The sequence below is a fragment of the Anaerotruncus sp. genome (assembly GCF_057433415.1).
Map to the genome: position 1 here is coordinate 1 of NZ_DBMDHH010000017.1, position 56,053 is coordinate 56,053.

General features: G+C 63.9%; 48 protein-coding genes. 18 read left to right on the plus strand and 30 right to left on the minus strand.

Going from position 1 to position 56,053, the window contains the following annotated elements; translation table 11 throughout:
- The coding region (locus ACZO3G_RS06510) for an OPT/YSL family transporter (RefSeq protein ID WP_486846953.1) at positions 1-1,028 on the plus strand (1,028 nt) is incomplete at its 5' end.
- Complete coding sequence (locus ACZO3G_RS06515; protein WP_101550420.1) at positions 1,015-1,368, plus strand: PqqD family protein; 354 nt, start codon at positions 1,015-1,017, stop codon at positions 1,366-1,368. The genes ACZO3G_RS06510 and ACZO3G_RS06515, both read left to right, overlap by 14 nt.
- A gap of 78 nt (positions 1,369-1,446) precedes the next feature.
- Here the strand turns inward: ACZO3G_RS06515 and ACZO3G_RS06520 are convergent, their stop codons facing one another.
- A complete protein-coding gene (locus tag ACZO3G_RS06520; protein WP_101550418.1) occupies positions 1,447-1,902 on the minus strand; it encodes a threonine/serine exporter family protein in 456 nt (151 codons plus the stop codon).
- A gap of 12 nt (positions 1,903-1,914) precedes the next feature.
- Complete coding sequence (locus ACZO3G_RS06525) at positions 1,915-2,670, minus strand: threonine/serine exporter family protein (RefSeq protein ID WP_172439201.1); 756 nt, start codon at positions 2,668-2,670, stop codon at positions 1,915-1,917.
- A gap of 350 nt (positions 2,671-3,020) precedes the next feature.
- Here ACZO3G_RS06525 and ACZO3G_RS06530 point away from each other — a divergent pair, with 350 nt between their 5' ends.
- From ACZO3G_RS06530 to ACZO3G_RS06540, 3 genes are all read left to right on the plus strand, one after another.
- Positions 3,021-3,284, plus strand: coding sequence for a hypothetical protein (locus ACZO3G_RS06530; RefSeq protein WP_276870301.1), 264 nt, complete (start codon positions 3,021-3,023; stop codon positions 3,282-3,284).
- A 760-nt stretch (positions 3,285-4,044) separates the two neighbouring features.
- Positions 4,045-5,772, plus strand: a complete 1,728-nt coding sequence (locus ACZO3G_RS06535; RefSeq protein ID WP_486846956.1) for an InlB B-repeat-containing protein — start codon at positions 4,045-4,047, stop codon at positions 5,770-5,772.
- A gap of 151 nt (positions 5,773-5,923) precedes the next feature.
- Positions 5,924-6,481, plus strand: a complete 558-nt coding sequence (locus ACZO3G_RS06540) for a hypothetical protein (RefSeq protein ID WP_276872580.1) — start codon at positions 5,924-5,926, stop codon at positions 6,479-6,481.
- 118 nt (positions 6,482-6,599) lie between these two features.
- Here ACZO3G_RS06540 and ptsP read toward each other — a convergent pair whose 3' ends face one another.
- The 3 genes from ptsP to nagB are packed head-to-tail and all read right to left on the minus strand — an operon-like array spanning position 6,600 to position 10,162.
- A complete protein-coding gene (gene ptsP, locus ACZO3G_RS06545) occupies positions 6,600-8,264 on the minus strand; it encodes a phosphoenolpyruvate--protein phosphotransferase (RefSeq protein ID WP_276872581.1) in 1,665 nt (554 codons plus the stop codon).
- 31 nt (positions 8,265-8,295) lie between these two features.
- Positions 8,296-9,399 (minus strand): N-acetylglucosamine-6-phosphate deacetylase, encoded by a 1,104-nt coding sequence (gene nagA / locus ACZO3G_RS06550; RefSeq protein ID WP_276872582.1) that lies wholly within the window; start codon positions 9,397-9,399, stop codon positions 8,296-8,298.
- A 31-nt stretch (positions 9,400-9,430) separates the two neighbouring features.
- Positions 9,431-10,162 (minus strand): glucosamine-6-phosphate deaminase, encoded by a 732-nt coding sequence (gene nagB / locus ACZO3G_RS06555; protein ID WP_101550403.1) that lies wholly within the window; start codon positions 10,160-10,162, stop codon positions 9,431-9,433.
- 348 nt (positions 10,163-10,510) lie between these two features.
- Between nagB and ACZO3G_RS06560 the strand changes: the two genes are divergently transcribed.
- From ACZO3G_RS06560 to ACZO3G_RS06590, 7 genes are all read left to right on the plus strand, one after another.
- Positions 10,511-10,768, plus strand: coding sequence for an HPr family phosphocarrier protein (locus tag ACZO3G_RS06560; RefSeq protein ID WP_101550401.1), 258 nt, complete (start codon positions 10,511-10,513; stop codon positions 10,766-10,768).
- A 71-nt stretch (positions 10,769-10,839) separates the two neighbouring features.
- Positions 10,840-11,667 (plus strand): PRD domain-containing protein, encoded by an 828-nt coding sequence (locus tag ACZO3G_RS06565; RefSeq protein WP_101550399.1) that lies wholly within the window; start codon positions 10,840-10,842, stop codon positions 11,665-11,667.
- A gap of 69 nt (positions 11,668-11,736) precedes the next feature.
- On the plus strand, positions 11,737-13,224 hold the full coding sequence (gene nagE, locus ACZO3G_RS06570) for an N-acetylglucosamine-specific PTS transporter subunit IIBC (protein WP_101550397.1): 1,488 nt from the start codon (positions 11,737-11,739) through the stop codon (positions 13,222-13,224).
- A 110-nt stretch (positions 13,225-13,334) separates the two neighbouring features.
- Positions 13,335-13,811, plus strand: coding sequence for a PTS sugar transporter subunit IIA (locus ACZO3G_RS06575; protein WP_101550395.1), 477 nt, complete (start codon positions 13,335-13,337; stop codon positions 13,809-13,811).
- Between the two features lie 29 nt (positions 13,812-13,840).
- Positions 13,841-14,590, plus strand: a complete 750-nt coding sequence (locus ACZO3G_RS06580) for a copper homeostasis protein CutC (RefSeq protein ID WP_256151863.1) — start codon at positions 13,841-13,843, stop codon at positions 14,588-14,590.
- A gap of 116 nt (positions 14,591-14,706) precedes the next feature.
- Positions 14,707-14,874 carry a hypothetical protein gene (locus tag ACZO3G_RS06585; protein ID WP_276872583.1) on the plus strand — a complete coding sequence of 56 codons (168 nt, stop codon included), beginning with the start codon at positions 14,707-14,709 and terminating at the stop codon, positions 14,872-14,874.
- A 61-nt stretch (positions 14,875-14,935) separates the two neighbouring features.
- Positions 14,936-15,127, plus strand: a complete 192-nt coding sequence (locus tag ACZO3G_RS06590; protein WP_121586242.1) for a hypothetical protein — start codon at positions 14,936-14,938, stop codon at positions 15,125-15,127.
- 150 nt (positions 15,128-15,277) lie between these two features.
- Here the strand turns inward: ACZO3G_RS06590 and ACZO3G_RS06595 are convergent, their stop codons facing one another.
- Entirely contained in the window at positions 15,278-16,258 is a 981-nt protein-coding gene (locus tag ACZO3G_RS06595) for a Gfo/Idh/MocA family protein (protein ID WP_277138478.1), read from the minus strand.
- A 159-nt stretch (positions 16,259-16,417) separates the two neighbouring features.
- On the opposite strand from ACZO3G_RS06595, the gene ACZO3G_RS06600 reads away from it, so the two are divergent.
- Positions 16,418-17,320, plus strand: coding sequence for a LysR substrate-binding domain-containing protein (locus ACZO3G_RS06600; protein WP_276872585.1), 903 nt, complete (start codon positions 16,418-16,420; stop codon positions 17,318-17,320).
- Positions 17,321-17,380: 60 nt separating this feature from the next.
- Here ACZO3G_RS06600 and asrC read toward each other — a convergent pair whose 3' ends face one another.
- The 16 genes from asrC to ACZO3G_RS06680 form a co-directional block, all read right to left on the minus strand.
- Entirely contained in the window at positions 17,381-18,415 is a 1,035-nt protein-coding gene (asrC, locus tag ACZO3G_RS06605) for a sulfite reductase subunit C (RefSeq protein WP_121586238.1), read from the minus strand.
- A gap of 15 nt (positions 18,416-18,430) precedes the next feature.
- On the minus strand, positions 18,431-19,222 hold the full coding sequence (gene asrB / locus ACZO3G_RS06610; RefSeq protein WP_101550383.1) for an anaerobic sulfite reductase subunit AsrB: 792 nt from the start codon (positions 19,220-19,222) through the stop codon (positions 18,431-18,433).
- A 16-nt stretch (positions 19,223-19,238) separates the two neighbouring features.
- A complete protein-coding gene (gene asrA / locus ACZO3G_RS06615) occupies positions 19,239-20,273 on the minus strand; it encodes an anaerobic sulfite reductase subunit AsrA (protein WP_276872586.1) in 1,035 nt (344 codons plus the stop codon).
- A 178-nt stretch (positions 20,274-20,451) separates the two neighbouring features.
- A complete protein-coding gene (hemL, locus tag ACZO3G_RS06620) occupies positions 20,452-21,726 on the minus strand; it encodes a glutamate-1-semialdehyde 2,1-aminomutase (RefSeq protein WP_276872587.1) in 1,275 nt (424 codons plus the stop codon).
- Positions 21,726-22,709, minus strand: a complete 984-nt coding sequence (hemB, locus tag ACZO3G_RS06625; protein ID WP_277138480.1) for a porphobilinogen synthase — start codon at positions 22,707-22,709, stop codon at positions 21,726-21,728. Before hemB ends, hemL begins: the two co-directional genes overlap by 1 nt.
- The gene (gene cobA / locus ACZO3G_RS06630; RefSeq protein WP_277138481.1) at positions 22,696-24,216 is read right to left on the minus strand and encodes a uroporphyrinogen-III C-methyltransferase; all 1,521 of its coding nucleotides are present in this window, start codon (positions 24,214-24,216) and stop codon (positions 22,696-22,698) included. The genes hemB and cobA overlap by 14 nt, the downstream gene beginning before the upstream one ends.
- Positions 24,213-25,097 (minus strand): hydroxymethylbilane synthase, encoded by an 885-nt coding sequence (gene hemC, locus ACZO3G_RS06635; RefSeq protein ID WP_276871515.1) that lies wholly within the window; start codon positions 25,095-25,097, stop codon positions 24,213-24,215. Before hemC ends, cobA begins: the two co-directional genes overlap by 4 nt.
- A complete protein-coding gene (locus tag ACZO3G_RS06640; protein ID WP_277138482.1) occupies positions 25,084-26,838 on the minus strand; it encodes an NAD(P)-dependent oxidoreductase in 1,755 nt (584 codons plus the stop codon). The genes hemC and ACZO3G_RS06640 overlap by 14 nt, the downstream gene beginning before the upstream one ends.
- Positions 26,839-27,108: 270 nt before the next feature.
- Complete coding sequence (locus ACZO3G_RS06645) at positions 27,109-28,080, minus strand: carbohydrate kinase family protein (RefSeq protein ID WP_172439199.1); 972 nt, start codon at positions 28,078-28,080, stop codon at positions 27,109-27,111.
- A 33-nt stretch (positions 28,081-28,113) separates the two neighbouring features.
- Positions 28,114-28,962 (minus strand): nucleoside phosphorylase, encoded by an 849-nt coding sequence (locus ACZO3G_RS06650; RefSeq protein ID WP_101550365.1) that lies wholly within the window; start codon positions 28,960-28,962, stop codon positions 28,114-28,116.
- Between the two features lie 27 nt (positions 28,963-28,989).
- Positions 28,990-29,913 (minus strand): pseudouridine-5'-phosphate glycosidase, encoded by a 924-nt coding sequence (locus tag ACZO3G_RS06655; protein ID WP_276871520.1) that lies wholly within the window; start codon positions 29,911-29,913, stop codon positions 28,990-28,992.
- Between the two features lie 15 nt (positions 29,914-29,928).
- Positions 29,929-30,903, minus strand: coding sequence for an ABC transporter permease (locus tag ACZO3G_RS06660; protein WP_242970826.1), 975 nt, complete (start codon positions 30,901-30,903; stop codon positions 29,929-29,931).
- Entirely contained in the window at positions 30,900-32,405 is a 1,506-nt protein-coding gene (locus ACZO3G_RS06665; RefSeq protein ID WP_276871522.1) for a sugar ABC transporter ATP-binding protein, read from the minus strand. The genes ACZO3G_RS06660 and ACZO3G_RS06665 overlap by 4 nt, the downstream gene beginning before the upstream one ends.
- 81 nt (positions 32,406-32,486) lie before the next feature.
- On the minus strand, positions 32,487-33,530 hold the full coding sequence (locus ACZO3G_RS06670) for a sugar ABC transporter substrate-binding protein (protein ID WP_121586226.1): 1,044 nt from the start codon (positions 33,528-33,530) through the stop codon (positions 32,487-32,489).
- 135 nt (positions 33,531-33,665) lie between these two features.
- On the minus strand, positions 33,666-34,784 hold the full coding sequence (locus tag ACZO3G_RS06675; RefSeq protein ID WP_121586225.1) for a PfkB family carbohydrate kinase: 1,119 nt from the start codon (positions 34,782-34,784) through the stop codon (positions 33,666-33,668).
- A gap of 277 nt (positions 34,785-35,061) precedes the next feature.
- The gene (locus ACZO3G_RS06680; protein ID WP_276871526.1) at positions 35,062-35,778 is read right to left on the minus strand and encodes an ATP-binding protein; all 717 of its coding nucleotides are present in this window, start codon (positions 35,776-35,778) and stop codon (positions 35,062-35,064) included.
- A gap of 171 nt (positions 35,779-35,949) precedes the next feature.
- Here ACZO3G_RS06680 and rhaB point away from each other — a divergent pair, with 171 nt between their 5' ends.
- Together rhaB and ACZO3G_RS06690 are read left to right on the plus strand one after the other, a co-directional pair.
- Positions 35,950-37,362: a rhamnulokinase gene (rhaB, locus tag ACZO3G_RS06685; RefSeq protein WP_121586223.1), complete on the plus strand. Its 1,413-nt coding sequence runs from the start codon at positions 35,950-35,952 to the stop codon at positions 37,360-37,362.
- On the plus strand, positions 37,349-38,599 hold the full coding sequence (locus ACZO3G_RS06690) for an L-rhamnose isomerase (protein ID WP_276871552.1): 1,251 nt from the start codon (positions 37,349-37,351) through the stop codon (positions 38,597-38,599). The genes rhaB and ACZO3G_RS06690 overlap by 14 nt, the downstream gene beginning before the upstream one ends.
- 95 nt (positions 38,600-38,694) lie before the next feature.
- On the opposite strand, the gene ACZO3G_RS06695 is transcribed toward ACZO3G_RS06690, so the two are convergent.
- Together ACZO3G_RS06695 and ACZO3G_RS06700 are read right to left on the minus strand one after the other, a co-directional pair.
- On the minus strand, positions 38,695-39,678 hold the full coding sequence (locus tag ACZO3G_RS06695; RefSeq protein ID WP_276871529.1) for an AraC family transcriptional regulator: 984 nt from the start codon (positions 39,676-39,678) through the stop codon (positions 38,695-38,697).
- A gap of 20 nt (positions 39,679-39,698) precedes the next feature.
- Positions 39,699-41,213 carry a response regulator transcription factor gene (locus ACZO3G_RS06700; protein WP_101550347.1) on the minus strand — a complete coding sequence of 505 codons (1,515 nt, stop codon included), beginning with the start codon at positions 41,211-41,213 and terminating at the stop codon, positions 39,699-39,701.
- A gap of 177 nt (positions 41,214-41,390) precedes the next feature.
- Between ACZO3G_RS06700 and ACZO3G_RS06705 the strand changes: the two genes are divergently transcribed.
- Complete coding sequence (locus tag ACZO3G_RS06705) at positions 41,391-42,425, plus strand: substrate-binding domain-containing protein (protein ID WP_121586219.1); 1,035 nt, start codon at positions 41,391-41,393, stop codon at positions 42,423-42,425.
- A gap of 298 nt (positions 42,426-42,723) precedes the next feature.
- Here the strand turns inward: ACZO3G_RS06705 and ACZO3G_RS06710 are convergent, their stop codons facing one another.
- The 5 genes from ACZO3G_RS06710 to ACZO3G_RS06730 all read right to left on the minus strand — a co-directional run bounded on the left by ACZO3G_RS06710 (position 42,724) and on the right by ACZO3G_RS06730 (position 49,279).
- The gene (locus ACZO3G_RS06710) at positions 42,724-43,773 is read right to left on the minus strand and encodes a substrate-binding domain-containing protein (RefSeq protein WP_158595566.1); all 1,050 of its coding nucleotides are present in this window, start codon (positions 43,771-43,773) and stop codon (positions 42,724-42,726) included.
- A 106-nt stretch (positions 43,774-43,879) separates the two neighbouring features.
- Entirely contained in the window at positions 43,880-44,881 is a 1,002-nt protein-coding gene (locus ACZO3G_RS06715) for an ABC transporter permease (protein WP_276871536.1), read from the minus strand.
- Positions 44,881-45,840: an ABC transporter permease gene (locus tag ACZO3G_RS06720; protein ID WP_101550340.1), complete on the minus strand. Its 960-nt coding sequence runs from the start codon at positions 45,838-45,840 to the stop codon at positions 44,881-44,883. Before ACZO3G_RS06720 ends, ACZO3G_RS06715 begins: the two co-directional genes overlap by 1 nt.
- On the minus strand, positions 45,837-47,342 hold the full coding sequence (locus tag ACZO3G_RS06725; protein WP_101550338.1) for a sugar ABC transporter ATP-binding protein: 1,506 nt from the start codon (positions 47,340-47,342) through the stop codon (positions 45,837-45,839). The genes ACZO3G_RS06720 and ACZO3G_RS06725 overlap by 4 nt, the downstream gene beginning before the upstream one ends.
- A gap of 203 nt (positions 47,343-47,545) precedes the next feature.
- The gene (locus ACZO3G_RS06730; protein ID WP_101550335.1) at positions 47,546-49,279 is read right to left on the minus strand and encodes a sensor histidine kinase; all 1,734 of its coding nucleotides are present in this window, start codon (positions 49,277-49,279) and stop codon (positions 47,546-47,548) included.
- 230 nt (positions 49,280-49,509) lie between these two features.
- On the opposite strand from ACZO3G_RS06730, the gene ACZO3G_RS06735 reads away from it, so the two are divergent.
- Together ACZO3G_RS06735 and ACZO3G_RS06740 are read left to right on the plus strand one after the other, a co-directional pair.
- Entirely contained in the window at positions 49,510-53,742 is a 4,233-nt protein-coding gene (locus ACZO3G_RS06735; protein WP_276871537.1) for an InlB B-repeat-containing protein, read from the plus strand.
- Between the two features lie 136 nt (positions 53,743-53,878).
- Positions 53,879-54,760 carry a hypothetical protein gene (locus ACZO3G_RS06740; protein WP_101550331.1) on the plus strand — a complete coding sequence of 294 codons (882 nt, stop codon included), beginning with the start codon at positions 53,879-53,881 and terminating at the stop codon, positions 54,758-54,760.
- Between the two features lie 69 nt (positions 54,761-54,829).
- Here the strand turns inward: ACZO3G_RS06740 and ACZO3G_RS06745 are convergent.
- A partial coding sequence (locus ACZO3G_RS06745; RefSeq protein ID WP_486846967.1) for a hybrid sensor histidine kinase/response regulator occupies positions 54,830-56,053 on the minus strand: 1,224 nt, incomplete at its 5' end.

A 56,053-nucleotide genomic window follows, 5' to 3' on the forward strand; every position in this document is an offset into this window, starting at 1 on the left:
GGCAGGCGGTCAAGGGCTACGGCGGCGAAAAGGGCACCGGCCTGCGCACCGACCGCGACCTGCCGATGGGGGTCATCGGCGCGCTCGTGCTCATCACCATCGTCTTTATCTGGCTCTTCCCGCCCATCCCCGTCACGCTGCTCGGCGCGGTGTGCATCGCGGTGTTCGGGTTCTTCTTCGCGACCGTCTCCTCCCGGCTGGTGGGGCTTGTCGGCTCGAGCAACAACCCCGTCTCCGGCATGGCGATCGCGACGCTGCTCTTCTGCACGATGCTCCTCAAATCCACCGGCAGCGCCGGGCAGGGCGGCATGATGGGCGCGATCGCCATCGGGTCGGTCATCTGCATCATCGCCGCGATCGCTGGCGACACCTCACAGGACCTCAAGACCGGCTATATTCTCGGCGCAACCCCGCGCAAGCAGCAGCTCGGCGAGTTGGTGGGCGTGGCCGCCGCCGCGCTCGCGATCGGCGGCGTGCTCTACCTGCTCGACATGGCCTGGGGCTACGGCTCCACCGAGCTGCCCGCCCCCCAGGCGATGCTCATGAAGATGGTCGTCGAAGGGGTCATGGAGGGCAACCTCCCCTGGACCCTCGTTTTCGCGGGCGCAGGCATCGGCGTCGCCGCCGAGATCCTGCGCATCCCCGTGCTCCCCTTCGCGGTGGGCATCTATCTGCCCATCCACCTCTCCGTTCCGATCATGACGGGCGGCCTCGTCCGTCTGTGGTTTGAAAAGCGCCGGTGCCGCTCCGAAGAGGCGCGCAAGGACACGGTTGAGCGCGGCGTCCTCTACACCTCCGGCATGATCGCGGGCGAGGGGCTCATCGGCATCCTGCTGGCCGTCTTCGCCATCATCCCGGTCGGCAAAGACGCCGCCGGCGAGGCGGTCAGCCTGGGCAGCGCCATCGACCTCTCCCGCCTGACCTCCGGGCTCGGCGGCTGGGCGGCCCTGCTCTCCCTCGCGGCCTTCGGCCTGCTCATCCTCTCCCTGCTGGGCGCGGCCCTCCGCAACCGCCATGACGCGGCGTGAGCGTCGGTCCCGCAACTACCTCGAATTCATTCCGCTGCGCGACCCCGGGCTTCCCTGGCGGGAGCGGGAGCCGGGACTCGTCACGCTGACGGCCGCGCACCGGGGATTTTTCAACCGTGTGGCGCAGCGGTGCTTCGGACGGCCCGCGGCAAGCAGGATCGACCTCGACCGGCAGGGCAGCTTCGTATGGCTCCAGATCGACGGCGCCCGCCCGGTCGGGGAGATCGGCGCGCTGCTGGAAGCGCGGTTCGGGGAGGAGGCCGCGCCGCTCTACCCGCGCCTCGTGCGGTTTATCGAGCTGCTGCGGGAATACCGGTTCATCCGGTGGAATACAGAATGATCCATTAAACTTTGCCCGGATGTCCGTCGGACAAGCGGAAAAAGGAAGGACGCGGCCATGGCCGCGTCCTTCCTTTTATTATGCAGTCTCCCGGCGCTTCCGGCGCTGGATGTTGTTGAGGATCCGCACGCAGGCGGAAACGAGCAGGATGCCGATCGCCAGCGCGCCCGCGATGCCCAGCGTGTGGATGCCGGTGTTCATGAAGTTCATCATATCGCCGTTGATGCAGTATTCCATCGTGTAGTAGATGCCGCCGCCCGGCACCAGCGGGATGAGGCCCACGATGAGGTAGACGGTGGCGGGGGATTTCTGGAGGCGCGCCATGATCTCGGAATAGGCCGCGACCGCGAGGATTGCGGCGAACGACTGGGTGATGTCGTTCTGGAGCCAGCCGCAGAGCAGGTAGACGCACCAGCCGACCGCGCCGCCGAGCGACGCGAGCAGCAGCATCCGCTTGCGCATGCGGATGTTGAAGACCAGGCAGTAGCCGACGCACCCCATAAAGGAGTAGAGGCAGGGCAATAACAGTTCCATCAGATCCCCTCCCTACAGCATCCGCGCGACGGCGAGCGCGGCGCCCGCGCCGAGCGCCATCGCCGCGGCGGTGAGCAGCGCCTCGGTGAGGCGGGCCTGTCCGGCAAGGTAATCCCCCGCCATGATGTCCCGCATCGCGTTGGTGATCGCGACTCCCGGGACGAGGTTCATGAGCGCGCCGATGACCATCTTGTCGATGTTCTGTCCCAGTCCCAGCCCCACGGCGGCCACCGCGAGCATCATTGTGACGCCGCTCGCAATGATGTTGACGAAGACGGCGTTGGCCTTCCAGCGTTCCAGCGCAAATACGACAAAGAACATCGCCAGCCCAATGACGGCCGCGCAGCCCGCGTCCGCGAGCGTCCCCCCGAAAAAGAGGGCGAAGGAAAACGCGATCAGCACATACCCTGCGCACCGCCGCGCGGGCGGGGAGCCGCCCAGGCGGCGGATTGCCTCCAGCTCGCCGTACGCCTCCTCCAGCGGGACCTCCCCCCGGCAGATGCGCCGGCAGAGGGCGTTTAAAAGGTCGATGCGGTCAAGGTTGGTGCCGCGCGCGTAGATACGGCGGGTCTTGCTGACCGTGCTGCCGTCCCCAAGCGTGATCGACACGATGATGCAGGTCGGCACCGCGAAGACGTTCGCCTCCCGCGCACCGTAGGCGCTCACCAGCCGGTAGACCGATTCCTCCACGCGGTAGGTCTCCGCGCCGCTCTCGAGCAGCTCGCTGCCCACGTCCGCCGAGACGTGCAATAGCTCGTTGTAGTCCAAGGCCCTTCCCCTTCCGTACCGAACTGCAAAATCCCGTAACAGTATACCATAGTTCCCCCGCGCAGACAATGGCGCGGCGGAAAAGAGATCCCGTTACACAAAGGTCAATTTCCCAATTAATTGGATATATTGTGTGACTGATCCACATTTTTCGTTCCCGCCAAAAAGCTATAAATCATTGATTTTCTTGGGAAAAATATAAAATTTCTGTCACAAACTAGATAAAATATTGTTTTGTGACTGGCGTGTGATTACCAAATGCTATATTTTGGTTGTTACCAATGGCAAATGCTGGGGTTCTGTTAAAAAAGCCGAACTCCACGGAAATAACAGGAAGGGTGTGGACAGAAATGAGCGATCCGGCGGGAAAACCGATGGACCCCGCTTCGTTCCTCATCCAGGTGCAGTTCCGTCAGAACGCCACCTGGCAGGGCAGTATCCAGTGGCTCGACAAGAAAAAGACCCAGCGGTTTAGAAGCACGCTGGAACTCATTCAGCTGATGGACAGCGCGCTGGATTCGCGGGGCCCGGACGAGAAAGCGTTCGCGGCCTGGGACGATTCGGACGCCGGTACAGTCCCGGCGCAGAAGCAGGAGGAAAAGGAAGATGAGTAACATGAAGAAACTTTTGGCTACCCTTGTTGCGGCGCTGCTGGTGCTGACGCTTGTGCCGGTCAGCGCATTGGCAGCAGGACCTGTTACAATATATATTTATGCGGCCATTCCTGATGGGAACGGCGGATATCTATATGGAGATGCCGCCGCTCATGCAATGCAAAATGGAAAGACATCTACTACCGATGTAACTACCACTTGGAATGCCAGTACGTCAATGAGCAATTGGACTATAAAGTCTTATTCCCAATTGGGATTTGTTCCAAAGAGCGGATGGAAATACAAAGGGACTTTTAAATATAATTTTGGCAGCTTTTTTGACGCGAAGACTTGGAAGACTGGCGAGACAACCGGTATTGTCAATAACAGTACCCGCACGCTATATTATTATTTTGAAAATCCTGCTCCAGCCACCTACCCGTTAACTGTCGAAACACTCGTCAACGGCGAAAAAGTTGGCAGTGGCACGGGCGGTGGAAGCTACATAAGTGGAAAATCCATCAGCATCGCTCCCGCAAGCTTCACCAAAGACCCGGCGTATGATTATACGTTTGCCGGCTGGACCATTTCAAACGGAAGCGGCACCTTTACCAACGCTAAGAGCGAAAACACTTCTTTTAAGACTGGGAACGCCGCTACCACCATCCGCGCAAACTATCATGCGGAACGAAAGCCCGTCACCCCTAGCACGGCAAATTTGACGGTCAAGACCCATATAAACGGCGAGCTTTCCAAAACAGATTCCTATGGACCTTATGATTTGCCATCCGACGGCAACGGTATCGTCATCTACCCGGAAGCCAACAAATCCGGCTTTGATACGGAGAACTATGACTACGAGTTCGTAAAATGGAATAAAGAAAGCGGCAGCGGACATTTTGGAAGTACGGTTGAAAACGCGCCCTTCCGAATTAAGGACGACAGCGTTGTATCCGCCTACTACACCGCCACTCCAAAAGCCGCTGAGACCTTCACCGTCACCTTTGACAGCAACGGCGGCTCCGATGTGGCTTCCATCACCGGCATCGCCCGGGGGAGCACGATCGACAGGCCCACCGACCCGTCCAAAGAAAACTGCGACTTCTCCGGTTGGTACAAGGATGACGGCACTTTCGCCGAAGCATGGAACTTTGGCTCCGATACCGTCACCGAAAATCTCACGCTCCACGCCAAGTGGACTGAAAAGAGCGTTGACCCGCCCAAACCCGAAGTCGACCGGATCACACTCCTCTACGCCTCCGCCGACGGGCAGATCAACGAAACCCACTATATGGACGCCCCGTCAGTCGCCGGCCCGGTGGATCTGTCCGACGCGATCAAGAGCTTCGGCGGCTACCGCTTTGACAGCTTCTCCGTCTCCTCCGAGCCCAAGGAAGCCGCCGATATGGTCAGCCTTATGTCCGCGGAGGCCATTTCGGAGGAAGCTCCCGCCGCCTCCCTCAAGCAGGAGGTCGACGCGCTCAAGGCCGCGCTGGTCAAGGACGGCATTTATACCGACATCGACGAAATCGACGCCGATCTGGACGACTACCGCGATCTCGCCGGACAGATCGACGAGCTCAACGCCAAGCTGAAAAAGCTGGCGCATCAGGAAGAAGACAAGGACGACGCGTTCGATGAAAACCAACAGAGTTCCGACGATCAGCAGGGCTCCGACGATCAGCAGGGCTCCGACGACCAGCAGGGCTCCGACGACCAGCAGGGCTCCGACGACCAGCAGGGCTCCGACAATCAGCAGGGCTCCGACGACCAGCAGGGCTCCGACGACCAGCAGGGCTCCGACGATCAGCAGGGTTCCGACGATCAGCAGGGTTCCGACGATCAGCAGGGTTCCGACGATCAGCAGGGTTCCGACGACCAGCAGGGTTCCGACGACCAGCAGGGTTCCGACGACCAGCAGGGTTCCGACGACCAGCAGGGTTCCGATACTCAGCAAGGTTCCGATGACCATCGTGACAGCGACAGCAAGGGCAACGAAAAACCGACCCTTGAGGAGCAGATCGAATCGCTCGAATCGAATATCCAGTCCTACCGCGACGCGCGTTCCGAGCTCAAGCACAAGCTCGGCAGCGAGCTGATCGAGAAGGACGCGGCGCTCCGCTCCGCGGCGTTCCCGGCGCTTCTGTCGGACAATGCGATTGCCGTATCCGCAAACGACGTGGAAGTCAGCGGCAACACCTTCCAGTACGACCCGAGCAACGTCTATACCGTCATCTTCCACTATGTGAAGACCGGCGGAAGCAGCAATCCCGGCGGCGGCGGAAGCAGCGGCAGCGACCGCCCCGATACCCCCTCCACCCCGATCCTCAAGCCTAAGGACGAAACCGTCCCCGAAGGCCTCCTGACGATTGAGGATGAGGAAGTGCCTCTGTCCGCGCTCCCCACCAAGCAGGGCCCCAATACCGGCCGCGGCGGCGAACGCCATGCAAATCTCGCCGCGCTCACCCTCCTGCTCAGCGCCTTTGTCGGGCTGCTCAAGAAGAAATAACGGACTTATGAAAGCCGGGCGCGCGATCCTCGCGCGCCCGGCTTTTTCCATTTTTGTGCACATTTCATATAGACGAGCCCTTTCCTCTGCGGTATACTAGAAAAAATACAGATTATCAGGCCGCTTTGCGGCCAGAAGCGAGGAACTGTTTATGGATTCAACATACCTGCTGGCCTATGGGATGATGATGGTTTTGATCGTCATTGCCTTCATTGTCATCAATCAGGCCCACCAGAAAATCCGGCGGATGTGCGATCCGTTCGGCATCGCCTTTGCCGAGGCCGCCAACCACACCCTCTCCGGGCTGAGCTGCAAGCCCGCCACGGAAACGCTCGCGGACGGCGCCGTCCGGATGCTCCCCTTCGAGCAGCAGTCCCCCGAGATGCAGGAGGTCCTGCGGCGCGGCTGCGACGCCTATGTGCGGGAACGGCACGAGACGATGCAGAACGCCCTGCGGCAGGTTCTGGAAGCCACCAAAGCCAACAGCCGCCAGAACAAGTTCTATTTCGGCGTGCTCAATGAAATCTACCGCGTGAACCTGCTCTTCTTTAACGGCTGCCATGACCTGTCCACCCTCGCGGATGAGGACGACCGTACAGAGTTTGGCCTCTACATCGACAACCAGGATTTCATCCGCGGGAACATCTCCAAGCGGATGACCACCGCCGGGCAGAAGCAGCTCGCCGCGCTCTGGGGCCGGCACGACTGACCGGCGTTTCCTGTAAAGCAACTTTACTTAACGCGATTCTTGTAGCAGCTGCAAAAGCGGCCCGCACAGCCATTGAGGCTGTGCGGGCCGCTTCGTTTTACTGCCAAGTGATTTACCTTTACTCCATAAACGCCGCGAGCAGTTTTTCACGGACCTCCGCCACGTTCGTCTCCCGGACGCGGCGGCGCAGCTCGAGCACGTAGGGCGGCGAAACGGACAGCTCGTCGACCCCGATGGCGAGGAAGGTCTCGGTCAGCTCGGGGTCCGCGGCAAGCTCGCCGCAGATGCCCATCCAGATGCCCGCCTTGTGGGCATTGTCCGCCACCAGCTTGATGAGCCGCAGGATCGCCGGGTGATGCGCGTCATAGAACCGCTCCAGCTTCTGGTTCTGGCGGTCGATCGCCAGAGTGTACTGGGTCAGGTCGTTGGTGCCGATGCTGAAGAAATCCACCTCCGGCGCGAGCCGGTCGCTGATCATCGCCGCCGCGGGCGTCTCAATCATGATACCCAGCTCGACCTCCTCGGAATAGGGGATGCCCGCCGCCTTCAACTCCTCCCGCACCTCGGCGGCGATCCGCTTGATCTCGCGGACCTCCCACACGGAGGTGATCATCGGGAACATGATCGCGATGTTGCCGAACGCCGACGCACGGTAGAGGGCGCGCAGCTGGGTCTTGAAGACGTCCTCCCGCGTCAGGCAGATACGGATGGCGCGGTAGCCCATCGCGGGATTGTCCTCCTTGGGCAGCTGGAAGTAATCCACCTGCTTGTCGGCGCCGATATCGAGGGTGCGGATGACCACCCGCTTGCCGGCGGCCGTCTCCGCGACGGTGCGGTACGCGGCGAACTGCTCCTCCTCGCTCGGGTAGCCGCTGCTCTCGAGGTAGAGGAACTCGCTGCGGAAGAGCCCGATGCCCCCCGCGTCGTTGGCGAGCACCGCGCCCATGTCGGAGGGGCTGCCGATGTTGGCGTAGATGAGCACCTTCTGACCGTCGACCGTGACGTTTTCCTTGCCCCGCAGTTCCTGGAGCAGGCGGCGCTTGTCGTTCTCCTTCTCCCACTTTTCGCGCAGGGCCGCCGTCGTCTCCGCGTCGGGGTCGACGTAAATCTGCCCGCAGAAGCCGTCCACGATGACCTCGCGGCCGTTATAGGCCTCCTCCAGCGCATCCCCCACGCCGATCACGGCGGGGATGTTCATCGTGCGCGCCAGGATCGCGGTGTGGGAGTTGGCCGAGCCGCGCTTGGTCACGAACGCGAGAATCTTGTTTTTGTCGAGCTGGACCGTCTCGCTCGGCGCGAGGTCGTCCGCCGCGATGACCACCGGCCCGGCCGAGTCGACCCCCGCGCTCTGCACGCCGCAGAGCACGTTCACCAGCCGCTCGGACACGTCCTTGACGTCCGCCGCGCGCCCCTGCATATAGGGGTCGTCCATCGCGGAAAACATCTGCGCGAAGTTATCCGCCGTCACGCCGACGGCGTATTCCGCGTTCACCCCCTGGGAGGTGATGATGTTGGTGACCGAATCGCAGTAGTCAAGGTCCTCGAGCATCATCTGGTGGATCTGGAAGATCATCGCGTTGGTCTCCCCCACCTCGACGAGCGCCTTCTGGTAGAGCGCCTCGAGCTGTTCGACGGCCTTTGTCTTCGCGTCCTCGAACCGGGCGATCTCCGCCTGCGGGTCGTCGACGCTGCGTCGGTGGATGTTCTGCTGGCGGCGCTCATAGAACGCCAGCCTGCCGAACGCGATCCCGCCGAACACGCTCTTGCCGTTTAATACTATCATTCCTGCACCTCCCGAAGATTTCCCCGCCGGGTCAGAGCTGTTTTCCCTTCACATAGACCGCACGGATATTCAGCTCCCGGTCGGCCAGCACGAAGTTGGCGAGCTTTCCGGACGCGATCGAGCCCATGCGGCCGTCCTCGCCGATCGCTTTGGCGGGATTGATCGTGGCCATCCGGACGGCGCTCTCGAGCGGCACGCCGAATTTGACCGCGCAGCGCATGCAGTCGAAGAGGTTGGTGGCGGAGCCCGCGATCGTGCCGTCCGAAAGGGTCGCGAGGTTGCCCTTGACGTCGACATGCTGGCCGCCGAGCGAATAGGCCCCGTCCGAAAGGCCGGTGGCCATCATGCTGTCGCTGATGAGCACGACCTTGTCGTCCCCGAGCAGCTTGACGGTCGCGCGCACAACCGCCGGGTGGATGTGCACCCCGTCGCAGATGAGCTCCGCCATCGCGCCGCTGTCCGCCACCGCGCCGACCACGCCGGGCGCGCGGTGGGAGAAGGGCGGCATCGCGTTGTACAGGTGGATGGCGCGGGACGCGCCCCGCCGGAACGCCTCCATCGCCGTATCGTAGTCCGAGGTGGTGTGGGCCACCGCGACGGCGCAGTATCGCTTCGCCTCGTCGATGAACTCCATCGCGCCGGGCAGCTCGGGCGCGACGCAGGCGGTCTTGATCCTGCCGCCCGACGCCTCCCACAGCCGCCGGAACATGCCGATATCCGGCTCACGCAGGAAGGCGCCGTTCTGCGCGCCCTTCTTGGCGGGGTTGAAGAAGGGCCCCTCCATGTTGACGCCGAGGAACATCGCGCCGCCCCGGTAGGAGTAGCGCGCGGCGTTTTGGTAGATCGCGGCGAGCGTCTCCTCCGCCAGCGTCATCGACGCGGGCGAGATGGCGGTCACGCCGTTTTTGCCCTCATAGGCGGTGATCGCGTCGAGCGCCTCGTCGGTGCCGTCGCAGAAATCATAGCCGCTGCAGCCGTGGGAGTGGATATCGATCAGCCCGGGAAGCATGAGCAGCCCCGACGCGTCGACCGTACCGCCGCCCGCCGTTTCGGCGAACAGCTCCCCTTCCACCGCGACGTCCCGTTTTTCAAAGGCGAACCCTTCGGTATAGACCTGTGCGTTTTTGATAATCATCTGGAACCTCCGTCCCCGCGCCGCGGGGCTTTTACAGTTGGATTTTGGCGAGCGCCGCGCCGTCCGCCACAACGGTCACGTCGTTGTGGAGCTGGAGGATCGACGCGGGCACCGCCGGCGTGATCGGCCCGCAGAGCGCCGCGTACATCGCGTCCGCCTTGCCCGCCCCGCTGGCGACGAGCAGAATCTTTTTCGCCTGCATGATCGACTTGATACCCATCGAATAGGCGTAGCGGGGCACGTCGTCCCGGTTCTCGAAGAAGCGGGAGTTCGCCTCGATGGTGCTCTCGGTGAGCGCGACGCAGTGGGTTTCCTTCTCGAACGCCTCGCCCGGCTCGTTGAAGCCGATGTGGCCGTTCGCGCCGATGCCCAGGATCTGAAGATCGATGCCGCCCACGCTCTCGATGACCCGGTTGTAGCGCGCACACTCCTTTTCGCTGTCCGGCTCCATGCCGTTGGGGATGTGGGTGTTTTCGGGCCTGATGTTGATGCCCTTGAAGAAATGCTCGTTCATGTAGTAGTAATAGCTCTGGTCGCTCTCCCGCGGAAGGCCCTTGTACTCGTCGAGGTTGACCGACTTGACGGAAGAGAAGTCGATATCGCCCTTGTTGTACCAGTCGGTCAGCTGGGCGTAGATGCCCTCGGGCGTCGAGCCGGTGGCCAGCCCGAGCACGCAGTTGGGCTTCATGATCACCTGCGCGGAGACGATGTTGGCGGCCTTGCGGCTCATGTCGTGGTAGTCCTTCGCAACGTATATTCTCATGGTCGGTTCCCCCTTTTTGCTGCGGCCCTGTCCGCGGGTCGCTTAGTTTCATTATAGTGGCTCTATCCGTCTTTACAAGGGCTCTTGTTTAAAAAAAGAATTTTTTAGGGATAAATCCACAATTTTTTATCCATTTTCTGTTATTGTTAACAAAATGTGTCCATAATATTGACAAAATATATCTCAGCTGTTAAACTGAAACCAAACAGAAGATGCAAAGTGATGTTACTGATGCGATCAGGCATAAGCTTTCGGACGATTGGTTGAATTGTTTGGAAAGTTTGTGCCTTTTATTTTTCCCCGATTTTCGCCGGTACATCCGCATCCGCTCAAAAGGAGGATCATTTCATGCAGACCTTTACCTACAAAATAAACGACGCCCTCGGCATCCACGCGCGCCCCGCCGGGCTGCTCGTCAAGTGCATCTCGTCCTTCCCCGCCGCGACCACCATCTCGGTGAACGGCAAGTCGGCCGACGGCAAGCGCCTCTTCGCGCTGATGGGGCTGGGCGTCAAGCAGAACGACGAGATCACCGTCGCCGTCGACGGCGAGCGGGAGGTCGAAGCCGCCGAGGCCATCAAAAAGTTCCTCACCGAAAACCTGTAAGTGCCGCGCCGCCGCAGGGCGGCGCGCGCGGTCGGCTTTCACGGGGGACGGCTTGAAGGAGGGCGCGCGGCATGCACTACAAAGTGCTGAAGGTCTATAACAACAACGTCGTCCTGGCCGAGGAGCCGGGCGGCAAGCAGATCGTGCTGATCGGCAAGGGCGTCGGGTTCGGTGCGCGCAAGGGCGACCTGATCAACGGCGACGATCCGGACAACAAGGTCTTTTCCATCCTGGACGAGAGCGTCAACCCCAGCGAGATCAAACGGCTCAACTACGACATCGAAAAGGTCGAGAAGGTGACCCAGGAGATCGTGGAGATCGCGCGCGAAAAGCTCGACATCACCAACGACAAGCTCTACGACGCCCTCTACGACCACATCGCGTTCGCGATCGAACGCCTCAAGATGGGCCTGCCGATCGACAACCCCTTCATCGGCGAGATCGCCATCATGTGCTCGCGGGAGTTCGAGGTCGCGGAGATTGCCGCCAAGCTCATCCGCAGGGAGGTCGACGTCGATATCGGCGAACCGGAAAAGGGCTTCATCGCCCTCCACCTCTACTCCGCCCGCCGCAACAAACACATCAATACCGCCATGAAAAACGCCCGGTTCTATAAGCAGGCGGTGCTCGTGGTCGGGCGGTGCTTCGGGCGGACCTTCGACACCAACTCCTCCGCCTGCAAAAACTTCCTGACCAGCCTCAACCGCCTGATCAGCTCCGCGCTGCGCGGCGCCCCGCTCGAGATGCCCGTCAAACAGTATGTCCGGCTGGGCATGGGAGAATACTACCGCGCCGCGCAGGCGGTCTCCGACCTGATGAAACGGGAGATCGGCGCGGAGCTTTCCGAAGACCACAAGGCGTTTCTGGCGGTCCACATCTGCCTGCTGGTCCAGATGTAGATTTCGGCTTTGTCTGTATACGGGGAATTCGCCCCGTACATAATAGATTCTGTTTTAGGAGGTAGACACATGGAAAAAACCACGTTCCTGCAAAAGCTCCAGAAACTGGGCAAAGCGTTGATGCTGCCCATCGCCTCCCTTCCGGTCGCGGCTCTGCTGCTCCGCCTCGGACAGGGCGACCTGCTCAACCTGCCCTTCATCTCGGCGGCCGGTTCCGCGCTGTTCGACAACCTGCCGCTGCTCTTCGCGATCGGCGTCGCGATCGGCTTCGCGAAGGACAACAACGGCGCCGCGGGCCTCGCGGGCGCCATCGGCTTCTACGTCATGAACGGCACCGCGGGCGCGCTGTTCAGCTGGCTGGTCACTCCCGTCGCGGAGGGCGCCACCGGCCTGTTCGGTTCGGTCGGCGGCTTCGCCTGGGCGCAGAGCCTCTACGCCGGCGTTGCTTCGGTCAACATGGCACACTTCGGCGGTATCATCGCGGGCGTCATAGCGGGCGTCGCCTACAACAAGTATAAGAGCGCCAAGCTGCCCGACTGGCTCGCCTTCTTCGGCGGCCGCCGCTTCGTCCCGATCATGACCGGCCTTTACACGCTGCTTGCCGGTATCGGCTTCGGCTTTGTCTGGCCGTTCATCCAGAAGATGCTTGACACCTTCGCCGGATTCCTCTCCAGCATCGGCGCGGCCGGCGCGGCAATTTATGGCTTCTTCAACCGCGTGCTGCTCTCCGTCGGTCTGCACCACGTGCTCAACTCCTACTTCTGGTTCAACTTCGGTGAGTTTGCCAAGCCTGACGGCACCGTGGTCCACGGCGACCTGACCCGCTTCTTCGCGGGCGACCCGACTGCCGGAAACTACATGGCCGGCTTCTTCCCGATCATGATGTTTGCGCTGCCGGCCGCCGCGCTTGCCATGTACTTCTGCGCGAAGAAGGAGAACAAGGCCGCCATCGGCGGCGCGATGATCTCCGTCGCGATCCCGGCGTTCCTCTGCGGCATCACCGAGCCGATCGAGTTCATGTTCATGTTCCTCGCTCCCGGCCTCTTCGTGATCCACGGCGCCCTGACCGGCGTTTCCATGGCGGTCAGCGTCATGCTCGGCATCAAGATGGGCTTCGGCTTCTCGGCCGGCCTCTTCGACATGGTCCTCAACTGGGGCATTTCCACCAAACCCGCCCTGTCGATCGTCATCGGCCTGATCATGGCGGTCATCTACTTCTTCCTGTTCGTCTTCGTCATCAAGAAGTTTGACCTCAAGACCCCCGGCCGCGAGGAAGACGAGGAGACCGCGGACTTCGGCAAGCTGGCCGACGACATCGGCTTCGACGAGCTGGCCCAGAAATATATCGCGGTCCTCGGCGGCAAGGAAAACATCAAGGAGATCGAGAGCTGCATCACCCGCCTGCGCCTCGTCCTTGTCAGCAACAAGGAGATCGACGAGAAGGACCTCAAGGCTCTCGGCGCCTCGGGCGTGATGAAGGCCGGGACCCAGGTCACCCAGGTCATCGTCGGCATGAAGGCGGAGCTGCTCGTCGACGCGATGAAGAAGTTCCTCTGATCAAAACCGTATCCGTCTTTCGGATATCCCTCTCCGCCGCGGCGGAGAGGGATATCTTGCACTACTATCAAAAGCCCCGGCAGCGGGCAACAGTATAAGGAGAATAGGGTATGCTGAACTTTCTGAAAGGCAAACAACTTGAAATCGCGGCCCCGCTGACCGGGAAGGTGATCCCCGTGACCGAGGTCCCCGACCCCGTCTTTGCGGAAAAGGTGCTCGGGGACGGCATCGCCGTCGACCCGACCGAAGGGACGGTCTACTCCCCCGTCGACGGGACGATCTTCCAGATCGCCCACACCTTCCATGCGATGGGCATCGAGTCGGACGACGGCCTGGAGATCCTCGTCCACCTGGGCATCGACACCGTCAAGCTCGAGGGCAAGGGCTTCCAGAGCTTTGTCGAGGTCGGCCAGAAGGTCAAAAAGGGCGACAAGATCATGGAGATGGACATCGGCTTCATCAGGGAGCAGGGCCTTTCCCCGATGTCCCCCTGCATCATCACCAACCTTGACGCGATCAAGTCGATGACCGCCTGCCCCGGCCCCGCCGAGGGGGGCAGGACGGCGGCAATCACCTATAAGAAGTGAGACCCTCTTCTTCCCCAGGAGGCGTTCCCATGAAAAACCGCGTGTCCATTGAGCTTTGCTGCGGCTCGCTCGAGGACTGCAAACTGGCCGAACGCGTGGGCGCCGACCGGATCGAGCTGGTGTCCGCCCATCTGCTGGGCGGGCTCACCCCCTCCGCCGGCCTCGTCGCCCTGGTCAAGGAGCAGGTTTCCCTGCCCGTCAGCGTCATGGTCCGTCCGCGCGGCGCGGGATTCTGCTATTCCGACGAGGACTTTTCCGTCATGTGCGAGGACGCGCGCCGCTTCTCCCGGATGGGGGCGGACGGCGTCGTCTTCGGCTTCCTGACCGCCGACGGCCGTCTCGATTACGAGCGGTGCGCGCGCTTCCTAGAATGTACCGGCGGCTGTGAGACGGTCTTTCACCGGGCCATCGACGTCACCGAAAACATGCTCGACGCCGCGTCGAAGCTCGTCTCCCTCGGGGTGACCCGCGTGCTGACGAGCGGCGGCTGCGCCGACGCGCTGACCGGCGCGCCCGCCATCCGCGCGATGCAGCAGATGTACGGAGACCGGATCCAGGTCCTCGCAGGGGGCGGCGTGCGCGCGGGCAACATCCTGCGCCTCGTCGAGGAGACGGGCGTCTCCCGCGTCCACCTGGGCGGCACCGCGCAGGTTTCCGACCCTTCGACCCTGCTGAACCCGACGCTGAATTTCGGGTCCTCCCTTCCGCCCTCCAACGACTGCTACCTCGCCGTCAATGAAACGACCGTGCGGGGAGTCATGCAGGTGCTCGGGCGGTAGTCATTCCGATTTACTCCCAATTCCATTCTCCGGCCCCCGCCGTTCCCTCCGTTCGGCGGGGGCCATTCATCTGCCCGCCCTCCCCCGCATATAAATCGGTATGGGAGGGATCCTTGATGAACTGTTCCGACTGCCCCGACCGGGAAAACTGCGGCTGCCGCCCGGAAAGCTGCCCCCGCTGCCGTTCCGGCGCGCCCGGATGCGACGGCTGCCTCGCGGTCTTTCTGATCGCGCTCGTCATCTTCTTTTTGCTCTGCATCATCGGCAGCCCCTGCCTGCTCTGAATTTCCGTCCCCTGCATGAAGGGCCCCGCCCCGCCCCATACTATAGGGCGAGGTGATGAACATGTCAAAAGTGAACGGGAGCTTCCCCACAGGACTCGACGCCCTGCTCCAGCGGGACGCGCGCGCCAAGCAGTATTACAGCGCCCTGCCGAGCTATGTGCAGGACCTGGTCCACCGCGGCGGGGAACGCATCCAGACGCAGGCCGAGCTGGAACGCTACGCGGGGAACATCCTCGAGGGGCTGTCCAAATAACCGTTTGGAGGCGATGGCCGTGACGGATACCAATCCCGCGCCGCGCGCCCTGCTCGAATGCCAGCGCTTGCTCTGCGGCGGCGAGGATCCGCCCGCATAAAATAGGGGCGCCCGCCGTCCGGCGGGCGCCCTGTTCCCGTTTTATCGCTATTACCGCGTTTCGTCGGCGGGGAAACGGATGCCGCACTGCCGCCGCGCCTCGTCCAGCAGCTCCATCGCGGCGATCGACCGGCGGCGGTGGGGCTCCTCTCCCCGGCCCGTCTCGGCCATCCTGAGGAACGCTTCCAGCTCGTGGCGCATGTCGTGCTCCGCCGTTTCCACCGGCAGGGGCGTCTCCCCGCCGCCCCGCAGGGACAGGCGGAGATCCCCCAGGTGGCTGATGTCCCCCAGGAAGATGCTGCCGTCCTCCCCCTGGAGCTCGCTGCGGTCGTCCATGCCGCTGATCTTCGAGTAGAGCAGCTCGGCGGTCATCCCCCCGTAGGACGCGAGGATGCTGCCCGCGCCGTCCACTCCGTTTTCGAGCTTGACGCAGGCCGCCTGGATCCGTTCCGGCTCCCCGAAAAGGAGCAGCAGCAGGTGCACACAGTAGACGCCGATGTCCATCAGCGCGCCGTTGGAGAGGGAGGGGTTGAAGGCGTTTTCGATGACGCCCGCGCGGAACCGGTCGTAGCGCGAGGAGTATTTGCAGAAGCTGAGCACCGCGCGCCGCACCTTGCCGATCCGCGGGAGCGCCTCGCGCAGCCGGCCGAGGGAGGGCAGGAACGCCGGGCGCATCGCCTCCAGAAGCAGCGTGCCGCTTTCATCCGCGGCGGCATACATCTCCCGCAGCTCGCGGGCGTTGGAGGCGGCGGGCTTTTCGCAGAGCACGTGCTTTCCCGCGCGGAGCATCTTCACCGCCTGCGCGCGGTGCAGGGCGTTGGGGCTCGCGATGTAGACCGCGTCCACCTCCTGGCAGGCGGCCAGCTCGTCGAGGTCTGTGAAGACCCGGGGCGCGCCCCACTTCGCGGCGTATTCCCTCCCGCGCTCCCGCGTGCGGGAGCAGACCGCCTCCAGCCGGAACCCCGGGACCTCCCCCGCTGCCGTCAGGAGCCGGTCGGTGATAAAATTGGTGCCGATTACAGCAAATCGCATGACGAGTTCCCCCTGTCCGTCTTTTTCGTTCGCTTCCCTTACACTGTACCTCATTTCCCCGGGAATTCCAATCCCCTCCGCGCAATTTTGCATTGGGATTTGATGCCGGGGCCGAAAGGTGCTATGATAGGATCAATGTACAGAGGGGAGTGACTGAGGTTGTTCGAGGAACTGCGGACCTTTGTGGAGGTGGCGGAGAGCAAGAACTTCACGCGCACGGCGCAGAAGCTGAATTTTTCCCAGCCCACCGTCAGCCAGCAGGTCAAGAAGGTGGAGATTTTTTTCGGCGGGACAAGCCTGCTCACCCGTTCGGCCGTCTCCCGGCAGATCGAGCTGACCGAGGCGGGCGAGGCGGTCTACCGCTGCGCCAAAAAGGTGCTCGGCACCCTGGAGGACACCTTCGGGGAGCTCGACCAGATCCGGCACAGCGCCGCCGTCCAACGCCTCGAGATCGGCGCGAGCATGACGATCGGCGACCATATGCTTCCCAGGGTCCTGGCGGCTTTCTGCGGGCGGTATCCCGACGTGCGCGCGGGGGTGCTGGTCGGCAATACCCGCGAGGTCTGCGACGCGCTCGAGGACGGGCGGATCGACGTGGGGCTCATCGAGGGGCGGGACATCCCCCACAGCTTCCAGCGCACCGACTTCTATACCGACCACCTCGTGCTCGCCGCCTCCCCCGCCCTCGCGGGGGAGCTCGGGGACGCCAGCCCCGGCAGGCTGGGCAAGGTGCTGTGGATCACCCGCGAGCAGGGCTCGGGCACCGAGCAGTACCTCGACAGCTTCATCTCCTCCAACCACATCCGCGTGGAGAACCGCATCGAATACAACTCCAATTTCGCCATCAAGGAGGTCGTCAAGCAGGGGCTCGGCGTCTGCTTCCTCTCCCGGCTCGTCATGCTCGACGAGCTGCGCAGCGGCGAACTGGTCGAGCTGCCCGTCCGCAGCTCCTACACCCGCGATTTTTCCTACATCCTTCCGAATGACCGCCCCCTCCCCGACGCCGCCGGGGCCTTCCTCGACCTTCTCGGCGAGGTCTGCGCCACCTTTTCGGGGGGCTGACCGGCGCCAAAAAAGCCTCCCGCGCGTATGCGCGGGAGGCTTTTTCCGGCAGGCGGCCCATTATTTTCGCGGGCCCGCCTTGGGGTGCTCGGAAAGCGGGATCACGTTGATCTGGGCGCGGTACTCGGTCTCTGTCCACAGGATGCGCTGCGCCACCGTCGCCTCGGGGTTCAGCGTGACGCCCTCGAGCATCATCTCCTTGAACTTGTCGTAGCCGGCCATGTCGATCAGGTGGCCGCCGTGCATATAGACGGGCTGGTGGTCCAGCACCCAGGCGGAAAACTTCTGCCAGTTGCCGATGACCGCGAGGAGGACGTCCTCGGTGACCCAGTTGAGGAAGGTCTTGCCCATGCGGGGGGACTGCTTGCCCGTGCGCCCGCCCACCAGCACGCGGAAGAACTTGGTGGGTCTGCGGGTCCACGCGCCCGCGGGGCAGACGGTCGCGCACTCGCCGCAGCCGACGCAGCAGCAGGTGTCCTTGGCGATCTTTTTGTCCTCGGTGAAGGAGAGCACGCCGGTCGCGTGCTTTTTGCACGCGTCGATGCACATGCCGCAGCCGATGCACCGCTCATAGTGGTAGACCATCTTGGAGATGCCGACGATGCCGAAATCGTTGAAGTGGCCCTTGCCGCAGTCGTTCGGGCAGCCCGAGAGGGACATCTTGATGTGGTAGTGGCTCGGGAAGACGAGCGGTTCCAGCTTGCGGGCGAGGTCCTGGGTGTTGTAGTTGGCGAGGATGCAGTGGGTGTTGCCGATGCAGGCCATGATGTTGCGGGAGCCGATCGTCGGATAGCCCGCGTCGGTCTCCATGTCGACGTCGCACATGTCGCACTCGACCTCTTCGAGGTACTCGGAGATGTAGTCGTTGACCGCCGGGATGTCCTCGTATTTGACGCCCGGCACGTTGAGGGTGTGGCGCATGCCGACGTGGAAATTGCCGTTGCCCCACGTCTGGCAGATATACTGGACCCGCTCGAGGTGCTTTGCGCTGATCATTGAGCCGGGGACCCGCATCTGGAGCATGAATTCGCCCGGCACCTTCGACTGCCGCCAGCAGTTCTTCTGGAGTTTTTTAATGTTGATATCCTGGTTCATCCGCTTGTTCCCTCCTCAATCCAACAGGTCTTTGGCGACCGTATAGTTGAATACGGGGCCTTCCAGGCAGACATAGGTCTCGTCGATGCGGCAGTGCCCGCATTTGCCCACGGCGCAGGACATTTTGCGCTCGAAGGAGACCCAGATCTTTTCGTCCGGGATGCCGAGCTTTTTGCATTCCAGACCGCAGAAGTGCATCATGACGGGCGGGCCGACGATGATCACCGCGTAATCGTCCCCGAAGGAGTCGAAGGGCACCTTCGAGATGTGGGTGGTGACGAGCCCCGTCTCCCACCCCTCGCACACCTGGCTGTCGAGGGTGTAGATCGCGCGGAACTTCTCCGCCCAGCGCCTGAGATCGGGGCGGAAGAGGATGCAGTCCTCATTTTTGTAGCCGCAGATGAGGTCGACGCTCTTCACGAAGTCCGGCTCGGCTGCGCATTTGTTGAGCAGGCTGCGCACCGGCGAAACGCCCGTGCCGCCCGCGACGACGACGAGGTGCTTGCCGCGCAGCTCGTCGATCGGCCAGCCCTTTCCGTAGGGGCCGCGCACAAAAAGCTCGTCGCCCGGCTGGAGGGAAAACAACTGGTCGGTCACCTTGCCGACCGAGCGGATGGTGAACTCCATCCACCCCTCCCCGAAATTGCTCACCGAGATGGGGCACTCGCCGACGCGCGGGAGGGAGAGCTGAAAGAACTGCCCGTGCTGGGGACGCATATCCGTCTCAATCCGGAAGGTGTATTCCAGATTGGTCTCCCGGATGATATCCAGAATCTGATGGGGTTTCGGCATGACGGGATTGTTCATCGGTATCCTCCTTCTTTCACTGGCGTTCGGCGGCGACGATCTCTTTGATCGCGGCGGCCATCTTGTTGATGGTGGCGGGGAACGAGATGAACTTCGGGCATCTCGCGCTGCACCGCCCGCAGCCCACGCACATGTGGAAATCGCCGAAACGGGCCTTGTAGTCGTGCACCTTATGTAGGACGCGGTAGCGCATCCGGTCGGCCGCGGTCGTGCGGAACTCATGCCCGCCCGCCATGCAGTCGAAGCCCGCCACCTGGCAGGAGGCCGCCACGCGGCGGCGTTCGCCCGCGTGGGCGTTTTCGTCGTAGATTTTGTCCACCGTGGTGAAGCAGGTGCAGGTGCTGCACGCGACGGTGCAGCTTCCGCAGCTGATGCAGCGGTCGTTGAACTCCTGCCACATCGGGTGCTTTTTGAGCTTGTTGAGCACGTCCTTATTGGGGATCTCGGGAATTTCCACGGTGAAATCGTTTTGCTCGATGAACCGGACCTCGAACGGCTCCTCCCGGTTCCCGGCGAAATGGGGGGCCAGCCCGGGGTCGGGGACCGAGAAGAGCAGGCCGTTTTCGTCGCGCCGGACGGCGGCAGAATAGTCGTTCGTGCGGTTGGCGCCCATCGAGACGCAGAAGCAGGTGTCCCACCCCTCGGTGCACTCCATCAGCACAAAGCGCACCCGGTCGCGCACCCGCTGGTAGAACACGTCGGCGATGCCGCCATTCTCCAGGTAGATCTTGTCCTGGTGCTCAAACGCGTTGATGTCGCAGGGGCGCAGGAAGATGAGGAGCTTTTTGGCGCCCGTGCGGCTCTCGCGGTATTCGTCCTCGGTAAAGTAAAAAATGGTCTGGGTGATCGGGCTGACGACCTCCTTGGCCGAAAAGTCCGATTTGCGGTCCCAGACGATCTCCTCGGCCCGTTTAACCCGGTCGTACCGGACAATGTCCGTATCGGAATAACGGCCCTGTTTCTCAAACAGCTTCGGCGCGTAGATCTCATACTCCGCCGACAGTTTCCGGAAGAGCTCGTCTGCCTCCGGATAGCTCAAGCGATATCCCATCTGTTTTCTTCCGCCTTTCCTCGTTGGATGGAGCGTCCCCGGACGGTACGGCTCCCTTTGTGAATAGTATAACATGGTTAACAATATGCTTGCCAATTGAAAAAATGAATCAGGTGGCCAGGGTTTGGCAATGGAAAGGGCCGCCGCGGTTTCCCGCGGCGGCCCTTTCCGGTCCCGTTCAGTTTTTTTCCGTGCGGAAAAAATCCGCGACGCAGGCCGCAAGGGCGTCCACATCCCCCTCGGTGTGCGCGTCCGAGAGGAAGAGCGCCTCGAACTGGCTGGGCGCGGTGTAGATCCCCCGGTCGAGCAAAAACCGGAAGCAGCGCGCGAACCGCGCGGTGTCGGCCGCCTTCGCCGTCGTGTAATCGACGACCGGGCCGGGGGTAAAAAAGAGGCAGCAGAGCGACCCCGCGCCCGTCACCGCGCAGCCGGGCGCGGCCTCCCGCAGCCCGCCGCGCAGCCTCCGGCCGAGGCTTTCGATATGCGCGTAGACCTCCGGGTGCTCCCGCAGGTAACGGAGCTGGGCAAGCCCCGCCGCCATCGCGACGGGATTGCCGCTGAGGGTGCCCGCCTGGTAGACGCTCCCCACCGGCGCGACCCGCTCCATGATCTCCCGCCGCCCGCCGTAGGCGCCCACCGGCATCCCCGCGCCGATGATCTTGCCGTAGGTGACGAGGTCGGCCTCGACGCCGTACCGCTCCTGCGCGCCGCCGAACGCCAGCCGGAAGCCGGTGATCACCTCGTCGAAGATGAGCGCCGCGCCGTTTTCGTCGCAGAGCCGCCGCAACCCCTTCAAAAAGCCCCCGGCGGGCTCCACCACGCCCATATTGGCGGCGACAGGCTCGACGATGACCGCCGCGATCTTCCCCGGGTTCTCCGCGAAGAGCAGCTCCACGCTCTCAAGGTCGTTATAGGCGGCGGTCAGCGTGTCGCCGGCACAGGCCGCGGGCACCCCCGCGCTGTCCGGCACCCCCGCCGTCATCACGCCCGAGCCCGCCTTGACGAGCATCGCGTCGCTGTGGCCGTGGTAGCAGCCCGCGAATTTGACAAGCTTGTCCCGTCCGGTAAAGCCGCGCGCCGCGCGCACCGCGCTCATGACCGCCTCGGTGCCCGAATTGACCATCCGCACCAGCTCGACCGACGGGACCGCCCCGCAGACGAGCTCCGCCATCTCCACCTCGCGCTCGGTCGCCGCGCCGAAGCTGAGGCCGTCCCTCACCGCGCGCTCGACCGCCTCGCGCACCACGGGATGGTTGTGCCCGAGGATCATCGGCCCCCACGAGCCGACGTAATCGGTGTATGCACGCCCGTCCGCGTCGTATATTTTCTGCCGGTCGGCGCGGGAGATGAAGCGCGGGGTCAGCCCCACCGAGCCGAACGCCCGCACCGGGCTGTTGACCCCGCCGGGGATGACCTTTTTCGCCCGCTCGAACAGCTCCTCCGAACGTCCCATCAGCCGATCCTCCCCTCGTCGATCCAGCCCGCGAGCTCCTTGGCGTAGTAGGTGATGAGGATGTCCGCGCCCGCGCGGAAGACGGACACCGCCGCCTCGCAGGCGACCGCCGCCTCATCGATGAGGCCCGCCTTCCCCGCCGCCCGGATCATCGCGTATTCCCCGCTGACGCTGTAGGCGGCCAGCGGCAGGTCGAACCGCGACTTGACCTCGCGCACCACGTCGAGATAGGAGAGCGCGGGCTTCACCATCAGGACGTCCGCCCCCTGCTCCACGTCGAGGGCCGCCTCCCGGACCGCTTCCCGGACGTTGTGGTAATCCATCTGGTAGCCCCGCCGGTCGCCGAAGGCGGGCGCCGATCCCGCCGCGTCGCGGAAGGGCCCATAGAAGGCGGAGGCGTATTTGACTGCGTAGGACATGATCGGCGTGTCGGAAAAGCCCGCCCCGTCGAGCGCCCGCCGCAGCGCGAGAATCCGGCCGTCCATCATGTCGGAGGGCGCGACCATGTCCGCGCCCGCCCGCGCATGGGAGAGGGCGGTCTTGGCAAGCACCTCAAGGGTCCTGTCGTTGTCGACCTCCCGGCCGTTCAAAATGCCGCAGTGCCCGTGGCAGGTGTATTCGCACATGCACACGTCGGTGATGAGATAGAGTTCGGGAAAGTCCCGTTTGGCCAGCCGCAGCGCCTGCTGCACCGCACCCTCGTCGTCCCACGCGCCCGAGCCGCATTCGTCCTTATGCGCGGGCAGCCCGAAGAGCAGCACGGCGGACACCCCCGCCTCCCGCACCTTTTCAAGCTCCACCTGCAGCATGTCGGGGCTGTAGCGGAACTGCCCGTCGAGCGAGGGGATCGGCTCGGCGATCCCCCGCCCCTCCTTGACGAAGATCGGATAGACCAGCGCGGATTTCGACACCCGCGTCTCCCGCACCAGCCCGCGGACGGCCGGGGTCTTCCGCAGCCTTCTCGGCCTCTCAATAAGCTCCATATCCCTTACGCTCCTTCTCACTCAGTTCCGCCATCCGGTCTGCCATCGCGTCGATTGACGGCTCCCCGGCAATTTCGATCTTCATTCCGTATTCCCGCGCGGCCGCGGCGGTCGATTCCCCGATGCAGACCGCGCGGACCTCCCGGTAATCCCGTTTCCCGAGCGTCTCCACAAACCCCCGGACGGTCGACGCGCTCATGAACGCCACATAGTCGATCTCCCCTGCGTCAAGCAGCTCCGCCGCGCGCTTCGCGTCCGGATGGGCGTAACGCGTCTCGTAGAGCGGGAGATCGTCGTAGGAGATCCCCGCCGCGTCGAGCGCGCGCGTCAGCTCGGGCGAGCCCTGCCTCGCGCGGCAGATGAGCACCCGCTCCCCGGCGGCGCGTTCCGCCAGCGCCGCGCCGAGCGCGGCGGCGTAGGCGCGTTCGGGCAGGAGCGCGGGCAGCAGCCCGCGCTCCTCGAGCGCCCCGGCGGTCGACGGGCCGATCGCGGCCAGCCGCACCCCGCCCAGCCGCCGCAGGTCGAAGCGGGTTTCGCGCAGGTGCTCCAGGAAGACGCGCACCCCCGTCGGGCTCGTGAAGACGAGCCAGCCGTATTCGCCGATCCGCGCGAGCGCCTCGTCAAGCGCCGGATTCGGCGCGACCGGCTCTGTCACGATCGACGGCAGCTCCAGGACCTCGGCGCCCAGCGCGCGCAGCTTCGCGGTCATGCGGGAGGCAAGCTTTCGCGGACGGGTGACGATCACCCGCCTGCCGCCGAGCGGGCGCTTCTCCGCCCAGGAGAACCGCTCCGCCAATGCGCAGACCTCCCCCACGACGATGACCGCCGGGGTCCCGACCTCCGCTTCCCGTGCCTTTTGGGGCAGGGTTTCGACCGTTCCAGAAATCCGCCGCTGGCGGGCCGTGGTCCCCCGCTCCAAAATTGCGGCGGGCGTGGCCGGGTCGATGCCGCCGCCGAGCAGTCCCGCGCAGAGCTCCTCCAGCGCAGCGACCCCCATCAGAAAGACCAGCGTGCCGCCCAAGCGGACGAGCGCCCGATAGTCGGTGCGCGCGCCCGGCGATTTTTTCGTGTGGCCGGTGATGATGTGCACCGATGAGCAGCAGTCCCGGTGGGTCACGGGAATGCCCGCGTAGGCGGGCACCGCGACGGCCGAGGTCACGCCCGGCACCACCTCGAAGGGGACGCCCCACTCCGCGAGCAGCTCGAGCTCCTCGCCGCCCCGCCCGAAGAGGAAGGGGTCCCCGCCCTTGAGCCGCACGACGGTATGCCCCTCGAGCGCCTCCCGCAGCAGGATGCGGTTGATCTCCTCCTGCGGCACCGGATGGCTCCCCGCGTGCTTACCCACGTCGACACGGCGGGTTTCGGGCGGAATCAGCCCGAGCACCTCCCCGCCCACGAGCGCGTCGTACACCACCACGTCGGCGGTTTGCAGCAGTTCATAGCCCTTGAGGGTCAGCAGTCCCGCGTCGGACGGGCCCGCGCCGACCAGATAGACCTTTCCGCTCATACCCGCCTCCTCATCCGTTCGGCCAACAGGACGCCGAGCTTTTCCGCATCCGTCCGGCTGCCGGTTATGCGTTCGACCGTATGGCTCCCGTCCGCCTCCCGGCAGTAGAGGCCGGTCAGCCGAAGCTCCTGCCCGTGAAGCTCCGCATAGGCGGCGATGGGGGAGGAACAGCCCCCGTCGAGCGCGCGCACAAAGGCGCGTTCCGCGAGCCCCGCGGCCCGCGAATTTTCGTCGTCGGCGCAGCTGAGGAAGGAGGCGTCCTCCTCCGCCCTCCCCTGCACCGCCAGAATCCCCTGGCCCGCCGCCGGGAGCATTTCATCGGTGGAAAAGACCCGGCTGACGCGGTTTTCCAGCCCGAGGCGCAGGATGCCCGAATAGGCCAGCACCAGCGCGGAAAACTGTCCGCCGTCCAGCTTAGAGAGGCGGGTCTGGATGTTGCCGCGCACGCTTTCCACCCGCATCCCGGGAAAAAGGCCCCCCAATTGGAGTGCACGGCGCGGACTCGACGAGCCAAGCGGCTTTTCCGGGTCCAGGCGGTCCGCGCCCTCCGGCAGAACCAGCACGTCGCGCGGGTCGGCGCGGCGGGAATAGGCCAGGATGGGCAGCCCTTCCGGCTGCTCCATCGGCAGGTCCTTGAGGCTATGTACCGCGAAATCGATGCGGCCCTCCAGGAGCGCGCGGTCGAGCTCCTTTACGAAAAGGCCCTTGCCGCCCACCCGGTCGAGCGGGCGGTCGAGAATCACGTCGCCCGTCGTTTTCATCGTCACGAGCTCCAGCTCCCAGTCGGGATGCGCCCGGCGGATCGCATCCATCACCAGTTCGCTCTGGATGACCGCGAGTCTGCTCTCCCTGCTGCCAAAGCGGATTTTACGTCGCCGCATCCGCCGTCACCTCCTTTGGAATCCATTCCTCCATCCGCGCGCGGAGACTGTCCGCCGCGGCCTTTGCCAGCGCGTGGTTCGTCCCGCTGGCGGTCACCCCGACGACGAGCGCGTCCCGCCGCACAACCGCTGGGAAAAAGAAGCCGCACTCCCCCGGCGCGTCGCAGACGTTCGCCGGGACGCCCAGCCGCCGGGCTTCCTCCCCGACCGCGTGATTGGTTTCCCGGTCGTCGGTCGCCGCGAGCACAAGGTCGAAGCCCGCGCAGTCGCCCGCCCGGAAGGCGCGGCGGACGATCCGCGCGCCGAGCGCCTCGATCTCCGGGGAGATGTCCGGCGCGATCACCGTGAGGGAACAGCCGAAGGGGGCGAGCGCCTTCGCGCGGCGCGCCGCGACGCGGCCGCCGCCCACGAGGGCGATTTTGCTGTTCGTCAGATCGACGAACAGCGGAAAACGCGGAGCGTTTTCCGCCCCTCCGGCCGCGGGCCGGGGGGCAAAATCGCCCGGCCCCGCGGGTTCGGCGCGCCCTCCGGCGGCCAGATGCAGCGCGTCCATACAGGGCTGCCACAGCTCGGACGGCAGCGTCTCCCGCAGGCCGAAGAGCAGCCTATCGACCGTCTTTTCCGCCGAAGCCCGCAGCCGGCCGAGAAGCTCCTCCTCCGCCTCCCCGGAGAGTCCGAGGCCGCGCACCGTCTTTTCCACCCGGCCCATAAAATCCCGGGCGACGAGCTCGCCGGTCTCCCTTGCCGCGGGCACCACCGCGCGAAAGCCGTACCACCGCGCGAATTCCGCAAGGCCGTCCGCGAGGATCTCCCGTGCCCGCATCAGAGCGGCTTCATCGCGGCGGGCGTCCGCCACGCCGCAGATCCCGTCGGTGTCGTAAACCCGCGCTCCCGGCAGGGATGCGATCGCCGGGTCGATGTCCCGGGGCACCGCGAGATCGCAGAATACCTTCGGCCCCGAGAGAGCGGGCCCGACCTCCGCCGCGCGCAGCGTATAGTGTGGACTGGCAGTCGCGCTGACCACCAGGCGCACCCGCGGCAGGAGGGAGAGCCGCTCCTCATAGGAAACCGCCTCCACGCCGTCCGGCAGCGAAACCTCCCCGTGGCGGTAGCGGCGCACCGTCATCGAGACGCGGCACCCGGCCTCCACAAGCCGCCGCGCCGCGAGCCGCCCCATCTCTCCGTTTCCGATCACCAGGCAGGGCGTACCCGCGAGCGGTCCCATGACGCCCTTCAAAAACGCCTCCATCCGCACCGCCACCGACTGGTCCGCCTCCGTCAGGCGGACGGCCGTTTTAACCTTCTTGGCCGAGGTGACGGCCGACCGGAAGAGGGTTTCCAGCACCGCGTCGGCCGCGCCCGCCTCCCGGGCGAGGGAGAGGGCGGTCCCGACCTGGGTCAAAATCTGGTCCTCTCCGAAGACCTGGGATTTCATTCCGCACGCGAGCTGGAAGAGATGTTCCGCCGCCTCAAGGCCCTCGCGGCGGACAAAGCAGTCCCGGTGCGCGCCGGGCTCCGCGCCCCTGAGCGCACAGAGCAGCTCATAGGGTTCGAGCGAAGCGCGCCCGCTCAACCACAGCTCGGTGCGGTTGCAGGTGGAGAGAAGGACGCACCCCTTTGCGCCAAACTCCCGGCAGGCGCGCGCCGCCGCCTCGGACGCGGCCGAAGCGGTCATCGCGAACCGCTCCCGTACCCCGACCGGGGCGCGGGAGCTGTCGATCCCGGCCATCCGTATTTCCAAACCGACTCCTCCATCCTCCGCCGCGCCCCATACAAAACGCCATCCGGCAGCGCGTCGCTTCCGAATGGCGTGGGACTGTGCGGCAAACAACCATTTGTAATGCCTTAAATTTTATCGGAATCCGGCCCAAAAGTCAAGCTGTACCGCCTTTCCATACAATTATAATATATAGCGCTTTCCATTCGTTTTATGAATGGAAGGCCGGGCGGCCAGGAAAAGAATCAGAGGGAATCCCGCCGGCGGGATCCCCTCTGGATATCCGGTGTGCAATCAGCCGACTCCGGCACACACCTTTTCTTCCATTCCGTCGAACGGCACGGCGCCCTTTTGCGAGATTGCCCGCGCGGCGAGCGCGTTTCCCGCTCGAAGCCAGTCCTCTGGTTTTTCCCCGCGCAGGTAGGACGCGAGAAATCCCGCGTTGAAGGCGTCTCCCGCGCCCGTCGTATCCAGCGGGGTCACCTCGACGGCAGGGACATGCCAGCGTCCGGTTTCGGAGTATCCGCCGCGGATCCCGAGCGCCGACCCCTCCGCGCCCAGCTTGAGCGCGGCGATCGGCACCCTGCACAGCAGTGCATCCAGGCCGGCGCCCGTTTCCCAAACGCCGGTGATCGCCTGCATCTCCCGCCGGTTCGGCAGCAGGATATCGGTTACAGCGAGCGCCTCCCGCAGGGTATCGGGCGGGACATTTTCGATATTTGGGGAGGCGTCGAGCGCGACCAGCCCGCCCGCCCGCCGCGTCATCCCGGCGGCCTCGACCGCAAAGCGCGCCTGCGCCGCATCGGCCAGCAGGTATCCGGAGAGCAGCAGCACCCGGACGGTTTGCAGCGTCTGCCGGAGCGCGGCGGTCAATTCCAGCGGTTCGCCGGCTGCGCCGCGAAAGGATAGCATCGTCCGTTCGCTGCGGTCGTCTATGATCGTCACGGTATAGCCGGTGTCGTCGCCGTACTGCATGCAGCTCAGGTCCAGACCTGCGTTCTGCATCCGTTCCTCGACACGACGGCCCGCCGCGTCCTTCCCGATCCGTCCGCAGAATCCGCACCGGATCCCCAGCAGCGCGAGGGAAAACGCAGTGTTCGCCGCGGATCCGCCCGGGCTGCAGCTCGACATCAGGATTTTGACGTCCCCGCCCCTCTGCGGGAACCGGTCGACCCAGTACTGGTAATCCATCAGCACGTCGCCGATCGCAAGCACCTCCGGCCCGGCCGTTTTATTCATGCCGCCGGGCGGCGTCTTCAGCCCCATCCTCCGGCCCCCCTTTCCCATTTTGCCGGCGCATCAGCCGCAGTGCGGGCTCCACCATTTCTGCCCGGCCCTTTCCTTCTCCGCGTCGCGCCTGGCGAGGAGTGCAAGCCCCTCCAGACCGACGGCGATCGCATCGTCGATCCCCTGCGATACGCCGACCTTCTGGGTGATCGAGCTGTTGCAGACCGTGCAGATCGAACCGCCGCGCGCATGGAAGAGCTGAGCAAGGGTCAGGATGGCGGCCGTCTCGCGTTCGACGTTGAGCACGCCTGCGTTCACCCAATGCTCGACAACGCCTTCGTTGGGCAGGTACCCCATAACCGGGCGGCCCTGTCCACAGTAGATCGCATCGTTGGAGCGGGTGATGCCGACATGATAGCGGAGGGAACGGGCCTGCGCCGATTCGATCATCGGCAGCATCAGCTCATAGCTGGCGATGGCGGGGTAGCAGGCGTCGATATATTCCTTGGTAAGGCCCTCGTCGCGGACCGCGCCGGAGGTGATGACAATGTCGCCGACGTTGAGGTCGGGGCGCTGGGTGCCCGAGGTGCCGATGCGCAGGAAGGTGTCCACGCCGCCGTACTGCATGAGGTCCACCATTGCGATCTCGGTGTCCGCGCCGCCGCTGCCGGTGGAACAGACGATGATCTGCGCGTCCTGATAGCAGCCGCTGAGGACGGTGAACATCGAATTGCGGGTGATCTCCCTGACGTCGGTCATCGAGTCGGCGATGACGTCCGCCGCATCCTTGGAAAAGCCCAGCGGATCGCGGACCGCCAGGATCGCATACCTGCCCAGTTTGTCTCCGCGCCTGAGTCCCGTCAGGACCGCTTTCCCATCCACCTCAAAGAGGGGCGGCTCGTTTCGATTGATCTTGCTCATAAGAGTCCTTCCTTTCTATTCCATCGGTTATTTCAGCTTTGCCAGTTCCACCGCGATGTTCGACGCGGCGACCGCGTTGTTGAAGACAAGACGGATATTCGCTTCCAGGCTTTCGCCGCCTGTGATCTTCTGGATTGCATCGAGCAGGAAGGGGGTGATCTCCTTGCCCTTGACCCCCCGGCGCTCCGCATCCGCGACCGCCTCGTCAATCTTGCCGTTGATGTAGTCCGCGTCCATCGCGTACTGCTCCGGAATGGGATTTGCCACGAGCATGCCGCCGGGGATCTCCATCTTCCGCTTGGCGTAAAAGGAGGCCGCGATCTCGCCCGGCGTATCCAATCGGTAATCGACCCCAAAGCCGCTTTTCCGCGTGTAGAAGGCGGGCATCTCCGAAGTCTGGTAGCCGACAACCGGAACCCCCTTGGTCTCGAGGTATTCGAGGGTGCGGCCGATGTCGAGGATCGACTTGGCCCCGGCGCAGACGACGAGCACCGGCGTCTGCGCCAGTTCCTCGAGGTCCGCGGAAATGTCCATCGTGTTCTCCCCGCCGCGGTGCACCCCGCCGACGCCGCCCGTGCAGAAGACGGAAATGCCGGCCAGGTGCGCGACGATCATCGTCGCGGCCACCGTGGTGGCGCCGTCCCTGCCAAGTGCGTGCAGGATGGGCAGGTCGCGGCGGCTCGCCTTGATGACCTCCGTCCCCTTTTTGCCGAGGCGGGTGATCTCCTTCTCGCTGAGTCCCGCTTTGAGCTTCCCGCCGATCACCGCAATCGTCGCGGGCACGACCCCCTGCTCCCGCACGACCCGTTCGACCGCGAGCGCGGTCTCAACATTCTTCGGGTAGGGCATGCCGTGGGAGATGATCGTCGACTCGAGCGCAACGACAGGCTTTCCCGCCGCCAGGGCGGCTTCGACCTCGGGCGAGCACTCCAAAAACTCCTTAGAAAGCAATGTGCGCATCCTCCTTTATTGTTTCGACCCGGAGTGGGACGAACGGAACATGTCCAGCGCGACCGCGCCGACGATGATGAACCCGAGCGCGACCTTCTGCCAGTAGGCGTTGACCTCCATGAGGTTGAGGCCGTTGTTGATCAGGCCCATGATGAGCGCGCCCGCCAGCGTGTTCATGACGCTGCCCTTGCTCGCGCCGCCGACAAAGACGGCGGCCAGCGCCTGCAGGGATAGGTCCGAGCCGGACGACGGCTGTCCCGACGAGAGCCGCGCGGTCAGCAGCAGGCCGCCCATCGCGCTCATGAGACCCGCGATCGCAAAGACGGCGATCTTGGTCCTGTGCACGCTGATGCCCGACAGGTTCGCCGCGGTCGGATTTTCGCCGACGGCCAGCACATTGCGTCCAAAGGCGGTATATTTTAAAACAAACGCGCCGATCAGGAAGACGATCACCAAAATGATCGACGGGACGGGGATCGGGCCGACATAGCCGCGCCCGAAGACCGCGAAGGAATCTGGCAGCCCGGTGATCGGCTGGCTGTTGGTGAGCAGAAGCACGACGCCCGCCAGCGCATACTGCATGCCGAGAGTCGCGATGAACGACTGCACGCGCAGCTTGGTGACGATGAGCCCCATCAGCGCGCCGACGACCGTACCGGCCGCAAGGGAAATGACCATCGCGAGGTAGATGTTCATCCCGGCCCTCATGATCAGCATCGCGCAGCCGCATCCCGCGAGCACCGCCAGCGAGCTCTGGCTCAGGTCGATCTCGCCGCAGAGCACGACATAGGTCGCGCCGAGCGCCACAACGGCGTTTACACAGATCTGCCGCACCACGTTGATCAGGTTCGCGGGAAGCAGAAATTTTTCGTTGGCAAACGCGAGAAGGATGAAGAGAATGATAAAAACCAGCCATACGCCGAGCTTGTTCCAGGCGTAACTCACCATCTTCCCCGCGGTCAGGTTTCTCTTTTGGGCTCCGCCGCTCATGACGCCGTCCCTCCTACCGCATATTCTGTAATCCGCTGCTGGGAAAAGTCCTTCCGTTCCACCGTCCCGGCAACCTCGCCCTCCCGCATCACGATGATGCGGTCGCTGATCCCCATGACCTCCTCCATCTCGGAGGAGACCACGATGACGGCCTTGCCTTCCGACGCCAGCCGGTTGATGATCTCATAGATTTCCCGTTTGGCCCCCACGTCGATCCCGCGGGTCGGCTCGTCCAAAATGACGATCTCCGAATCGGAGAAGAGCCACTTGGCCACAACCACCTTCTGCTGGTTGCCGCCGCTGAGGTAGACGACCCGTTGATTAATCGACGGGGTGGCGATGTGCAGACTCTTCACATAGTCCTCCGAGACCTGCTGCTCCTTCTTCATGTTGAGCATCCGCATCCGCTGGATTTTGCGGATGGCAACCAGCGTGATGTTGAACCGCACCGGCAGCGAAAGCAGTAGCCCCTCTCCCTTGCGGTCCTCGGTGACAAAGCCGATCCGGGACCGGATGCCGTCCCGTGTGGTGGCCACGGCCGCCTCGCGGCCGTTGATGAGAATCCTGCCCGACCTGCGTTTGTCCGCCCCGAAGATGAGGCGCATCGTCTCGGTGCGTCCCGAGCCGACCAGCCCGGCGAAGCCGACGACTTCCCCGTGGCGCACCTCGAAGGAGACGTCCCTGACCCGTCTTCCGTCCGAGAGGTGCTCCACCTTGAGGCAGACCTCCCCGATCTCCGCATTCCGCGCGGGGAACTGCTGGGTGAGCTCCCGTCCGATCATCATCGCGATCAGTTCGTCCTTGGTGGTCTCCTTCACCTCACGCGTGCCGATGTAGCAGCCGTCGCGCAGGACGGTCAGCCGGTCGGCCACCCGGAAGATTTCCTCCAGCCGGTGGGTGATGAAGATCACCGCGACCCCCTGCTCCTTCAGCGTCCCGATGATCGAAAACAGGATTTCCGTTTCCCGCGAGGTGAGCGAGGAGGTCGGCTCATCCATAATGACGACCTTCGCGTCGACGCTCACCGCTTTGGCGATCTCCACCATCTGCTGGCGGGCGATGCTCAGCTCGCCCACCGGACTCCTGACGTCGCCGTCAATGCCGAGCCGCCGGAAAAGCGCCTGCGCGTCGTCGAACATCTTTTTCCACTGGACGATGCCGCGGGCCCTCGGCTGCCGGCCGAGGAAGATGTTCTCCGCGACCGTCAGGCTGCCCATCAGGTTGAGCTCCTGGTGGATGATCGAAATCCCCAGCCTTTCGGCCGCCTTCGGGGTGCCGATCTCCACCTCCCGCCCGTTAAAAAGGATGGTGCCGCCGTCCTTTTTATAGGCGCCCGAAAGGATCTTCATGAGCGTCGATTTGCCCGCGCCGTTCTCCCCGACCAGGGCGTGGACCTCTCCGCGGCGGATGGTCAGGTCGACGTCGGTCAGCGCCTTGACGCCCGGAAATTCCTTGCAGACCCCTTTCAATACGAGCACATTCCCGTCGTGATTTTCCTGCATGGCAATGTTCCTTTCCTCAGAACCCGCGGGCCCGGGACGGCCGCCCGTCCCGGAAACCCGCAGGCGAAGGGAGTTTCGCTTTTATTTGCTGCCGAGGATATCCTCGGTGGTCAGCGCGCCCTGCGCACAGTAAACGCCCGACTCGTAGGGAGTGGATTTTTCAAAGGTCGCCCCATTGTAGAGGTAGTCCTCGATGTTCTGGATGGTCTGCTGGGCCATGCCCGCGGGAAGCTGCATGACGCTCGCGATGTACTGGGTGCCCTTGTCGATCAGTTCGACCTCCTCATCCTCGCAGTCAAAGCCGACGATTTTGACCTCGGGACGGTTGGCCGCGACGCAGGCGTCATACGCGCCCAAGCCGCCCTGCGCGTTCGCCGCGAAAACCAGGTCAAGTTCCGGATAGGTCACGAGCGCATCCTCGCAGGAGGTCATATAGCTCTCGCGGGAGTCTCCGAGGTACTCGTTGAGCACCTCCACCGTGAGGCCGCCCTCCTCGAGGCCCTTGACGAACCCGTCGGCGCGGTTGCGTCCGTTGGAGGTCGCGGTGGTAAAGGAGATCATCCTGACGGCTTCCTTTCCCGCCTCCTTCATCTGCCCGGCGGCCCAGTATCCGCCGTTGTAGCCCGCGTCGAAATCGACGGTCCCGATGTTGGTCACATAGTCCCCATCGGGCGGCAGCGAACCGGTGTCGATCAGAAATACGGGGATGTTCGCCGCCTTGCACTGCTCGAAGACATCCTGCAGCGAGTCGCCGTACCAGCTTGCGATCACGAGCGCGTCGATGTCCTTGAGGGTGAGGTCGAGGCAGTCGTTAACCGTCTTTTCCACGTCCATGCCCGCGTCGGTATAGACATAGTCCCAGCCTTTTTCCTTGCAGGCCGCCTCAAACCCGTCGAGCATCTTCACATAGTAGGGGAACGTCAGCGTGATGATGGAAAATCCAATCTTCAGCTGTTTTTCCTCTCCCGGCGCGACAGCCTCCGTTTTGTCCGCCGGGACTTCGTCCGCGGGAGCCGCCGAAGGCGCCGCGGGCTGCTCCGCCGCCCCCTTCATCGAACAGCCTGAGAGCGGCATGACCGCCATGACGACCGCCAGCAGCAGCGCGAGCATTTTCTTTCCGTTCATTCTGATCTCTCCTTTTCATTTCACTTCCCCACCCGGGGAATCGGCGCGTCCGGAGGGCTCGCCCGGCCGAACGCTTCACACACATAGATGTCGGGCCCGATCGCCCGTCCACGTATGGCCGGCTCCACTGCCGGCTCAGAGAAAGTACCTGGTTTTCGACGCGGTGATCTTCCGCGTCCCCTGCATCACCTCCAGCATATATTGTTCGCTGAGCTCCTCATTGACGACCGGTTCGCCCGCGGTACAGATGCCGGCCGCCGCCAGCCCCGCGCAGGCGGATTCCCGAAGGTCCATCCCGCGCATCCGCGCCCACACGAGCGCGGCCATAAAACTGTCCCGCGCGCCCGTTTTGTTGACGACCTCCGCCGGGTAGCCGGGAAGCCGCCAGGCACCGGTCTCATCCGCGCAGTAGGCTCCCGACGAAAGGGTGATGTAAACATGCCTGACCCCCCGGTCCAGCAGCTGTCTGGCCGTCACTTCCACGTCGGCCTTTTCGTCGGGCTCCCGACCGAGCAGCAGCTGGACCTCCAGCCGGTCCGCTTTGAGCGTATCGATCCGGTCAAGAATCCCGCGCAGCTTGTGGGCCTTGGCCACCGAGATCGTCTCTGCGAAGAGCGGTACGCGGCAGTTGTCCGCCAAAAAGCGAAGGGCATCCTCGGTGAGGTTTGTATCCACCACGCAGGTGTGCGCCCGGTTGATGACCCCCATGCGCTGTGCGAGCAGCGCCGGGGTGAGATGTTCATAGATGTCCATGCTCGAGATGCCCACCACCGGGTCCCCCCGGTGATCCACCACCGAAAGATAGGTTGACGTCGCGGCGTTGACCACCGTGATCGCGTCCTTGACGTCGATACCGAGATCACGGCAGTTCTGCCGGAGCTTTTCCGCATAGAGATCGTCGCCGAAGGCGGTGACCAGCTTGACGTCCAGGCCCAGAAGACGCATGCCGTGCGCCTCGTTCCGCCCCACGCCGCCGGCCGTGTGCTCCACCCTGCCCGGGTTGGAATCGTGCGGGACGACCTCCCCGCTGGCATAGCCGGCGATATCCATATTGACGCCGCCGACAACCACCGCATAGGGGCGTTTCTGCACGACATAGCCCTTTCCCTGGATCATGCCCTTCTTCATCAAATTGGAAATGTGCACCGAAACGGACGACCGGGTGATGCCCGCGCGGTCGGCAAGCTCCTGCTGGGACATCATCGGGTTTTCCTCGATCCAGGAGAGCAGTTCCCGTTCCCTGTCGGTTACCATCTGTCCCACCTCCGATCTAAGCATTTGCGTATTTACGTAACCATTTCCTTATATTTTCATCATAGCCAGCGCCGCAAAACAAGTCAACATTCTTTTCAACAAAATTCGACGAAAAATTCCGTTAAATTCACTAAATTTTGAGGATATTTTACCATCAATTGTATATTTTGATTCTATTTCCCCAATTGCAGGCACGCTTTCCACCATTTGCGCGCCTAAGCATTGTGCAAAAAAACGGGCTCCCGCAATATGCGGGAGCCCGTTTTACTCTTCAGAATCATGTTTCGTCCAGAACCTCGCCCGACGTCGAGACGACCGTCACCTGCCAGGGGATCCATTTCCCGCTGGCCTGCAGGGCGCCACGGACGGCGTTTTCGATCCCGCCGCAGCAGGGCACCTCCATGCGCACCACATGGACGCTTTTGACGTCGTTTTCGCGGAGGATCTCCGTCAGCTTATCGGCGTAGTCGCCCTCGTCGAGCTTGGGGCAGCCGACGAGCACGACGCGGTTTTTCATGAACCGCCGGTGGAAATCTCCATGGGCAAAGGCGGTGCAGTCGGCCGCGACGAGCAGATGCGCGCCGTCAAAATAGGGCGCGTTCACCGGTACCAGCTTCAGCTGTACCGGCCACTGGCGCAGTTCGCTCGCCATCTCCGCCGCGGGCGCGGATACGGCCTCGTCCCGCCGGGGATGCTCGATCGTTTTGACCTGGCTGCCCGGACAGCCGCAGGGCAGCGCCTTTTCCGCTTTCACGTTTTCCGCCTTCGCGGCGAGCACCGCCGCATGGTCGTAGGCGGGAGCCTCCCGCTCCTCAAAGGAGATCGCACCCGCCGGACAGGCGGGCAGGCAGTCCCCCAGGCCGTCGCAGTAGTCCTCCCGCAGGAGCCTTGCCTTCCCGTCCACCATGCCGATCGCGCCCTCGTGGCAGGCGTCCGCGCACAGTCCGCAGCCGTTGCATTTCTCTTCGTCTATCGTGATGATTCTGCGTTTCATTGTCGTCATCCTCCCTTTCCGTCCTCAGGATAACGGATTTTATTGATGAAGTCTGTTGTTTTTCCAACAGATTGAAAAAAGGACGCATTTTTCCGAAAACCACGACCTTATCCCGTGCCCAAACGGCCGGTATAATAAAATCAACAGAATTCATACCAGAGGAGGGTGCCTATGGCAAGCTATTACGCCGCCGTGGATATCGGCGCCTCGAGCGGCCGGCTGATCCTGGGCTGGCTCGAGGACGGAACGCTCCGGCTGCGGGAGGTCCACCGGTTCCAGAACCGGCTCGTCAAGACCGGCGGACATCTCTGCTGGGAGATCGACCGGCTCTTTTCCGAGATCGTGGCGGGCCTCAAACGGTGCGTCGAGCTCGGGATGCCCCCGCAGAGCGTCGGCGTCGACACCTGGGGCGTCGACTACGTGCTCCTTGACAAGGACGGCGGCCGCATCGGCGACGCGGTCGCCTACCGCGACGGGCGCACCGCCGGGATGGACGCGGAGGTCGCGAAGCTGATCCCCCCGGAGGAGCTTTACGCGCGCACCGGCATCCAGAAGCAGCCCTTCAACACGATCTACCAGCTCGCCGCGCTCAAAAAGGAGCATCCGGAGCAGCTCGAGCAGGCCGCGCGTCTGCTGATGGTGCCCGACTATTTCCACTACCTGCTCTCGGGCGCGATGAAAAACGAGTACACCAACGCGACCACCTCCCAGCTCGTGAACATCGCTTCGCGCGACTGGGACTGGGAGCTGCTCGACCTGATCGGCGTCCCCAGGCGGCTGTTCGAGCCGGTGTCGGCGCCGGGAACGCCCGCCGGGCGGCTGCGGCCGGAGCTTCGGGCGCAGGTGGGCTTCGACTGCGAGGTCGTCCTGCCCGCCACCCACGACACCGCCTCCGCGGTCATGTCGGTCCCCTGCCCGGACGGCGACGCGATCTACCTGAGTTCGGGCACCTGGTCGCTGATCGGGATCGAGCGAACGACGCCCGACTGCTCGGAAAAGAGCCGCGGCAAAAACTTTACCAACGAGGGCGGCTACGATTACCGCTACCGCTACCTCAAGAACATCATGGGCCTCTGGATGATCCAGTCGGTCAAACGGGAGCTTGGCGGCAAATACACCTTCGACGACCTGTGCGACATGGCGATCGCCGCCGACCGCTTCACCACCCGGGTGGACGTGAACGCCCCCGAATTCCTCGCGCCCGACTCGATGATTGGCGCGGTGCGCGAGGTCTGCCGCAAAAGCGGCCAGCCCGTCCCGAACGACCCGGGCGAATTGATGAACTGCATCTACCACAGCCTGGCCAAAAGCTACGGCGAGGCGGTGCGGGAGATCGAGACGCTCACCGGGCGCGCCTATGAGGACCTGCACATCGTCGGGGGCGGCACCAAGGACGACTACCTCAACCGCCTGACCCGCCAGTACACCGGCAAACGGGTGCACACCGGTCCGACCGAGGCGACCGTCGTTGGCAACCTGCTCGCGCAGATGCTCCGGGACGGCGTGTTCCCCTCCCTCTCCGAGGCGCGCCGCGCGGTCGCAAATTCATTCGACATCAAGGAAGTGAGGAATTACAATGAGTAACCGTTATCAGGAAGCCAAGGAACGCTACGCAAAGCTCGGCGTCGACACCGAGGAGGCGATCCGCAGGCTGCAAAACGTCTCGCTCTCGATGCACTGCTGGCAGGGGGACGACGTGCGCGGCTTTGAGGACGCCGAGCTCACGGGCGGCATCCAGGCCACCGGCAACTATCCGGGCCGGGCGCGCACCCCCGGGGAACTGATGGCCGACATCGACGAGGCGCTGCGCCTCATCCCCGGCACCCACCGCATCAACCTGCACGCGAGCTACGCGCTGACCGGCGGAAAGCACGTCCCCAAGAGCGAGCTTCTGCCCGAGCACTTCGCGGGCTGGGTGGAGTTCGCCCGTCAGCGCGGGCTGGGCCTCGACTTCAACCCCACCCTCTTCTCCGACGATATGGTCGTCGACAACCTGACCCTCTCCAGCCCCGACGGGGCGGTGCGCCGCTTCTGGATCGACCACTGCAAGGCCTGCCGCCGCATCGGCGAATACTTCGGCCGCGAGCTCGGAACCACCTGCCTCGTGAACATCTGGATCCCCGACGGCTTCAAGGACGTCCCCGCCGACCGGCTGGGCCCCCGCCGCCGCCTCAAGGAGGCGCTCGACGAAATCTACTCCGAAAAGCTCGACCCCCGGTACATTGCCGACTCGGTCGAAAGCAAGGTGTTCGGCATCGGCGTGGAGAGCTGCACGGTCGGTTCCCACGAGTTCTATATGAATTACGCGGCAAAGAACGGCGTGCTCTGCCTGCTGGACAACGGCCACTTCCACCCCACCGAGATGGTCTCGGATAAGCTCCCCTCGATGCTCCTCTTTTTCGATAAGGTCGCGCTGCACGTGACCCGCCCCGTCCGCTGGGACAGCGACCACGTCGTCCTCTTCGACGACGAGCTGCGGGAGATCGCCAAGGAGATCGTCCGCTGCGACGCGCTCGATCGGGTGATGATCGGGCTCGACTACTTCGACGCGAGCATCAACCGCATCTCCGCCTGGGTGGTCGGGATGCGCAACATGCAGAAGGCCCTGCTCTGCGCCCTGCTGACCCCCCACGGGATGATGCGCGGCTTGCAGGACGCCTCCGATTACACCCGGCTGATGATGCTCGGCGAGGAGCTCAAATTCTACCCCTACGCGGACGTGTGGGCGGAGTTCTGCGAACGCTGCGGCGTGGCCGCCGACGAGGGCTGGTTCTCCGAAATCTCCCACTATGAAAAGGACGTCCTCCAGGGCCGCAACTGACGGTTTCCCACCATCTTTCTTCCTCCAAATAAAGCGAACGGGGAATCCGCATGGATTCCCCGTTCGCCGTTTCTCCCATTCCCAATTCCATTCCCTCAGACCCGCAGGCGTTCGCCCCGGCTGTGCCCGGCGCGGTATTCCCGCGGGCTGATCTGATATTTCTCCCGGAAAAGCCGGTAGAAATAGCTGCTGTTCTCATACCCCACCGCGTAGACGATGTCGCTGACCGGCAGGGTGGTGTCGCAGAGCAGTTCGAGCGCCACCTGGAACCGCTTGCGCTGCTGCATGTCCTTGAAGGTCGCGCCGAACGTCTGCTTGATGAACCGGCTGAGCCCCGACGGCGACTGGTTGAGCATATCCGCCAGCCCCGCGAGAGTGCCGCCGCGGTAGTGCTCCTCGATGTACTTCATCACCATCGCGGCGATCATGTTTTCATACTGGTTCTCCTCGCTCTCCTCGATGCGGTCGGCGAAGTTTAAAAGCTGTAGGAAGAGCAGCCCCATCGTCGTCTGGTTGATCTCCCGCTCGTTGCCCTGGTGGTAGACGAGCGCGTAGACCATGTTTTCCACGAGGTTCTGCACCGGCAGCACCCCCGCCACCTTGAAATGCAGGTACTTGCCGCTGCAGGAGGACTGCCGCAGCACCCCCAGCAGGAACCTCGTGAGCACGTTTTCCCCGCTGATCATCCGGAAGGCGGTGTCGAAGAACTCGGGCAGCACGATGAAGTTGACCCCGATGTCCCCCTCCCCGGTCGGGAGGATCTCATGGTAGGCGTGCTGGTTGAGGAAGAGCAGGTCCCCCTTCCGGAGCACGACCTCCTTCTGTCCGTCGATGATGTGGGTCGTGCTGCCCTCGCACATGTACATGATCTCGATGTAGTTGTGCTTGTGGCGCGGGAACCCGATGAAGCGGGTGTGGGTGCGCACCCGGATCAGCTCCCCGTTCGCCAGCATCCGGCCGCTCTCGACCGTGAAGCTGTCGCTACCGGTGTAGAGCTTCCGGTCGATGCCCGTGCCGTCGAGGATCTTCTGTTCCTCCGGCGTGACCTCGCGCAGCAGCCGCAGCAGCTCCGCGTCCATCCAACCCCCTCCTTTCCGCGTCAGCCGTCCTCCCCCGCGTCCCGGCCGGGATATTCGGTCGGCCACATGCCCGTCTCCTTTTTAAAGATGCGGGAGAAATAGTACTGGTTCGCATAGCCCACCGCCTGCGCGATCTCCTTGATCAGCATGTCCGGGTGGGCCTTCATCAGCCGGATGGCCATCTCCACCCGGTACTTCGTCAAAAACTCCGACGGGGTCACGCCCCGGTGCCTGCGGAATATTTTGCTGATGTAGTTGGGCACGAAGCCGAATTTATTCGCAAGCATCTCGTTTGAAATCGGCTTTTCGTAGTTGTCGATCAGGTACTGCTCCATCTCCGCGACGACCGCCTCCTGGCTCTTCTTGGCCTCGCCTCCGCTCTGGCGCATCCCGAGGAGGATCTCCGATACCCGTTCGCCGAGGGACGCAAAGTCCATGCTCCCGAGCACCGCCTCGCCGAGGCGCGTCTTGACGTCAAGATAGCTCTCCGAGTTGTCCCCGATGCGGCTGTCCCCGATGATTGTCTCGAGCAGGCGCATGAAGTCGAACTGCGTCTGCCCCTCACGCTCGGACACGGCGAGCATTTCGGCGACCGCGGCGGAAAGCTGCTCCGCGCTGCCCGCGCAGATCGCCTCCACCACCCGGTTGACCGGGAAGCTCGAAAGGGGGATCGCCTTCCCCGGACGCCTGGCGCCGCCCGGCGCGTCCCACAGAAGCTGGGAGGCGCACAGCCGGATCTCCCGGTAGAGCAGGGTGCGCAGGTCGCTGATTGTCTGCGCCACCTCGGAGATCGGCACCGGTTCCACACGCGCCGCGACGGTGATCGGCAGCGGCGTCATTTCCGTCAGCCGGCGGTAGAGCGTTTCGATCGCCGCGCGCGCCGAATCGGGGCTGCGCGTCTCAATCACGACGATCCGCTCGGTCTTGGACTTCCCGGAGAAGGGCAGCACGCTGTCCCGTTCGGGCACGATCGAGCGGAGCAGCTCCTCAAGCTGCACCCCGCGCCAGAACTTCCGCCCCGGCGCGCCGAGGTCGTCGGAGGTCAGCGGCATCGCGCCCGCGTTCACGAGCAGCGTCACGCAGTCGGCCTGCGCGGCGGACGCCTCGCCGTTGCCCTCGATCAGGCCGGAGAGCTGGTCGCGCTTTTTGAGGTAGGCCCTGTTGCGGCAGAGGATCTCCAGCTTGCCCAGCAGGGCGGACATCTTTTCAAACGAGACCGGCTTGAGCAGGTAGTCGAACGCCTGGAAGCGCACCGCCTTCTGCGCGTACTCGAACTCCTGGTAGCCGCTGAGCAGCACGGTGACGACCTCCGGATAGTCCCTCTGGATGTTTTCCAGCAGCTCAAGGCCGTCCATGACGGGCATGCGGATGTCGGTGAACACCACGTCCACCTCCCCGCGCCCGAGGCGCTCGAGCGCCGCCCTGCCGTTGATCTCGGTCCCGACCACCTGAAACGCGTCCGAATAGCGGCAGATCAGCTGTTTGACCGCGCGTGCGATCGGCGGCTCGTCTTCGACGATCAGTACCTTTATCATATCCAGTCCTCCGTCCCTGCTGTCCGGGCACGTCCTCTGCTTCCCATTATATGGCTCCCGCCGCGGGAAAGCAACCTTCCGCCCGCTTGTTGCATCTGCCTTGCGCAAAAGCTATAATAATAACCAGAAAATGAAAGACAACCTGTTATCCATCGACATCTTAAGGGGGATTTACCAATGAAACTCCGCGCCCTCGGCGCCCTTTTTCTGGCGCTGCTCCTCGGCGGCTGCGGCGCCCAGCCGCAGCCCGCGCCCGAAGCGCCCCTGCCCGTCCCCGAGCCGCCCGTCTACGCCATCATCTCCAAGGAAAAATCCAACCCCTATATGCAGAACATGGCGGACGGGTTTTCCGCCGCCTGCCGGGAGCTCGGCGCCGAGGCTCTCTGCATGGGCCCCGACTCCTATACCGCGCAGGCCCAGATCGACATCATCGACGCGCTGATCGACCGGAAGGTGGACGCGATCGTCATCGCGGCCAACGACTCGGACGAGCTTCAGGACGCCCTCCAGCGCGCGATGGACGAGGGGATCGCGGTCCTCTCGCTCGACTCGGCCGTCAACAGGGAGAGCCGCATGCTCCACATCCAGCAGGCCGACCCCGAAAAGATCGGCCGGGTGCTCATCCAGGCCGCCTGCAAGATGGCGGACGGTGAGGGCAAGGCGGCGGTCCTGTCGGCCACGCGGCAGGCCACCAACCAGAACCTGTGGATCGAATGGATGCAGCGGGAGATCGAGCAGAACCCGTCGGTCTACGCGAAGTTTGAGCTGCTGCCCGTGGCCTACGGGGACGACGAGCCCGAAAAATCCCGTGAGGAGACGCTGCGGCTGCTCGAGGAAAACCCCGATCTCAAGGTGATCATCTCTCCGAGCGTCGTGGGGATGCTCGCCGTGGGCCAGACGCTCCAGGAGGAGGAGTCCCCCGTGCTCTTCACCGGGCTGGGGCTGCCCTCCGAGATCGCCCCCTACATCGAATCGGGAAGCTGCCCGTGGATGTACCTGTGGAACCCCATCGACCTCGGCTACCTCAGCGCCTACGCCGCCGACGGGCTCGCGACCGGCCGGATCACCGGCCGGGAGGGCGACAACCTCACCGCCGGACGGCTCGGGCTGCGGGTGGTGGTCGACGCGGAGGACGGCGGCACCGAGCTGCTGCTGGGGGACCCGGTCAAGTTCGATCCGGACAACATCGGCGAATGGAAGTCCGTCTACTAGCCGCCCGAAAAAGCGGCGGCAGGGGCATCGCGGCACTGGGGCCGGGGGCTTAAACAGGTTCAGGGATGGGGGCGTGAAGCCCCCATCCTCGGCCCGATAAAATGGATTTTATCGGGCCGAGCGCCCGCTGCGGCGGGGTTCTCCGCTCGCTGCGCTCGCTCAACGTGCGGTAGGAACCTGCGGTTCCCCCACACACGCCCCTTCCCTTTCCGGGGATCGCGGCACTGGGGCCGGGGGCTTAAACAGGTTCAGGGATGGGGGCGTGAAGCCCCCATCCCTTTTTGTGTTCTGCGAAGAATCAGTCGGCGGTGAGGTCGGTGAGGACCTCGCCGTCCTTGCCGATCATCTGGACGGCCGCGAAGATCTCCTTGTTGGTCGCGTCGTCATAGGAGAGGGAACCGCCGGTGCACAGGGTGTTCGCCAGCTCGACGCCCAGAGCGCCGATGCCCTTCGGGTCCTGCGCGACGGTGCCCTGCATGGTGCCGGCAGCAATCGCTTCCAGCGCGCCCGCGTCACCGTTGAAGCCGAAGAGGAGCACGTCGGAACGGCCCGCTTCCTGGAGCGCTTCCATCGCGCCCAGCGCCATCGGATCGTTGGCGGCGAAGACCGCGGCGATGTCCGGGTTGGCGGCGAGGATGTCCTGCATCGCCTCATAGCCCTTGGTCTGGTCGCTGTCGGCGGTGAGCTCCTGGACCATCGTGTAGCCCGCGTCGTTCATGACGTCCTTGAAGCCCTCGGGGCGGCGCGCGGCGTAGACCGCGGAAGCCTCGCAGCGGATGACGGCGTAGTTCTTGCTGGCGGTGCCCGCCGCTTCAAGCAGCTGGAGGGCGTATTTTCCGGCCATCCGGCCGCCGCCGTACATATCGGAAACGATGATGGCGTCCTTATCGGTGCCGCCGTCGCCGATGTCGCAGATGATGACGGGAATGCTCTTCTGCTTGGCGAGCTCGACGATCGAGCTGAGCGCCTCGGGCTTGCAGGGGGAGATCACGAGCGCGTCGACGCCTTCGTCGTTGATCAGGCGGGTCGCGCCGCTGACCATCTCGGTCTCGTCGTTCTGCTGGTCGTGGAGGATGACCTGGATGCCCATCTCCGCGGCCTTCTCCTCGACGCCGGCGGTCATGCTCTGGAAGAATTCCTGCTGGTTGTCGTAGACCGACCAGCCGAATTTGAGGCCGGCGGTTTCAGCCGGGGTCTCGGCGGGCGCTTCGTCGGCGGGTGCCGCGGGAGCCGCGGGGGCCGCCGTGCTCGGAGCCGGAGCCGTGCCGCTGTCGGACGAGCAGGCCGCGAGGGAAATCGCCATTGCAAAACAGAGTACCAAAGCGAGGATTCGGGTCTTCTTTAACATGAATAATCCATCTCCCAATCTTTTCATTTTGTTTTCTCGGTTGATTTCTGCGGATGAACAGGTCATGCCGGGCACGCATCCCTCCTTCTTGGTGAACTGCGCGGCTTCAGGCGCCCGCCGCGCTTCCGCGCCGCCGTTCGTCCAGTTCCCTGCGGGAGCGGGACTTGACCAGAAAGTCGTTGACATAGGCGCGGATGCCGTTGATGGAAAATGCGAATATCAGGATGACGCCCTCGATGATGCGCTGCATATAGCTCTGGATCTGGAAGGCGTCCATTCCGCTTTTGATGGTCGCCAGGAAGATGGCGGCGACCGCGGTGGTGAAGATGCTCCCCTTGCCGCCGACGAGCGCCGTGCCGCCCAGCACGACCGCCGAGATGACGGTGAACTCGAACCCGTCCTTCATGCCGTAGTTGGAGGAGCCGAGGTAGGAGGTGATCATGATCGAGGCGGCCGCCGTGAAGAGGCCGACCATCAGGTAGATGAGGATCTGCGTTCTGGGGATGCTGATGCCCGCGATGCGCGCCGCCTCGTGGGAGTTGCCGATCGCCAGCGTGTGGCGGCCGAGCGCGGTCTTGCGCAGGATGACGGTCCCGATCACGCCGCAGATGATCATGACGATGAAGGGTACCGGGATGCCCGCCAGGTAGCTGGTCGACATCAGCTTGAAGAGCTTGTTCTCGACGACGACCGGCGTGGCGTTCACGATCTGCGCGAGCGCGCGGTAGCCGAACATCATGGCGAGTGTCGCGATGAACGCGGGAATCTTCATCTTCGCGATGAGCACGCCGTTGAAGGTCCCGAGCACCGCGCCGAGCAGCAGGATGAGGATGACCGACGGAAAGACTCCCATCTTCGGGAGCAGCAGGGTCAGCACGCAGGAGCAGAGCGCCACCTGCGAGGCGACCGACAGGTCGAGGTCGCCGCTGATGATGACGAAGGTCATGCCCACGCCGCAGATCCCGGTGAAGGAGGCCTCGCGGACGATGTTCTGGAAGGCCGAGATGTTCCGGAAGTTGGGGCTGAACACGATGAGGATCAGCCAGAAGATCAGCAGCGCGTAGAGGATACCCAGTTCGCCGAAATTGATCTGTAATTTCTTTTTCATCACTTCGCCGCCTCCTGGGTAATGATTTTGATTCCGCTGATCGACAGCGCGAAGAGCAGCACGACCGCGATCGCGAGCTTCTGGAACGCCTCGTCGACGCCCAGGATGTTCAGCCCGCTGCGGATGAGCGAGAGGAGCAGCGCCCCGATGAAGGAGCCCCAGATGTTCCCCTTGCCGCCTGAGAGCGCCGTGCCGCCGAGGATGACCGAGGTGATGGCGTCGAGCTCGAACCCGTCCCCGATGATCGCGCTGCCGGTGGCGAGCCGCGACGACTGGAGCACGCCCGCGCAGGCCGCGGTCAGTCCGGTGACGACGAAGACCGCGATGAGGGTGCGGTCGACGTTGATGCCGCTCGCGCGGGCGGCCGCCTCATTGGAGCCGATCGCGCGGGTCTTGACGCCGAAGCGGGTGTGGCGGTAGACGAGGTAGGCGATCACAAAGACCGCGACCACCAGGATCACCTGCACGGGGATGCCAAAGATGCTGGAGGTGGAGAAGATCTTGATCTCCTTGTTTTTCGACATGAGCACCCGCTTGCCGTTGCTGTAGACGAGCGCCGCGCCCTTGAAGGCGAGCTGGGTGGCCAGCGTGGCCACGAAGGTCTGGATATGTAATTTCGTGATGATGAGGCCGTTTACCACGCCGCAGAGCACGCCGACGAGCAGCGCCAGCAGGATGCTCGGCCACATGCCGATGTTGGCGATGTTCATGGCCACCACGCAGGTGACCAGCGAGAGGATCGAGCCGACCGAGAGGTCGAAGCCGCCCGCGCAGATGGCGAAGGTCATGCCCGCCGCCGCGATGCCCGTCGTGGCCGAGCGGGAGAGCACGGTGGTCAGGTTGGATACCGATACGATCCTCGGGTTGAGGGCGAGGAAGACCAGCCCCACGGCCAGCAGGATCGCGAGGATGCCGAAACGGTCCCACCACGCCCAAAATCTTTTCGTCCTGTCGTTCATATGCTGTCACCGTCCAATCTTTCCGAGGTTCCGGTCGCGCACTCCATGATCGTGACCTCGTCCATCTCCGTCTTTGAGAGGTTGCCGGTGATCCGGCCCTGGAAGACGACCAACGTGCGGTGGCAGATGCTGATGATCTCCGGAAGCTCGGAGGAGACCACGATGATCGCCAGTCCCGACTTTGCAAGCTCCTCGAGCAGCTCGTAGATCTCCGCCTTCGCGCCGACGTCGATGCCGCGCGTCGGCTCGAGCATGATCAGCACCTTGCAGTCGCTCGCCAGCGCGCGCGCCAAGAGGAACTTCTGCTGGTTGCCGCCCGAGAGGTTGACGATCCGCTGCGCCGGGGAGGAAAACTTCATGTTCATGCGCTTCTTGTAATTTTCAAGCAGCTCCTGCTCCTTCGCGTCGCTGATGAGCCCGAAGCGGGAGATCGACCGCAGGATGTTCATCGTGAGGTTTTCCCGCACCGTCATCAGCGCGAAGATGCCCGCGCTCTTGCGGTCCTCGGTGACGAACCCGATGCCGTCCCGGATCGCCTGCAGCGGCCCCTTCATCTGGAGCTGCCGCCCGCCGAGGGTCACCGTGCCGCCGTCCGGACGGATGAGGCCGTAGATCGCCTTGACGATCTCCTCCCGCCCGCAGCCCATGAGTCCCGCCACGCCGAGCAGCTCGCCGCTGCGCACGCTGAAGCTCACGTCCTCGAACATCCCGGCGCGGGTGAGGTTTTTGACCTCGAGCACCGTCTCCCCGAGCGCGTGCCCGGAGGATTTGTAGTACTGGTCCACCTCGCGGCCGACCATCAGCTTGACCAGGTCGTTGTGGGTGAGCTCTTCGGTCCTTTTGGTGGCGACGTACTGGCCGTCCCGCAGGATCGAGACCCGGTCGGTCAGATCGAAAATCTCCTTGAGGCGGTGGGAGATGTAGAGGATCGTTTTCCCACTCTCCTTGAGCCGCCGGATGAGGGCGTAGAGGACGTCGACCTCCTGGTTGTTGAGCGCGCCGGTCGGTTCGTCCATAATGATGATGTCCGATTCGTGGGAGATCGCCTTGGCGATCTCGACCATCTGCTGCTGGGAGACGCTGAGCATCCCGACCATGTCGGTCGGTTTGAGGGACAGGTTCATGCTGTCGATCAGCTCCTGCGCCCGCGCGTTCATCGTCCGGATGTCCAGCACCACGCCGTGCACCGGCAGGCCGGACGCGAAGATGTTCTCCGCGACGGTGAGCTCCGGCATGAGGTTCAGCTCCTGGTAGATGACGCTGACCCCCGCCTTCATCGCGTCCTGGATCGAATGGATCTCCTGTTTCTCGCCGCGGATGAAAATCTCTCCGCTGTCCGCCTGGTACATCCCGCCGAGAATCTTCATCAGCGTGGATTTCCCCGCGCCGTTTTCACCGACGATCGCGTGGACCTCCCCCTCTTCGATCGAGAGGCTCACGTCCGACAGCGCCTTGACGCCGGGAAACGACTTGCTGATATTGCGTATCTCGATGATAGCCAATTGTTTTCGCACCTCGCTTTTCTGTCTGGCGGCTATTCCTGCAATCTGCTCCACCTGTTTCTGTTTTTATTGTAATGTTCACCAGTTTATTAGTAAATGAACAATTCAGAACTGTTTGGATACACAAAACAACACAAAAAGGCCCGGTTTCCGTTTACCGGAAACCGGGACTTTTGTCCGTTATGGAAAGACAGTCCGCGCCGTCACTTCGCGCTCCACCTGCCGCTGAGCGTCACGGTCGTGCCCTGCGGGAAATTGCGCGCGATGCGGTATCCGACGCTCTCCCCCGCCGACAGCTTGAGGCGGATGATCGTGTTCACCAGCCCGAGTCCGCCGATTTTGAGCTCGCTGTAGTTTGCGGGCAGATCCTCGCTGTACTGGGCGACCTTGCGCTCGAGCTCGTCGATCTCCCCGTCGGCAAAGCCCGAGCCGTTGTCCGCCACTGAGATACACCAGCGATCCCCCTCGATGCGCGAGGTGATGCTCACCCGCCAGGGGGGCTCCACCTGCTTGAAGGCGTGCTCGAAACAGTTCTCCACGATCGGCTGGATGATCAGCCGAGGGATCGCCATCCCCTCGAGCCGCTCGTCGAGCGAGAGGTCGTAGTCGAAATACTCCTCATAGCGCAGCTTCATCAGCTCGAGGTAGTTGCGGACGTTTTCGATCTCGCTGCCGAGCGTCGCGCCGCCGCTGCTGTAGGAGCTGCTGTAGCGCAGCATCTGGGAGATCCGCTCGCAGGTGTCGGCGATGCGGTCCTCCCCCGCCTCGATCGCCATGCTGCTGATCGTCGAGAGGGAGTTGTAGAGGAAATGCGGGTTCATCTGCGACTGGAGCGCGAGCAGGTAGGCCTTCTGCTCACAGGCGACCGAATCGTTCATCTTTTTAAGCATCGACTGGAAGGCGGCGTTGAGCTCCCGCACCTCGTCGATGCTCTCGTCGGGGACGAGGTCGGCCTGGATGGAATCGATCGAGATCTTGCGCACCTCGTCGCTCAACCGGATGAGCGGCGCGGAAATCCGCTTGGAGATGAGGTAGACCGCCAGAATGAGCAGTATGATCGTCACAAGGCTGCCGATAAAGAGGTAGACGGTCATCGAGCGGTAGGGCTGCATCATCGAGCGCCGGTCCTGCGCGAGCGCGACCCGCCAGCCGTACTGGTCGGACAGCTTGGCGGTCACGTAGTAGTCCCGCTCGTCCAGATCGCTGTACGCCCGGCCGGCCGGGAGGATCTGGTTGCCCTCCCCGTCGAAGAGGAAGACGACCGTGTCGGTCAGCACGTCGAGCGCGAGATAGCTCTCGAGCTGGTCGACCCCCTGCTGGATTTCAACGATGCCGTAGACCTCCTTGGAGTAGAAGTTGGTGATCGGCCGCAGCAGGGAGGTGTACCGGGCCTTATAGGTGCCCGACCAGCGGTCCTCCTGGGGCGGGAGCAGCAGATACCCGGCCCGGCCGTCGATCAGCTCGCGCATCTGCGCGCCCACGTCGGTCTCATAGAGCGTCTCGGAGACCCGGCTCTCGGGGTTGACGCTCGCGCCCGCGCTGATGAAATCCCCATGCTGGTTGTAGACGCTAATCCGCCAGATCGGCATGCTCGGGCCGTTGTGGGAGGTCAGCACGCTGGCGATGTCGATGCTGTCCATGATGTTCACATCGAAGTAGTTCTCCCGGCTGGCGTCCTGCTGGAGGCGGTTGAAGATGTTGATGATGCGGGGATCCGATTTGACCTGCTGAGCCATCTGGTCCATCTCCGAGAGGTAGGCGTCCACCTGCGAAACCATCTTGTCGAGCAGCTGCGTCTGGTTGATCGCGGCAGTCTTTTCGCTCACGCTGACCACATACTGGTAGGCCGCGCCCACCAGCACCAGCATGAATACCAGCAGGAAGGCCGAATAGGTCAGCACCAGCCTGCGCAGAAATCCTGTTTTCCGATGTTTCATCCGCTCGCCACCCGCAGTTCCAATTTTTCCGTTTTCCTTATTGTAGCAGAAATTCAAAATTCCGCAATCCGCGCCCCCAAATTTCCATCCGCGACCCGAATTTGGTGAAATCGCCCAAAATTCACAAAATGTTCACAATTGAGCGCGACAAAACGGCCGCAAATCCGCTACTATTAAATCAGAAGGCAAGGATTGACAACAACCCCAAAACCTGACCGGGAGGAACGCTTATGAAACGGCTCCTATCCATGCTGCTCGCGCTTGCGATTTCGTGCAGCTATCTCTCCCTCGCGGCGCTCGCCGCCGAAGGTGAGGACGAGACGCCTAAGGCCATGATCACCTACAGCGTGGCGGAGGGCGGCACCCTGACGATCAACGGCACCCCACACAACGCGGCGGAGGCCGTCACGACGGGGCCCGACGGCCTGCCCCTGCCCCACACGGTCACTCTGCCGGAGGGTGTAGACGTGGCCTTTTCCGCCCTGCCCGACGCGTCCCATACGCTGGCCGCCCTGACGGTGACCGGCCTGCCCGTGGGCACGCCCGCCCCCGTCATCACGAACGGCATGGGTACGGTCAAGGCCGTCAACGGCTTGCAGATCCACGCGAGCTTTGACATTCTGACCTACACCGTGGACGTCCGGCAGGCGCCGGGCGGCACGATCTCCGCGTCCGGGCTCGGCGCGAACGGCACGGCCGCGGCCAACGGCAGCGTCACCCTCGCCGCCGCGGCGAATGAAAACTATGAATTCTCCCACTTCCTGGTGGACGGCGCGCAGGTGACCGCCAACCCCTGCACCTTCACGGTCACGAAGGACACCGCCGTTTCCGCCCTCTTCACCGCCAACCCGGTCACCCATTCGGTGACGGTCGAACCTCCCGTCGGCGGCCGCATCCAGGTGAGCGGCATCGACGACGCCGGACTCGTCGCGGACGGCGCGAAGATCACGATCGCCGCCGAGCCCGATGGCAGCCATACCTTCGGCGCGCTCCTGATAAACGGCACGGACGTCGGAAGCGCCACCCATGGGATGGAGGTGCACGGCGACGTGACCGTCTCAGCCACCTTCCCGGAAAAGGCCCCCGAGACCTATTCCGTGTCCGTCACGGCGGGCGCGGGCGGCAGCGCCGCGGCATCCGACGAGACGGGCGCGCCCCTCTCCGGCCCCGTAACGGCCGGTACGCGGGTTACTCTGACCGCACAGGCGGATGAAACGCACACCTTCAGCCACTTCCTGATCGGCGGTGTGCAGATTGCTGAAACCCCCTATACCCTCACGGTGAACGGGGCGGTGTCCGCCGAGGCCGTCTTTGCCGAGAAGCCCTCTTCCGACCCCAGTGAAAACTCGAAGCCGGACAATGGCGGCGAGGGCTCCAACGGGATTCCCACCGTACAGGTTTCCGTGAATCAGCCCGCCGCGGGCGGCGCGGTCACACAGGTCGCGGCAAACGGGGCGACGCTCGCCTCCGGGGCTTTTCCGGGCGCGCTCCCGCTCAAGGAGGGCGACACCCTCACAATCACCGCCGCGCCCAGTGAAAAATACCAGCTCAAATCCGTCACGGTCAACGGCGGCGCGGCGGCGGTCAGCGGCAGCACCGCCAGCTACACCGTCCGGGCCGACGATCTGAAAGGCATCGTCATCGAGTCCGCGTATACCGCCTCCGCGCCGGTCGCGGTGGATTCCTCCGCCGCCACGGGCGCTTCGGTCGCGGTCGGCAGGGGCGGCGCGCCCCTCCAGAACGCCGACGCCGTGACCGAGGGCGACGCCCTCACCTTCACCGTCACGCCCGTGGACGCCGGGAAGGCGGTCCAGTCGGTCACCGTCAACGGGAAGGCGGCCGCCAAGAGCGGCGACAACGCGTTCGGTTACGCGGTCACAGCGGAGGACATCCTCAGCGGCGTCCTCAAGGTGGAGGCCGTGCTTGTCTCGACCGACGTGCAGGTCAAATGGAACCCCGCCCCGGAAACCGGCGTCACCGTCGAGGTTAAACCGGAAAACGGGACCGCCGACAAAAGCGGCGATCTCACCGTCCCCTACAACACCAACCTGACCGTCGGCGTCTCCGCCCCCGACGGAAAATCCGTCGAGAAGGTCACCGTCGCGCAGGAGGGTGGGTCGGCTCCGGCGGACTACGTCCCCGGCGCGGACGGCAGCTTCAAAATTCCCTTCGTCCGGGCGGCGGTCACCGCCATCACCCCGACCGTGAACGAGGTCCGGCCCAAGATCAGCTGGGATGCCCCCTCCGCGGGCACGATCGTTGTGAACCCGGGCGGGAGTCCCGTCTCCCCCGGCGGCGACGTGGCCTACGACAGCACAATCACCATTGAGGTGACGCCGCCAGCCGGCCGCCTGCTTGAAAAGGTCACCGTCACCGGAAACGGCGAGACGGCCCCGAAGGACTACACGCCCAAAGCCGGGGAAAACAAGGTCACGGTCGAGCATGTGAAAGCCGATATCACCGCGCTTTCCGTCGCCTACCAGGACGACCCGGGCAACCCGGCGGTCACCTGGACCGCGCCCGCTTCGGGCAAGGGGACAATCACCGTCACAGCCAAGGAGGGCGGCGGCGCGGTCACAAACGGCAGTACGGTCGCGCTTGGAAGCACTGTCACGATCAAGGTGGACCCGCCGGCCGGCTACTTCCTCAAAAGCCTCGCGGTCGCGGGCGGCGCGGCAGCGGGTACCACCGCCTACAGCCAGTTCAGCAGTAACGGCGTGGAGGTGAAGATGGATTACCCGGTCACCGCGATCACCCCCGTCTTCGCGCAGTACCGGAAGGTGACGCTCGCCGATATCCCGAACGCGACCGTCACGGCGCGCGGCGCCTTCTACCCGAACTCCGACGGTACGGGAAGCACCTTCACGGCCCTTTCGGAAAAGGGCGCCGGCTATGTCTACGCCGAGCTGGGCAAAGATCCCACGGTCACGCTCTCTGTACGGGACATGAGCCTGGGCAGCCAGCTCCAGGTCAAGAATAACGGCAACGGCATCGGTTCCCCGCTCCGTTCGGGCGACTCGCTGGCGATCTCCGTGAACGGGGACCTCGCGCTGTCCGGTACGGTTTCGGCCGTCCCGCCCACGCCCAGCGGCGCCGGAAGGGTCCACGCACCCATCGCCGTGCAGGACGAGGAGGGCGCGGCGCTCGAGGACAAGGACGGCGACGCCTTCCACATCCGCGCAATCGCCAGCGAGGGCAGGCTGGTGCTGGACGGCGTCACGCCCGGCCAGACCTTCTACATCAAGCTCGGGGAAAACGGCTACGACCTGCCCACGACGCTCGACAGCCGCCTCTCCCCCGCCCCCGTCGCGCTGGCCAGCCAGCTCGCGGACGACGATCTCTTCCGCCTCTCGATCGACAAGGACGGGGACGGCAAGAGCCTCATCAGCTCGATCACCCAGGTGGATGAAAAGCGGCTCAAGGAGGACGGCGTCCGCGGCAGCTACCTCAAGGTGGTGCTCAAGGATTCGACCGCCACCGAGGAGAAAAAGGCCCGCGCAACCATCACCTTCAAGGCGCGCAAGACGCTCGACGCCTCGAAGGGCGGCCCCTGGCAGGCGGGCGACACCGCGACCCTCGATCTGACGATGTGGATCGAGAACACCAAGAAGAGCGGTTCGGACGAGGACGCGGACGTGGGCGACCGCATCTACATCGACCCCGAATCCAACGAGTACAACACCTTTGTGTGGGGCGACGACCGCGCCGCGCTGGAATACCACGCGGACGACAACGCCAGGGCGTTCTACGCGCGCCTCTCCACCAAGGCGGACATCGATATCTACACCGATTACGGCGACCCGGTGGACGCGGACCTCTGGTTCTACAACTTCATCGGCAACCCGGAAATCCCGAGCACCTCCCGCGCCTGGCTGACGCTGGGCATCCCGTGGGACGAGGACAGCGACTACCATCCCGACCCACGCGACGTCTACATCTACCAGGTGGACAAATACGGCGACCTGGAGGACGTGACCGACCGGTTCACCTACTCGGACGACGCCTACGCCATCGAGGGCTGGACCATCCGGACCCGTCAGCTCGGCACCTACATCATCTCCGACACCGAGCTCGACCTCGACACCGGCTACGAGATGGAATACGACTGGGACGACGACGCCTACGAGGAGCAGTACAAGGTCAACCCGGTCACCGGCGGCGGCACGCAGGATTACACGCCGGTGACCCTCCCCGTCAACTACGGCGGCAGTACCGGCGGCTCGACGGGCGGCGCCGTCTCCGAGCCGGAGCCGGAGGAGAGCAAACCGGACGACGAGGAGGAAGAGGGCAACCGTCAGGTCACCGCCAAGCCGGTCCCCGAGGCGGTCCCCGAGGTCGACGAACCGGAGGAAAAGCCCGCGGGCAAGGGCTTCGCCCCCTGGGCGGTCGTACTGGTGATCGCGCTCATCGCGGCCGGGGCCGGGACGGGCGGCTACTTCCTCTACCGGCACTTCAGCGAATAACCGGCGTTTTGAAGCCCGGGGCCCCGCGGAATTCCCGCGGGGCCTCTTCGCATCCCGGCGCGCCGGAGCTTGCATTCGCGGGCCCCGCATGGTATGATTTGGGCACCAGGAACTTCCAAAAAGGCGGGTGTATTTCATGGGCGGAAAGGTACGGCAGGTTTTGGCGGACGGCGAGCACTCCGAACGGATGAAGCGCAGGGAATCCTTCCTGCTGCGTTTTCCGGACGCGGGCGGGACGGACGGCCATGAGAAGTTCCAGATGCGCTGCATCACCGCGCTGATCGAGTATTACGGGAACTCCGAAGACTACCTGGCGGATTACATGGATATCTGCGACATGCTCGGGCAGGGCTACCGGGAGGAGGCGTTCCACCTCGGCTTCCAGAATTCCAACCTGTGCACCCTCCTGGCGGAGTTTGAGCTGCGGGAGGAATCCGACCTCTATCTCTGGCTGCAAATTCTCGAACGCCTGCTGGACAGCCCGGGACGCGGCGACAAGCAGAAAAAACGCCTCGCCCTCAAAATTGCGGAGGCGCTCAAGCTCTCGGGAATCGGCGCGGCGCTCTGCCGGCTGGAAGGCGGCCGCTACGCCTTCTATCCCGCGACCGAGCCGTTTCTCGACCGGGCGCTCGTCTTCGACGTGCTCGGCTGGCTGGACGCCTACCCGAAGGCGCGGGAGCAGTACCGGGAGGCCCTCAGACTCCTGCTGCACGGGGACCGCACCCGCAAGGCGATCGACTGCCTGCGGCTCTCGCTCGAACTCTTCTGCAAGCAGCGCTACCAGAACGAAAAGTCGCTGGAAAACCAGTTCTCCCTGATCGGGAGCGAGCTGGCCGACCGGGGGCTGTCGGCCGAGCTGCGAAATCTCTACACGACCCTGCTCGCCTACTACGCCAAATTCAACAACGAGCACGTCAAGCACGACGACTCGGCGAACGCCGCGGAGGCCGATTTTGCGCTCTATCTGACCGGCAGCTTTTTGCGCCTGCTGCTCCTCTCCGACCGGGAGACGCTCTGACCCCAAACCCAAAAGGGCCGCGTGAACAAAAGTTCACGCGGCCCTTTTTTCACCCACCGGGCGGCCTGTTCAGCCGATCCAGCGGTGCAGGGTCTCGAGCAGCCGGTCGATCTCCAGCGGCTTGGTCACATGTTCGTTCATGCCCGCCTGCCGGGCGCGGTAGACGTCGTCGGCAAAGGCGTTGGCCGTGAGCGCGATGATGGGGATGTCCGCGGCGTCCGGCCTCCCCTCGCCGGCCAGCCTCCGGATCGCCTTCGTGGCCTCGTAGCCGTCCATGACGGGCATCTGGATGTCCATCAGGATGAGGGCGTAGGCGCCCGGCGGATGGGAGGCGAAGAGGTCCACCGCCTGCCTGCCGTTTTCGGCGCAGGCGATCTCCAGCCCGGCCATGCCCAGAAGCTCCCGGGCGATCTCCCGGTTGAGGTCGTTGTCCTCCACCAGAAGAAGCCGCGTGCCGGGAGGGAACGCCTCCCCCTGCCGCGCCGGAGAGCCGGCGCAGGATCCCGCCTCCCGCGCGTCCTCCCCCGCCAGCTTGAGGAAGATGGTCACGACGAACCGGGTGCCCTTGTCCGGCTGGCTCTCCACCCGGATGGTTCCGTTCATCATCTGTACCAGATTGTGGGTGATGGCAAGGCCCAGCCCCGTCCCCTGGACCCCGCTCACGCGGGCGTCCTTCGCCCGCTCGAACGGGGTGAAGAGCTTATCGAGGAACTCTGGCGGCATACCGATGCCGTCGTCCTCCACGGTGAATTCAAAGCAGCCGACCCCGCTGCGGCCCGACACCCGTTCCTCCGCCGTCAGGGAGATATGGCCGCCCGTCCCGGTATATTTCACCGCGTTGGACAGCAGGTTCAGCAAGATCTGCTGGACCCGCATGAAATCCCCGTGGACCGCGTCATGGCGCAGGTAGGAGCGCAGGACGATCTGCTGTTCCTTGCTTTCCGCGTCGGAGCGGATGATCTGCATGACGGTGTTCAGCGTGTCGCTGACCAGGAAGGTGTTCTCGCTGAGGCTGACGTTGCCCGACTCGATCTTGGACATGTCCAGAACCTCGTTGATGAGTCCCAGCAGGTGATTTCCCGATATGCGGATCTTCCCGAGGCAGTCGGCGAGCTTGTCCGGGTCGCCCAGCTGCTTTTCCGCGATGGAGGTCATGCCAAGGATGGCGTTCATCGGCGTGCGGATGTCGTGGCTCATCCGGGAGAGGAACCCCGACTTGGCGTGGTTCGCCCGCCGGGCGCCCTCGTACGCCTCCTCCAGCGCCCGCTTGGCCGCCTGGTCCTCCGCCTGACG

What these genes read in the sequence shown, in the direction of transcription:
- ACZO3G_RS06715 (WP_276871536.1), bottom strand. Translation starts at nt 44,881, where the DNA reads ATGAAAAAGAAATTACAGATCAATTTCGGCGAACTGGGTATCCTCTAC.
- ACZO3G_RS06590 (WP_121586242.1), top strand. Translation starts at nt 14,936, where the DNA reads ATGTCAAAAGTGAACGGGAGCTTCCCCACAGGACTCGACGCCCTGCTC.
- ptsP (WP_276872581.1), bottom strand. Translation starts at nt 8,264, where the DNA reads ATGATAGTATTAAACGGCAAGAGCGTGTTCGGCGGGATCGCGTTCGGC.
- ACZO3G_RS06695 (WP_276871529.1), bottom strand. Translation starts at nt 39,678, where the DNA reads ATGGACGCGGAGCTGCTGCGGCTGCTGCGCGAGGTCACGCCGGAGGAA.
- ACZO3G_RS06515 (WP_101550420.1), top strand. Translation starts at nt 1,015, where the DNA reads ATGACGCGGCGTGAGCGTCGGTCCCGCAACTACCTCGAATTCATTCCG.
- ACZO3G_RS06660 (WP_242970826.1), bottom strand. Translation starts at nt 30,903, where the DNA reads ATGAGCGGCGGAGCCCAAAAGAGAAACCTGACCGCGGGGAAGATGGTG.
- nagA (WP_276872582.1), bottom strand. Translation starts at nt 9,399, where the DNA reads ATGATTATCAAAAACGCACAGGTCTATACCGAAGGGTTCGCCTTTGAA.
- ACZO3G_RS06720 (WP_101550340.1), bottom strand. Translation starts at nt 45,840, where the DNA reads ATGAACGACAGGACGAAAAGATTTTGGGCGTGGTGGGACCGTTTCGGC.
- ACZO3G_RS06585 (WP_276872583.1), top strand. Translation starts at nt 14,707, where the DNA reads ATGAACTGTTCCGACTGCCCCGACCGGGAAAACTGCGGCTGCCGCCCG.
- ACZO3G_RS06645 (WP_172439199.1), bottom strand. Translation starts at nt 28,080, where the DNA reads ATGGGGCTGAAGACGCCGCCCGGCGGCATGAATAAAACGGCCGGGCCG.
- ACZO3G_RS06530 (WP_276870301.1), top strand. Translation starts at nt 3,021, where the DNA reads ATGAGCGATCCGGCGGGAAAACCGATGGACCCCGCTTCGTTCCTCATC.
- ACZO3G_RS06665 (WP_276871522.1), bottom strand. Translation starts at nt 32,405, where the DNA reads ATGCAGGAAAATCACGACGGGAATGTGCTCGTATTGAAAGGGGTCTGC.
- ACZO3G_RS06730 (WP_101550335.1), bottom strand. Translation starts at nt 49,279, where the DNA reads ATGAAACATCGGAAAACAGGATTTCTGCGCAGGCTGGTGCTGACCTAT.
- hemL (WP_276872587.1), bottom strand. Translation starts at nt 21,726, where the DNA reads ATGGGACGTTCGGAGGAGCTGTTCGAGCGGGCGAAAAAGGTCATCCCC.
- ACZO3G_RS06680 (WP_276871526.1), bottom strand. Translation starts at nt 35,778, where the DNA reads ATGAAACGCAGAATCATCACGATAGACGAAGAGAAATGCAACGGCTGC.
- ACZO3G_RS06735 (WP_276871537.1), top strand. Translation starts at nt 49,510, where the DNA reads ATGAAACGGCTCCTATCCATGCTGCTCGCGCTTGCGATTTCGTGCAGC.
- ACZO3G_RS06540 (WP_276872580.1), top strand. Translation starts at nt 5,924, where the DNA reads ATGGATTCAACATACCTGCTGGCCTATGGGATGATGATGGTTTTGATC.
- ACZO3G_RS06595 (WP_277138478.1), bottom strand. Translation starts at nt 16,258, where the DNA reads ATGCGATTTGCTGTAATCGGCACCAATTTTATCACCGACCGGCTCCTG.
- ACZO3G_RS06700 (WP_101550347.1), bottom strand. Translation starts at nt 41,213, where the DNA reads ATGATAAAGGTACTGATCGTCGAAGACGAGCCGCCGATCGCACGCGCG.
- asrC (WP_121586238.1), bottom strand. Translation starts at nt 18,415, where the DNA reads ATGAACCAGGATATCAACATTAAAAAACTCCAGAAGAACTGCTGGCGG.
- hemB (WP_277138480.1), bottom strand. Translation starts at nt 22,709, where the DNA reads ATGGAGCTTATTGAGAGGCCGAGAAGGCTGCGGAAGACCCCGGCCGTC.
- ACZO3G_RS06575 (WP_101550395.1), top strand. Translation starts at nt 13,335, where the DNA reads ATGCTGAACTTTCTGAAAGGCAAACAACTTGAAATCGCGGCCCCGCTG.
- ACZO3G_RS06520 (WP_101550418.1), bottom strand. Translation starts at nt 1,902, where the DNA reads ATGGAACTGTTATTGCCCTGCCTCTACTCCTTTATGGGGTGCGTCGGC.
- ACZO3G_RS06560 (WP_101550401.1), top strand. Translation starts at nt 10,511, where the DNA reads ATGCAGACCTTTACCTACAAAATAAACGACGCCCTCGGCATCCACGCG.
- hemC (WP_276871515.1), bottom strand. Translation starts at nt 25,097, where the DNA reads ATGCGGCGACGTAAAATCCGCTTTGGCAGCAGGGAGAGCAGACTCGCG.
- cobA (WP_277138481.1), bottom strand. Translation starts at nt 24,216, where the DNA reads ATGAGCGGAAAGGTCTATCTGGTCGGCGCGGGCCCGTCCGACGCGGGA.
- ACZO3G_RS06710 (WP_158595566.1), bottom strand. Translation starts at nt 43,773, where the DNA reads ATGTTAAAGAAGACCCGAATCCTCGCTTTGGTACTCTGTTTTGCAATG.
- ACZO3G_RS06740 (WP_101550331.1), top strand. Translation starts at nt 53,879, where the DNA reads ATGGGCGGAAAGGTACGGCAGGTTTTGGCGGACGGCGAGCACTCCGAA.
- ACZO3G_RS06580 (WP_256151863.1), top strand. Translation starts at nt 13,841, where the DNA reads ATGAAAAACCGCGTGTCCATTGAGCTTTGCTGCGGCTCGCTCGAGGAC.
- nagE (WP_101550397.1), top strand. Translation starts at nt 11,737, where the DNA reads ATGGAAAAAACCACGTTCCTGCAAAAGCTCCAGAAACTGGGCAAAGCG.
- nagB (WP_101550403.1), bottom strand. Translation starts at nt 10,162, where the DNA reads ATGAGAATATACGTTGCGAAGGACTACCACGACATGAGCCGCAAGGCC.
- ACZO3G_RS06565 (WP_101550399.1), top strand. Translation starts at nt 10,840, where the DNA reads ATGCACTACAAAGTGCTGAAGGTCTATAACAACAACGTCGTCCTGGCC.
- ACZO3G_RS06705 (WP_121586219.1), top strand. Translation starts at nt 41,391, where the DNA reads ATGAAACTCCGCGCCCTCGGCGCCCTTTTTCTGGCGCTGCTCCTCGGC.
- ACZO3G_RS06650 (WP_101550365.1), bottom strand. Translation starts at nt 28,962, where the DNA reads ATGAGCAAGATCAATCGAAACGAGCCGCCCCTCTTTGAGGTGGATGGG.
- asrB (WP_101550383.1), bottom strand. Translation starts at nt 19,222, where the DNA reads ATGAACAATCCCGTCATGCCGAAACCCCATCAGATTCTGGATATCATC.
- ACZO3G_RS06675 (WP_121586225.1), bottom strand. Translation starts at nt 34,784, where the DNA reads ATGGTAACCGACAGGGAACGGGAACTGCTCTCCTGGATCGAGGAAAAC.
- rhaB (WP_121586223.1), top strand. Translation starts at nt 35,950, where the DNA reads ATGGCAAGCTATTACGCCGCCGTGGATATCGGCGCCTCGAGCGGCCGG.
- asrA (WP_276872586.1), bottom strand. Translation starts at nt 20,273, where the DNA reads ATGGGATATCGCTTGAGCTATCCGGAGGCAGACGAGCTCTTCCGGAAA.
- ACZO3G_RS06670 (WP_121586226.1), bottom strand. Translation starts at nt 33,530, where the DNA reads ATGAACGGAAAGAAAATGCTCGCGCTGCTGCTGGCGGTCGTCATGGCG.